Genomic DNA, 56,399 nt, shown 5'->3' with positions numbered 1-56,399 from the left:
TAAAGGTGGAGGCTCGCCGGATCAGACCATGCACTTCGTAGCCCTTTGTAAGCAACAGTTCCGCAAGGTAAGACCCGTCCTGCCCCGTTATACCTGTGATGAGTGCGCGTTTTGTCATTACTTTCCCCATGATTTTGTTGAGATGTCGAAGAGGCGGCTACTGCCGGCGGCGAGAGGCAAGCGGTGTCCCCCGCAGACATCCTAGCCAATGGATTGGGGCAAGGCTCAACGCCGCAGTCCCAGAAGGGGGATTCGTTTGTGCTCAGGACTGGCAGGTATCCTTACGTAAAAATGGTCGCTTGAGCCTGTCCGGCCGACGTGCACCACGCATTATGGGATCCAGCAACCTCCAAATGTGATTGCGCCGGTAGCATTCGCACGGACGTTGCTAGCACACATCAACGAAAGATCTTGGGGAAATGACGCCAGTCTCAACTATTGGGCCGTCGGTGTGGCCAGCGGGATTTCAGCCGTTCGGTCCACTGTCCCTTGTAGCTGGTAGTGGGACTGAGGCAGCCCATGGCCTTTGCACCCTCGCCAGGCAACCGAAGAGTTCGTCAGCGATTCATGTTCATCTAGTCAACGCCTACACCATTTCGCTCGCTGCCAAAGACACCAGCTACGTAGAACTGTTATCGAAGGGAGCCCTTAACCTGCCTGACGGCAAGCCATTGTCCGTCCTCTCCAGATTGCGCAGAAGAACGCCCAGGTTGCACCACATAAGAGGACCACAACTCTTCCTTGACGTCTTTGACGTGGGGCGACGGTATGGCATCCGGCACTTCCTTCTCGGCTCCTCACCGGACGTTTTAAACCGGCTTCAGGAGACGCTGTCCATGAGATACCCGGGGTGTGACATTGTGGGAATCGAGAGCCCTCCGTTCCGGCCCCTCAGCGAGGCCGAGCTTGACATGCAAGACCTTCGGATCAGTACCACGTTGCCCAACATTGTCTGGGTGGGTTTGGGAACACCTAAACAGGACTGGGAAGCCAGACGCCTTGCAGCTTCCATTGGTGTGACGACGATCGCAGTCGGGGCAGCTTTTGATTTCGCCGCTGGAACTGTTCGGGAGGCTCCGAGATGGGTTCGCGCCATAGGCTTCGAGTGGTTCTTTCGTCTATGTAGTCAGCCAAAACGCCTCTGGCGCAGATATCTTATTGGAAATGCTCGGTTCCTCATGTTGGTTGGCAGGGATATCAAGCAAAACGGGTGGAGTTTCAGGAAGTGACCGAGCTTCTGCTTTGTTACCTTGAAGTAGCTGCCGCTCGTCCTAAGCGGGTGAGCAATGACAATGAAATTCAAATCCTTTGAGCATGTATGGCCTTTAGCTAGTGCGCGAAAAGTCGGTCCTCTTAAGGCTCGGACCACACTATCGAGTACTTCGATTTTGATTTGGGCCGGGATCGTCATCAGCGGCTCTGTGCTCTGTGGGCTTATTGTGTTGGGACGCGTTCCGCTCATGTTGGCCGCAGGTGCGTCCCTGGCCTTGGCGGGACTCGCTGTCCTGGCTACGCTGCGTAGCCAATCCAAGTTTATGTGGATGTTTTTCTTGAACGCCTGTTTTCTGGTTGTCCCTCAACGCGAATTTAGCGGCACCGACTTAGTCGTCCTTTTGTCCTTGGCAACCGCGTTGCTGATCGCTTGCGGAATATCCTCAAACAACCGCTCATTTGCTGTAACAGCCGTAGCCGCTGCGGAAAATCGATACTTTGGATTGATGTTGTGGGCAATCGTGGGGTTCGGGACCATTGCATTTACTTCTACGGTGTCCAACTCTCAGAGCGCGCTCGTCCTACTGCCCTGGTTGAACGGAATAGCTCTTGCAATATTAGTTAGTTCTGCTCCATCCTTTCAATTGCCGTCGTTTATGAATGCGAGACGGGCCATTCTAGTTGGGGGAGGAATTGCGAGTCTCTACGATCTATATTTGCTAGGAACAGGTAGGGCGCTAAATGTAGGTCCGTTCAACTCCGGTAGATTCACTGGATCTTTAGGTGATTACGAGCTGCTGGCTGAGTTCTACGGTGCGATAATTTTACTGGGCTTAACTGCGGTAATTTTTGAAGATTCACCGCGATGGCGACTACTGGCGGCGTCGCTTATAGTGCCGAGTTTCATTATCTTGTTAGCCACTCAATCAAGAGGTCCCGTTGTTATTTTGTGTGCTGTCGCTCCGGCTTTGGCTCTGACCTCTGCAGTTACATTTCGTCATCTGGCGCGTAAAGTTTTTTTCCTGTTTGCAACTTTGTCCCTGATTATCTATTCGTTTTTCAGTGCATTGTCAGCTTTGCCAGTATTTGCAAGACTTTCCTCGGTCCAGTTTGAGGGGAGTGTTGAGTCGACTCTGAATAGAGCTGGCGTCTGGGGCTACTTCACTCAGCTACCACGCTTCATTGATGCTGGCTTAATCGGAAATGGATTTCATTATCCATATGAAGAAATTGGGACCTACCCGCACAGTATCTATTTGTGGCTTCTGTGGTCCGGAGGGACACTTGGCCTAATTGCTTTTGTGTTGTTGATTTCGTTACTGCTTTTCAAACTGTTTCGCGGCATCCTCCTACACCATTCAGCTTCTCTGAGTGCGACGGCCGTCCTTACATACATTCTTCTGGATGAAATCAAGATTGAAGCTGCACGCACTTCCGCGTCCGTGTCCTTCCTGTGGGTAGCGCTATCACTAGCCTTACTCGCTAGTCGAGAACAGAGAGAACATTGAGCACAAACACAAAGAAACCCGTTAGTGCCCTAAGGCATTACTGGCGGCTTGTGAAGCCATCCAAGTTCGCCGCCCTGGGTTCCATTGGCGTATTGGCTCTGAGCGGTGTGGCGGAAGCCTTGGGGTTGGCCAGCATCCTTCCACTTCTAAATCAGCCTAGTCCGACCATCAGTTCCATCCTTCCCATCTTGGCACTGCTTACTCTCTTCTTGATCGCCTCGTCGCTTCTGAAACTTTTCGGGGACGCGCTGATCAGTAGAGTGACTACTTCCGTTGAAGCCAAGGGACGCCGGGAGTTGATGGAACGTCTGGTGTCGGGTCCATGGCTGCAGGTCGGAAAGCTAAGTCAGGGCGAAATCACCGCCGCTGTGATGTCGGAGGCCACCCAGCTGTCGAACGGTGTGTTTTCGCTCCTTTCGGGCATCGGAACTGCCGTTGTGGTGATCATACTAATTTCGGCGTCAGCCGTCTTGACGCCCAGTCTTTTAGGCCTCGCATTACTCTTCATCGTTATTTCTGCACTCATTTTTCGTCAGAGGCTGAAGTATGTTCGACAAAACGAACTGAAGCTATCGGGCACAACCACAGAAATAGCGGAGGAGGTGTCCTCCTCTCTGTCGGACATCAAGTTCCTGCGCGAGTCTGGCAGCGACCGCGAGTGGTTAGTTCGCTCTCAGAAGAGCGCTGACTTGCTAGCTCGACTCCGGCGCCGGCAAATCATGTTGCCTGCAGGGACAAGAACAATGGTTGACTCCGTAGCTGCCGTTTTCCTGGCTACGGTCGTGGGGCTAGCGCTCCTGTTACAGGGTGATATCACCCTAGGCTTGGTGTTCGTGGCGCTCTTTTACCGCATAATCCCTCGTGTACAGGCCGTGCAGAATCAGTTGAACACCTCTCTTGGCCAACTCACCTGGATTGAGAAGTGGAACCACAGGATGGAACAATTGGCCGACATCCAGACCGAATCTCGTGGACAAGAAAAGCTCAATGACGTAGCGCCCACTGGAAACTGGGATAAACCCCCGGAGTTCTCCCTTCGTGGAGTCTCGCATCACTTTGCTGGACGCGATGGTCCCGCACTTGATGAAGTTGATCTCACCATTTTTTCAGGTGAGCGTGTCGCAATTCTAGGACGGAGTGGGTCCGGAAAGACCACGCTACTGGACCTACTTTTGGGTTTGTTTCCCCCCACTGCGGGAGCTGTATACGTTAACGGCGAGGTTCTGACGACTGATGCATGGGTAGACTTCCGGCGGACGGTTGGGATTGTCCCGCAGGACGTTCCTATCCGCCGCGGAACGTTGGCTGAGAACGTTTACTGGGACCAACCGGCTGATACGGCAATTCTTGCGCAGGTACTCCGGGTCGTGCAGCTCGAAGAATTCGTTGGTCAGTTGCCGCACGGCAGCGAGTCGTTTATCGATTCCAAGTCGATAGGCTTATCGGGAGGTCAGAGGCAGAGAGTGGGTTTGGCGCGAGCGTTGTACCGACAACCGCTACTTCTTATTCTGGACGAGGCTACCAGTGCACTGGATCTAGAAACTGAAAAGGCCATCCTTGAGGCGGTCGCCAGAATCCCTGGGAAAATGACTGTAATTGTCGTGACTCATCGTAAAGCGGCCCTTGATTACGTGGACCGAAGGATCGATCTTGTCAATGGAAAAGTTCAACATTCACACCAAAATATGGAGCTGGGCTCATGAGGGACGTCTTAGTAATTTGTACCCGTAACAGACAATCAGACATGAAGCGCTGCTTGGAGTCTCTGCTGAACCAGAAAAGAATGCCATCAGAGCTTTATGTGATCGACAGCAGCGACAGTGGGGAGACGGCTGATCTATGTGCCGAGTACGCGAATAGGGGTGAGTTGCCGCCTCTGAAGTACATCCACACCGCCCCTGGCCTTACTCTGCAGCGAAATGTTGCACTCAAGAACGTCCGTGAAAGATTCGACATCGTTCATTTCATAGATGATGACGTGGAACTTGAGCCGGAGTACCTAGAAGAGCTCGCAAAGGCATTTGACGTGGATTCCGCTTTGGTAGGCGCAGGGGGCTTGATCAAAGGAGGCAACCGGAAAAAAGCAACGCTTTTCGCACGACTGGGTGGACGCGACAGCGTTCACCCAGGAAGAGTGCTCGCCACCGGTTTCAACATTGGAGCCCACGAAACGCCTTTTGACGTGGACGTGGACTGGTTGCCCGGATGTTCCATGTCCTTCAGGTTGGCTAAAATAGACGGCCTCGAGTTCGATGAACGACGGGTGGGTTACGCGATTGGTGAGGATGCAGACTTCGGCTTGCGGGCGAGTGCGCGAGGAACGCTTCGGCATGTACATACCGCTAAACTTCACCACCATCAGTCACCGATCAATCGCCACAAGCGGCCCCTACTTGTCCGGATGGCCGTTGCTCATCGCTGGTCCCTCGCCGAGGACAATTTGGGAAGAGTTAGCCGGTCAATGGTTGTTTATGGCACGTTGTCGGAATCCTTTACCTATTTCCTCCGCTTCGTGTTGTCCCGATCTCACGACAGGCTCTGGTGGGAATGCTGTGTTGCCGGGGGGGCCGGACTCTTGGACGTCACGAGGAGAAGAACGAATTGAACATTGATGATGGCGTTTGTGCCTATCTGACTGGCGGATTAGGTAATCAACTGTTCGTACTAGCCGCTGCTTGGGAACAAGCGGAGCGGCTCAGTTGCCCGCTTTACATAGATGCATCCAAGTACGTCGGCGGAGATCTGCGCTCTTTTGAGTTAGGGTCGCTATCGCTACCCGGCGAAGTAATCTCCCACGAGTCGCCGTGGCTAGATCGAGGTGGACGCCTTCGCAGATCCTTCCCAAAGCTAAAGAAGACTCGTCGGGTTTACCGTGAAGAGTCCTTTGGGTATTCCTCTGCTATCAACAAGATTGTTCCAGGAACGACGATTTTTGGGTATTTTCAATCGCCTCGATATTTTGATCACGTAGCTGATCGCATGGCCGATCTCCTAATGAACAGTCAGGTTACAGCCACGGAACAGAAAATAATGAGCAGCTTACACAACAGCGGTCGTATAACCCTGCATGTCCGTCGAGGAGATTACACCACCGCAAATACCGCAGCCGTACATGGCATCACTTCGAGCGCATACTTTGAACGCGGTATAAACCTCATAAGAAAGTTGTCGTCCGTCGAGCAATCGATGGTGTTTTCGGATGAGCCGGACGTTGCTCGAAGTGAGTTGAAACACCTGCCAAACATCAAAGTCTTTGACCAGAATTCCGAGTTGTCTAGCCTTAACACGATTAAGGCCATGTCGCGGGGCAGTGGAATGATCATGAGTAATTCATCGTTTAGTTGGTGGGCCGCATGGCTAATGGCACGACGAGGCCTTCACCCCATCGTTGCGCCAAGACCTTGGATGGCGAGTGGAGAGAGTGCGTCTGACCTTCTTGGTGCTGACTGGTTGACGCTGGATGCCAGAGGAGCATCTTGGCATGGGTGACGCAGAAGAGTTGCAGGAGGTAGAGCGCGAAGCGTGCGTCATTGCAATTTGCACGTATCGACGACCCATGTTGCTTCGAGCGCTGATCAAGAAGGTTAACTCGCAGGACTTTTCTGGGACAGACGGCAACGTGCACCTTCTTATCGTAGATAATGATAGTGAACAGTCGGCGAAGGTCATATTCGATGAATGTGCTACTTACCCTACCGGTGCCACCATGCACTACTTATCTATTCAGCCGCAAGGGTTGGTTGTAGCGCGCAATGCCGCGCTGGATTTTGCTAAAGTTCTGAACGCGGCAGTCATTTTTATTGATGATGATGAGAGCCCAGCGGAAGGATGGTTTGCATCGTTCTGGGAGATGCATTTGTTGTTTCCACAGGATGTGATTGCCGGCCCGGTAGTTCCTGATTTTGAAGAACCCATCCCTTCTTGGTGTAAGGACGGTTCTTATTGGAAACGTCAATCATTTGAGGATGCCAGCCTTCTGTTGAGGCCGACCGGCGACGGTAACATTTTCTACCCTCGTGCACTTGTACAGAATTGGCGTTACTCGCTCCGCTACAACACCTCGGGCGCCCAGGACACGCATTTACTGAGAAGATGGATTGCTTCGGGTCGGGGTTTGCGATGGAGCGCTAAAGCGGTGGTCACGGAGATTGTGCCAGCAGGTCGCCTGACCTTTAGCTATGCCTTAGATCGCGCATACTTCAGTTCGCTTGCGTATGTTTGGGTAGATCACGAGCTCGGTGCGAATGCCGTTTGGACGTTGCTGAGAGCCGTGCGAAGACTTAGTGTAGGTTTGCGGGATTACACTGTTTCGCTTTTGCGGCGAGACATTTGGCTGCGGCACCGGGCGCGATTGCACTTCTCCTCTGCTCGGGGAACGCTGCACGGGCTGCGGGTAAAGTCCTTTGACCGATACGGGAAGTACCAGATCGATGTTTCGACTTCGCCATAGTTGAACAACATAAGCGCCGTTGCGCATTTTAAAGTAGCGCCGTTTGTCCTGCAACCGGTTTTTTGCGAGAAGGAAGGAACCGGACTGGCAATGGCACGCCCTTGGCTCTGTAAGTCGCCTTGATGCATCAGATCCGACTGTAAATTGCCACACCGAGGAGGTTTGTTGCCTCTGTGCTCATTCTGGCTCGGTTAGGCATGAGCCTGACCTGCGGCAGCATAGGTGCGAGAGATCACATATTTGTCCTGATGCTCGCAGGCAAATTTCAGTCCAAGATACTGGTCTCCGTCATCCAGATTTTCCCAACCGCATAGCAAACATTTCAGGCAGCTTTCTCATTCGCTGCCACATAAATGGAACCAGCGTAAGACGTCCATGTTCAGAGGGCATAGGGACTACGAGAGCCCTATCGACCACCATTTGCAGGCCTGTGGCGGACGCGAGGGACCGGTTGAATGTTATGTGCTCGCAGATCCATGGACCGTTTTCGGGTATGTAGGTGCCTAAGGCATAGGTTCCGGCCGAATATAGGCAGAGTCCGTTGAATGCTGACCGGCACAGGGTGTCGGTGTCTGATGTGAGTCTGCGTTGTTCAGGGTAGACAAACTTTCGGAAGAATGAATAGTACGCAAATGGATTGTGCTGGGCATTCCGGATTCGTTCCCCCAGATCAGCGAAGGACCTTTCGCCGTCTTCGTAGGCCAGCAGATCGTAGTATGTCGGACGTGAAGTTGCCGAGACAGCGAAAACATCGCCGTCCATCACTCGCTGAAGAGCTGAGAGGAGTACGTCGGGCTGTAGATTCTCCAGAAATGGTTCGTCCACATCAATTACACAGATGGATCGCGCTGGCAAAAGCATGTCCTTCGCGAAGCGAGCCACGAATTGCCGTCCGAGTGCCATGCGCTCCAACCGGCTAGCTGCCCCTGACATAAAGGATGTGTCGACCACGTGGACGACGCCTGTCGCAGCGGCCGCATCCTCAAGTAACTCTCTTGTATCGTCCTCGGAGCCGTTTTCTCCCACGACAGCAGCAACTCTTATGCCCGCCTGCCGCAACCTCTCCATTCCTTGCACGAAACCGGGAATGGTATCGGCGCAATTTCGCGCCAAGGCCAGAAAGACAATGTCGTAACTGTAGTCTGCGCTCACCCCCACAGTCTGCCACAGGAGCATTGGCGCCCAGCGCCCCTGGCGCAGGATGCGTCGATGGGCCGGCCCTGCGGCTTGGGCAGTGTGTCTGCGAACTTGTCTTGATGTTGGCTGACCTCTCGTGGGCTCAAACCCATCCGCAAGTGCCCAGAGAATGAAACTTCAGCCACCCGACTGTGGTGGTGACAAATCCGCCCTGCGAGGGTCCGTGCGGAGCATCAAGGGTCGAGGGGCAATGCGCACGCTTGGCGTGAGTAGCTTTTTTCCGCTGGATATCACGTCAAGCCGGGCAGGTACAATTGATCAGACCGCACAGATATTACCGTTCTGATGGCGTGCCTTCTGGCGTGCCGAGCCATTCGACCCAGGGGGACTACGGTTTTGGAATTACACGACTACATGCGAATACTGCGGCGGAGTTGGGTCATGGTTGCAGCTGTGACGATGGCCGGGCTGCTCGTTTCGGGGGCAACGTCAATTATTTCAAAACCTACGTACACCTCTCAAACGCAGTTGTTCGTCGCTATCCAGAACTCCGGCTCAGTCCAAGAGATGCAACAAGGCAACACGTTCAGCCAGGCGAGAGTGCAGTCGTATGTGAAGACGGTGACGACCCCTGTTGTTCTCGAGCCCGTTATTACATCCCTCGGGCTCGAGACGACCGCAGAAGCGTTAGGAGCCAATGTTCGCGCCAGTACGGATCTGAATACCGTACTCATCAACATTTCGGTAAACGACTCATCTGCCGTTCAGGCGGCAGCGATAGCCCAAGCTGTGGCAAACAGCATGATAAAAGCGGTGGAGGAGCTTGAGCGGCCGAAGGCTGGAGGGAGCTCGCCCGTGAGCCTTTCGATAATAACTCCGGCAACAGTTCCCACCGCTCCCTCTGCACCGAATACACGGGTAAATCTGCTCTTGGGAACTTTTTTCGGCCTCGGAATCGGAATCGGAATGTCGATCCTTCGGTCCACTCTAGACAACCGGATACGAGGAGAAGCTGATGTTCGAGAAGTCACTGACGCACCTATTCTCGGCGGTATCTCATTTGATCAAACAGCAACACGTAACCCGCTTCTGACTCAGGCCCCGGCACAGAGTCCTCGTGCTGAATCCTTCCGCCAGCTTCGAACTAATTTGCAGTTCGCCAATGTGTCTAGACAAGCCAGAACGGTACTGGTGACCTCTTCTCTACCAGGAGAGGGAAAAAGCACCACGGCGACAAACCTGGCCATCGCACTAGCGCAGGCAGGCCAGACGGTCTGTTTAGTTGACGCCGATCTTCGCCGCCCGATGGTCAACGAGTATTTGGGACTGGACCGCAACGTAGGGTTAACCACCGCGTTGGTCGGCTCGTCCGAGGTCGACGATCTTTTGCAACCCTGGGGCGACGACAATCTGTTCGTTCTGACTTCCGGCCAAATTCCGCCAAATCCCAGTGAACTTTTAGGATCCGAAAAGATGAAACACCTCATCCTCGGACTTGAAAACGCCTTTGATACAGTCGTCGTTGACGCTCCTCCTCTTCTTCCTGTCACGGACGCAGCGGTGCTCTCGCAGCATGTTGGTGGAGTTATCGTCGTGATCGGATCACAAAAGCTTAAGCGACAGGATCTAGAGAAATCGCTCGATGCCCTTCGGATGGTCGGATCTAACCTACTAGGAGTTGTGCTTAATCGTCTTCCTGCCCGAGGACCAGATGCGTACTCCTACACCTACTCTTACAGTTCGCAGGAGGCAAGAATTTCGTCTGCTTCAGTTCCAGAATCCAAGCGTGCCAGGTCCAAGCATGGGTTGCCTGATGATTTCAGCAGAACGCTACACGAACACGTGGAACAGCCCCCCAAAGTATTCCCTGCCAGCCGCGTCGATTCTCATCGACCCTAAACGACCAATGAAGCGCGGAGCACAAGTAGTAACTTTCAACTTACAGGTTGCTTAGAGTGCGTTGTGCCACCGACTTTCTAGCCACCTTTGCCTGTAGGGAGCACCGTGACAAATCCGAACGTTGTAATACTGCAGGAGTACGTCCCGCAGTATAGGGTGCCCTTTTTTCGGCGGTTGATTGAGCTAGGAAACGCAAATGGAGTCGACATTAAAGTCGCTGCCGGGCAAGCGAATAGAAATCAGCACCAACGCCAAGATGGAATTCCTGCGGCATTTATTGTTCCCGTCGCTCAGGTGGAAATTAAGATCGCTGGCCGCCGGGTAGTCTTTCGTCGCGTCAAGCCCGTTATCGCGTCCGCAGATCTGGTGATCATGGAGCAGGCGCGGCGAAACTTGGATGCATACTGGCTGCTGCTCTCGCCTGTAAGGAGCCGGCAAGTTTGTCTTTGGGGGCACGGACGAGACTTCGTTGAAAGCCCAACTTTGCTCAAGCGCAAAATCATGTCCGGACTAACTCGCCGTGCAGACTGGTTTTTTGCTTATACTGAAGGTTCAAAGGATTCGGTGGTGGCCGATGGATACCCCCTCAGAAGAACCACGGTGGTCCAGAACTCTATTGATACAGATGATCTACAAAACGACATATCCAAGGTATCCCCCGAGCAGGTCAGCGCATTTCGCAGCGACTACGAACTCACAGACCTAACCGCAGTTTTCGTCGGCGGGCTCGACGAATCGAAGAGACTTCCGTTTCTTTTTGAAGCATGTCGGTTAGCCTTCCAATTAAACGCAGATTTCCGCCTCCTTGTCGTGGGCAGCGGTCCACTTCGTGAAGACGTGGAGAAACTCAGCGGGACTGAGCCTTGGCTTCGATATGTAGGTCCACTATTTGGAAAAGAGAAGGCGCTCGCCCTAGGATCGGCCGATGTAATCTGCATGCCAGGACGGGTAGGGTTGGTGGCAGTTGATAGCTTTGCCGCAGGTCGCCCGATCGTAACGACAGATTGGCCCTGGCACGGCCCGGAGTTTGAGTATCTCGAACACGGAAAAACATGCATAGTCGCACCAGAAGGGAGGCAATCTTATGCAGACGCCTTGATTCGCCTTCTTACAGATAAACAAGAATTACATCGGATGCAAGAAGCATGTCGATCCGCCCGTGCGAGATTTACGATCGAGGAGATGGCAACACGATTCTTTGAAGGCATACAACAAGCGTTACACCAGCGGAATCAACATTAAATACCGGCCCCACGGTGTCGACTAGCTCCGCGAGATGGGCGCCGCCCCCGATGCTGGAAGCGCTCGAGGCCCAGGACGAGACGCTCGTGCTCGGCATGGCCTTCGAGGAACGGCTCCGGCTGGTCGTTGACGAGGCCCACTCCGGGTTCAACCACGCCAAGGTCGAGGGACCGATCCGGCGGGCTGGGCTACGCTACCGGGCGCGGATCTGCACCGGCTCGACGTCGTGGACGAGACGACTGGCACCAGCGGCTCGGCTCCGGGGTTCACGCTGACGCGCTCATGGACCGCATCGTGCACTGGCCCCCACCGGCAATATCAATGGCCCCGAAGGCAATATCCAGTGGCCTCCAGACCCTTCAAATACTTAGGGATATGGAGCATCTGCTAAGCGTGCGCCGCGCCAGCAACTCGCTCAACAGGGCCGCGCTGTTGGCGTTCAAATCTATGGCTCAACGGATACGCCACCGGCCGCGATAGTGCCTAAGAGTTAGAGCAGTGCGTTTTCGTCAATCTCGACGGTTTGAAAGCAGTGCCGTCCCTGTTTAGTCGATCACGACGCAACTACAAGCTCTTTTGCCCGAGTCGTTTCTATCCAGAACGTCTCAAGTCGCATCGGCTCCCTATCAGCAGGGATGAGAAGACCACCGCGGGAGAGCTAAGAGCCCTTCGGCCCTAATATACGGAGGGGCCATTGGAGATCAACAACGGTAAAGCTCGTCAGACTCCACCCGAGGTCTAACGGCTCGGAAGTCAAGAGAGCTTTCCGTAGACCACTTCTGTGTCGGTGCCAGATGCCGGCGTGACGATTGCGCGCTCAACTTCAGCTGCATAACCAAAAGGGTTGGAGCGCTGCCAGCGCCAGTGGTCCGTGCACATGGCGGCAAGATCTCGCTTAGCCGACCAGCCGAGATGCTCACGCGCTGCGGTTGAGTCTGCATAGCTCCGTGCTACATCGCCGGGACGGCGGGGCGCGAACTCGTAAGGAATAGGCCGTCCTACTGCAGCACTGAAGGCTTGTATAACCTCCAAAACGGACGACCCACAGCCGGTGCCCAGGTTCCAGCGAAAAATACCTGTCCTATTGCTCATGTATTGGAGAGCAGAAAGATGCCCCGCGGCCAAGTCCATTACGTGAACGTAGTCTCGCACGCCGGTCCCGTCAGGAGTCGGATAGTCGTTGCCGAAAACCGTCAACTTCTCAAGGCGACCCACCGCCACTTGGGCTACGAAGGGTAAAAGATTATTGGGGCGGGCTCGAGGGTCTTCGCCGATCTGGCCTGACTCGTGCGCGCCTGCAGGGTTGAAGTACCGTAACACTGTTACACTCCAACGCGGATCAGCCGCGCTCAAGTCAGACAGGATGTCTTCTATCTGTTCTTTCGTCCGCCCATACGGATTCGTCGCGTCCAGTGGTAGCGACTCGGTCAGAGGCAGGTGCTCATTAGCGCCGTACACCGTCGCCGATGAGCTAAAGACCAGTCGACGCACGCCGGCTTTATCCATGCTTTCTAGCAGGTTTAGTGTGCCTACCACATTATTTCTGTAGTACTTCAGCGGATTGCCGACTGACTCGCCTACAGCTTTAAGCCCCGCGAAGTGAATGACGGCGTCGATGTCATCCTCAGAAAAGGCCAAGTCGACAGCATGTGTATCCAGTAGGTCGCCTAAACGAAATTTAATTCTCTTGCTGGTCAGTCCCTCAACCCGCCGGATGGCTTCTGCGCTGGAGTTCACCAAGTTATCCAGTACAACAACATCGTGCCCGTCCTCCAGCAGGCAGAGCGTCGTGTGTGATCCTATGTATCCAGCACCCCCGGTGACCAAAACTTTCATGGCTTCAGCATAGGTCCGATTCGCGGCCACGGAAAAAGAACCCTCTCCAGACAAAGTTCACACGGTACTCCTGTGAGTCCTTACTTCCACGGCGACAAAGTGCTCCTACCGTGCCGACCGACGCTTTTCTAGACTTCATGGTGTTGGCTAGCTCGGCAAGTCCGTGCATCTTTTCAGGACCGCCAACTTTCCAGGACCGCCAAGGGCCATCTCCGCGAACGCGCCTGATTACGACGCAAGGCACTGGATGAAGTTGATTTCGACAACGGTCAGATCCTATGACAGCGAAGGAGTGGATTGTGCTCGCCCAACATGGCGAGTTGCCCTCGCCAAATAGCCATAGAATTAGCGACGCAAAGCTTGCGCATATATTTGGGGGATCGGCCACATGACCACTATCGGGATGAACTCGGCATTGCGGTACGCCCACATCGACGCCCTGAGGGCTCTCGCCGTTCTGATTGTCGTCCTGGGACATGCTGGCGTTTCGAACATGCCAGGGGACGCTGGCGTGACAATTTTCTTCGTCATTAGCGGGTTCATCATCACCCATATACTGCTGCGGGAGCGCGAGAGCACCGGAGGATTCAACGTCCGCAAATTCTACCTCCGACGCGCTCTCAAACTGGCTCCGCCCTTTGTCTTGCTCATCGTTGCACCCACCTTGGCTTACTCACTTTGGAACGCCATAAGCTGGACCGCCTTCCTTAGTCAGATACTTTTCACGTACAACTGGGTGCAGGTCCTTTTACCTGAAGTGGCTTGGCTAATATTGCCGGGATCTAACGTGACTTGGAGCTTAGCTGTCGAAGAGCAGTTCTATATCCTTTTCGCACTGATTTGGATGTTCTTTGTCGGCAAGAAGTGGTGGCGCCCAGCGCTGGCTACAACTGCATGTGCCGCAATCGTCATCGCAAATTTAATCCGTTTCGATCTTCTCTCCGCTGCTGATGCTTCAGTTCGAATCCTGCGGGGCACTGATACACGGATGGATTCGATTGCTTGGGGCATTTTAGCTGCGCTCGTATACAAGATGTGGAGGGACCAGCAGCATCAAAGGTTGCTGGTCTGGATCGGGCAGCCATGGACGGTTGCGGCTGCCGCTGCATTGTTCTTGGTTTCGTTCGCTGTCCCCGGAGAGGCCTTCACGCTGACCTTGCGGTATACGATTCAGTCAATGATCGTCGCGGTCACGATCCTCTATGGATTCATTGCAACGCCGGGCCGTATCTCAGCGATCATTGGCCGCGTCAGTGCCTCTCGGGTTGTTACCGTGATCGGCCTGTCAAGCTACAGCATTTACTTAGTACACGACGTCCTAATGCATGCACTGCAGGAGAGTACGCGCTTCCTACCCTTCGCTCTGGGCAAGGTTACTTTGATCTTCGTAGGAGTCTCGGCTGGCATTGTGTCGTATTACCTCATTGAACGGCCGGCGTTGAAGCTGAAGACGCGCATCGAAAGGGGCGGGGCAGTGCGAGACTCAGAGGTTTCTGGCGGTGGACCTCTGCCCTGATGTCAGACGGGCTGCGTAGTTAGGCAGGGGGATGACCTGCTAGCCGTCTGTCGATAGGAAGTCCTGACCGCCGCGTAGCGGTTGACGTGGCGCTGCGGCGCCTATGGGTTCGACCGCTTTCCTCGGTGTTTGACGAATAAGATGTTCGGTCTTGCTGGCCTAGATCACAAGAGGCAGCTTCGTCGGACAGAGAGTTCAGTACAGCGTCACCGACTGAGCGTCAGAAAACCCTGCGTTTTCCAGTTTGGAGAAGGACGGACACAGACTGCCCGTAGGGCGGGGCGCCGCTTGCGCTCAAGGCTGGAGGGCCACTGTCGAGCGCGTAAGGAAACCGGGGCCCGGCGGCCCCAGAAGTGGTGGCCGTGGTGGAGTCGCCAGAAATGCCGAGGTTGAAGACCGGAACCGCCTATTGGAGCAAGATACGAGATTCTGTGCATCGCAGATGGATAAACACGGGGCGCTGCATACAGGAGACAGTCCCAACGCGTTCTGCTGAAAGCGCGTTCAATGCCAGCTGCCGGGATCTGTGTTGACTTGACTTGTCAATCGGCCTGTCACGTGGTTATGTCGTGGTCGATGGGGATCACCGTGACCGATGGAGGCTGTTGTGGCTATATCCGAGTACGCTCTCGCGCTCTGCGCGCTGCTGGGCACCATGCTGGTTCCTTTCTTCGTCCTTTATCAAAGGTTGCGGTTCAAGCGCCGCGCCGTTAGGCTCACCACTCCTGCCGCAACCCGAGGTGACCGTAGCTAGCCATGCCTTACGTTGACATAAACCCGCATAAAGGCCGCCCCAAGTGGCAGGGTTACGCCATTTTGGCAGTCCTCCTGGTCCTCACCGCAGCCGTGGTGGGCGCCGCCCTGGTTCGCGTCTGAGCCGGCATATCTGTTCAAACCCCTAGACTTACTGTTTGAACCAGTGCCGCAGAACCTTTTGCCGAACGTCCTGGGGGGACAGACATGCCCGATCCGGCGGATCAGAACGCACGCGCCCATGCAGAGGATGCAGGGCAGCCGCAGCTGCGCCGACGCCGCGACCTTCGTCGCGCCGACGGCGAGCCCAAGGATGCCCAGACAGGAACCATGCCAGCCGTACCACCCACCCCTTCCAGCCCGCCTGACGTTGGACAGGCGGTGACGCACCGGACTTCCTGGGCGGAGGCAGCTGCTGCAGCCGACGCCGCACAGCCTTCCTCCCCTGTCCCGGCTCCAACCCGACCGCCGGCCTCCTCGCGGCCAGCGCTGCCGGACACCATCACCTCCATCCGGGACGAGGCTGCCGCGGAAGCCGCGCTGGCGCCGTCGGCCACGCCTGCTGAAACCCCTGCCTTCCGCCGCGTCCGGCCTACTGTTGCCGACAGCATCGCCGAAAGCCCCATGCCCGACTTCATCAGCTCACCCGGGCTGTTCGTGAAGGAGCAGAAGCCGCGGCCCATCGGCGGCATTCGGGGCGCCCTCTACAGCATGACCGGCGGCGCTTGGAACCTGGGCCCCAGTGCCAGGCAGCGCCAGGAGGATGAGCTGGCCCGCCGTATCTCACGCCAGCTCCAGGGCAGCTACAACACCGCGATCCTGAGCCTTAAAGGCGGCATCGGCAAGACCTCCACCACCGTGGGTGTGGGCCTGACCCTCGCCGAATACCGGGGGGACGCCCCCTGCGCCATCGATGCCAACCCCGATTCCGGAGACCTGGTGGAACGCGCGCTGGGCGAAGGCATCTACCAGCAGTCCAGCCCGCGGACCATTACGGACCTACTCGAAAACATTGAGTCCATCGATTCTCTTACCGCCCTGGCCCGGTACATGCACCACGCCGGCCGGCTGCACCTGATCGCGGGGGAGCAGGACCCGGAAGTCTCAGATTCTCTTACGGCTGCTGAGTACCTTCGCATCCGCAAGCTGATTTCCAGCTACTACTCCGTGGCGCTGACCGACTGCGGTACAGGCGTGACCCACAACGCCATGAGCGGCATCCTGCAGTCTGCGGACAACCTGGTGATCGCCGCCGGTTACGCAGTGAGCGGCGCCAAGCGGGCCCGCAGTACGCTGCAGTGGCTGGCCAGCCACGGGTATGAGGAACTGGCTCGGAATGCCATCGTGGTGATCACCGACAAGGACGAGGTCTCCTCCCGTGTGGACAAGGACGCCATCGAGGAACACCTCGCCGGGATCTGCCGGGAGCTTATCGCAGTTCCGCATGACCGCGGCGTGGCTGACGGCGACCTCGTTACCCTTGACGTGCTCAAGCCCGACACCCGGCGTGCCTACAAAGAAATCGCCGCGGCGATAGTGGACGGGTACCAGTAGGGGCTGTTGCCCTTGAGCGGTGACGTCGTCCCCAGTCCTTCCTGTCGTGCCCAAATCTTGACCAAACCCTCGCCGTGCCTGCGGCCAACGCTGAGCCTCCGGGCGTAGCTTGGGCGCATCAGGGCAGGACAGCAGGGGAGGGGCAACGGAAATGACGATCACCGAATACGCCGTAGCACTGGGCGGCATGCTGGCATCACTCGCGGGAATGGGACTTCTGGCCGCAGGACTCATCCGGGCAAGGGCCCGCCACTAAGACCTACCGCGTATCCAGGTCCTCAAACACCAGGAACGTCTGGGTATCCAGCACTCCCGGCATGGACTGCAGCTGGTCGAAGATGACCCGGCGCAGGTCGATGTTGTCCACGGCGCGGACCAGGAGGATCACGTCGAAGTCGCCGCCCACCAGGGCCACGTGGTGCACCTCGGGGATCACCGCGAGCTGGTCGCGCAGCTCCCGCCAGGCGTCCTGCTTCAGTTTCAGCGTCACGTACGCGGACGAGCGCAGCCCCGCCTTGATGGGGTCCACCAGCGCGGTGAACTTGGACAGCACCCCCTCGGACGTGAGCCGGCCGATCCGGGTGTACGCATGCGCGCGCGAAATGTGGACGTTCTCCGCCACCTGCGTCACGGACATCCGGCCGTCCCGCGTCAGCTCCGAAATGATCTTGCGGTCGATGTCGTCCAACGGGACAGGTTCAGTCCCGCCATCCCTTGCTGCCACGTTGCCCAAGGCCCCCGTCAGTAAGCTGGCTCACAATTGCAATTCGTCTCCCAGTGTAGGACGAATTGTCCAGCGTTTGAGCCGCCCGGGCAGGTGCTGAATACGGAATCCTGCTGGGTGCGCGGCTACGAAGACTTGTGGAAGTGCGCGTCCTGCAGTTCGGCCGCGGAGCGGATGAAGTCGCAGTCCTCGGGGGAGAGGCTGCTTTCGCCGTGCCGGTCCTGCTCCAGCTGGGCTCCGGTGGACTTTGCTATCGACGCCACCACGGTCCGGGGAAGGATCCTGCACCCGGGATTGTCCACCAGCCACTGCCGCGTTTCTGGCTCAAGCCGGTCCCACAAGTTCTCAATGCCCATTACAGCTACCCCACCCTTTGTAGTTTCCGTGTGCATGCATGACGCTTCAGGCCCCGAAGGACTGCTGGCGTATTTTGGTCCGGTCCGCGCCGGCCGCAGGAAGGGCTGACGCCGGTAAGTGATTGAGGGGCGGAGGGAACCACGCTGTCCCCACCGCGTCCATCGCCGCACCACGCGCCCCCATCGAGGGAAATCCCTGCCACCTGGTACGGAGTCTCCTCCCTGTTTCACGAGGGAGAAGAACCTTCTCGAATCAGCGCGCCTGACGTTTCCGTCAAACGCGTCCCCCTGAGTGTGGTCCCCCCGCGGCTAGGGATCAAGGGACTTCAGTCCCTAGCGTCGTACCAATTCGTCCACGCACCGCGTCAGTAATCCAGCTCACACTTACAATTCGTCTTCCAAAACAGGCCTAATCGTGCAGCTTCTCCATGATTCCTGAAGGTGCTGGATACGAAACACGCTCCAGGCGGATACTGGGAAGGAATAGTGGCAACAGAAGGACGGAACAATGACGATCTCCGCAGACCACACCGTGGCGGGCACAACAACCGCCGGCCAGGCAAGCACGGCGCCCGCCGGGACTGACCTTTCGGAAACCGCCAAGAAGTTCGGGATCACCGCCGAGGATTACATGCTCCCGGCCCGGCACCAGATCCAGATGGTGGCCCCGGACGGGCGGCTCATCCCGGAAGGTGAGCAGGGCACCGAACCCGGCCACGAATACCCTTTGCCCGGCGACGAGGAACTGCTGGCAGCGTACGAACAGCTCGTCGTCGGCCGCCGCGTCAATGACCAGAACTCCGCGCTGGTCCGGCAGGGCCGCATGGCCGTGTACCCGTCCAGCCACGGCCAGGAGGCCTGCCAGGTGGCGGCCGCCCTGTGCCTCTCCGGCGGCGACTGGATGTTCCCCACCTACCGCGACGCCGTCGCCGTGATGACCCGGGGCGTTGACCCCGTGCAGGTGATGACCATCTTCCGCGGCGACTGGCACGGCGGGTTCGATCCCGTGAAGCACAAGGTGGGCATCCAGTGCACCCCGCTGACCACCCAGCTGCTGCACGGCGTGGGCGTGGCCCACGCCGCAAAGCTCCGCGGCGAGGACACCGTGGTGCTGGCCATGTGCGGCGACGGCGCCACCAGCGAAGGCGACTTCCACGAGGCCCTGAACTTCGCCGCCGTCTTCCACCTGCCGGTCGTCTTCTTCGTCCAGAACAACAAGTACGCCATCTCGGTGCCGCTGGCACACCAGTCCGTGGCGCCGTCGCTCGCGCACAAGGCCGTGGGCTACGGCATGGCGGGCGAACGCGTGGACGGCAACGACGTCGTGGCGCTCCTCGCCGTCCTGGACCGCGCCGTGAAACTGGCCCGCGAAGGCTCCGGCCCCCTGCTGGTGGAGGCCAACACCTACCGCATGCAGGCCCACACCAATGCCGACGACGACACGCGCTACCGCGAAAGCAGCGAGGTTGCGGAGTGGCGGGCCAAGGACCCGGTGAACCGGATGCGTGCCTACCTGACGGACCGCGGCCTGCTGGACGACTCCGTTGAAGCACGGATCGCCGAGCACGCCGAGGCCGTGGCCGCCCAGCTGCGCGACGGCCTCAGCGAGGACGTTCCCGTGGACCCGCAGGAGCTCTTCCGCCACGTCTTCGCGAAGACCACACCGCAACTGAAGGAACAGTCCGCCCTGCTCGCCGACGAACTCGCCCGCGACGCAGCATCCCAGAACGCAGCACAGGAGGCCGGCAAGTGAGCCCCACCATCACCACCTCATCCGAGGCCAACGGCAACGTTTCGGCCGCCACCGCCCGGGCCGCCGCGTCCGCCGCCGCCTCGGCCGAAGCCGCCGGCCCGCAGCCGGTCACCATGGCCAAGGCACTGAATACGGCGTTGGCCGACGCCATGCACGCCGACCCCTCCGTCCTGGTGTTCGGCGAGGACGTCGGCATGCTCGGCGGCGTCTTCCGCATCACCGACGGCCTCACCAAAACGTTCGGCGAGCAGCGCTGCTTCGACACCCCGCTGGCCGAGTCCGGCATTGTGGGCATGGCCGTGGGCATGGCCATCAACGGGATGCGCCCGGTGGTGGAGATGCAGTTCGACGCGTTCGCCTACCCGGCGTTCGAGCAGATCGTCAGCCACGTGGCCAAGATGCACAACCGCACCAAGGGCGCCGTGAAGCTGCCCATGGTGATCCGGGTCCCCTACGGCGGCGGCATCGGGGGAGTGGAGCACCACTGCGACTCCTCCGAGTCCTACTACGCCCACACCGCCGGCCTGAAGGTGTTCACCCCGGCCACCGTGGCGGACGGGTACCGGATGCTCCGCGAGGCCATCGACTCGGACGATCCCGTGATGTTCATGGAGCCCAAGAAGCTCTACTGGTCCAAGGACCTGGTGGACCTTGACGAGCTGCGGCGCCTTCACACGGAAGGCACGACGGCGGGACGCACCACCGAAGGCCGCGCCGCCGTCGCACGTCCCGGCACGGACGCCACGCTGATCGCCTACGGCCCGTCCGTCCCCACCGCGCTCGCCGCCGCCGAGGCTGCCGCGCTGGAGGGGCGCTCGCTGGAGGTCATCGACGTGCGGACCCTTGTCCCGTTCGACGACCAGACGGTGTGTGAGTCGGTGCGGAAGACCGGGCGGGCCGTGGTGATCGCCGAGGCGCACGGGTTCGCGTCCGTGTCCTCCGAGATTGTGGCCCGGGTGCAGGAGCGCTGCTTCCACTACCTGGCCGCCCCCATCCGCCGCGTCACCGGGTTCGACATCCCGTACCCGGCGCCCAAGCTTGAGAAGTACTACCTGCCCGGCGTGGACCGCATCCTCGACGCCGTCGACGACCTTCAGTGGGAGAACTGACCATGAGTGAAACACGCGTATTCCTGCTGCCGGACCTGGGCGAGGGCCTCACCGAAGCCGAACTGGTGTCCTGGCACGTTGCCGTGGGCGACACGATTTCTGTTGACCAGCCGATCGCCGAGGTGGAGACCGCGAAGTCCACGGTTGAGGTGCCGTCTCCGTACGCCGGTATCGTGGCCGAGCTGCACGGGCAGCCGGGCGAGACGCTCGACGTTGGAAAGCCGCTGATCTCGGTGACGCCTGTTGGTTCTCCGGAGCCGTCGGAGCCTGTGACCGAACCCACTGAGACCGAATTGGGCGGACCCGTTGAGACTCACCCCGAGGCGGAGGCTTACCGGGAGGAGGAAAAGGCTGGGTCCGGCAACGTCTTGATCGGTTATGGCACTCCGGGCGGGCATGGTGTTGCCCGGCGGACCCGCGCCCGCAAGTCTTCCGTTGCGGTGGCCGAGCCTGGTGAAGCCAAGCCTTTCGAAACCAAAGAGGACGAGCTCGCACTCCTGCGCACCCGCGTTCCCGGCAAGCTTGGTGCCGTGATTTCCCCGCTGGTCCGGCGGATGGCCCGGGAGCACGGCGTGGACCTCGGCGAACTCCCCGGCTCCGGCGAGGGCGGGCTGATCATGCGCCGCGACGTGGAGAAGGCCATCCATGCTCCGGTGGCAGAGCCTGCCGAAACCAAGCCCGTTGAGACCCCGAAGGCCCCGGCCGAACCCGACAAGACCACGGCGGCTCCGGAGGGAACCGACGCCCGGACCGGGTTGCCCATCGCTGCCCGCACGCCGGTCAGGGGAGTGCGCAAGGCCGTTGCCGCCAACATGGCCCGCAGCCGCTCGGAAATTCCGGAAGCAACGGTCTGGGTGGACGTCGACGCCACCGCGCTGCTTGAGCTTCGCGAAGGACTCAAGGCCGGCGGCGCCCAGGTGCCGGGCCTGCTCGCGTTCATCGCTCGTTTTGTCACAGCCGGGTTAAAAAAGTATCCGGAGCTGAACACCCGGATCGAAACCGCTTCAGACGGGTCGCAGGAGATTGTCTCGTTCGACGGCATCAACCTCGGCATCGCCGCCCAGACCGACCGCGGACTGGTGGTCCCGTCCGTCCGAGCCGCGGAGAAGCTGACCGCCCGCGAACTGGACAGCGAGATCCGCCGGCTCACCGATGTCGCACGCCAGGGTAAGGCGACCCCCACCGAGCTTGGCAGCGGCACCTTCACGCTCAACAACTACGGCGTGTTCGGCGTGGACGGCTCCGCGGCGATCATCAACCACCCCGAGGTGGCCATCCTCGGCGTGGGCCGGATCATCGACAAGCCCTGGGTGGTCAACGGCGAGCTGGCCGTCCGGAAAGTCACCGAACTCACCCTGACCTTCGACCACCGCGTCTGCGACGGCGGCACCGCGGCCGGCTTCCTCCGCTTCGTAGCCGACGCAATAGAAAACCCAACCACCCTCCTAGCGGACCTCTAAACCCGTCCACCCCCCCCACCCGACGCTCTCTCACTTAACGTCGGTCTAATCCAAACCCTCTCTCACTCGATGTCGGTTTTCCCCAAACCCTCTCTCAGTTGATGGTGGTTTAACCCAAACGCTCCATCAGTCGAGCTGGCAGTACCTCTCGCGAGGGTGAGACGTACGACGGCGGCGCGCGCCGCCGTCGTACTGGTTGCCTGCTCCTGGCGGCGGGGAGTGACGGCAGCCGCCCACACCGGGGGAAGCCATTGATTCTGGCCGAAAAGAGCGGTACGGTCGGCCGCACGAGCCGGTAAGAGACGTCGGGCAAAGGGGCGATCATGATGAAACTGGCCAGGGGATTGCGCCATGGGAAACCATGTTGTCGCGCGTAAACACGGACGCCATCTTCAGACGAGTGAGCCCGCCCCGAAGGGAGCCGACCGCCCTTCATCCGTTCCACGCACATTCCGTCCGGACATAGAGGGTCTTCGCGCGGTCGCAGTTCTACTGGTGGTGCTGGACCACGCAGGCGTGCCGGGTTTGCAGGGAGGCTACGTCGGTGTCGACGTCTTCTTCGTGGTCTCCGGTTTCCTCATCACCGGCCTCCTGCTCAAAGACGCTGAACGCGGTGGGCGGATCTCCGTCTTGGGGTTCTATGCACGACGGGCCCGGCGAATTCTGCCTGCCGCTACTCTTGTCCTCGCCGTCACGGTTGTCTCATCCTTCGCGCTGATCGGGGGTACGCGTGCTGCCCGAACCGCCGAAGACGGGCTATGGGCAGCGCTTTTCGCCAGCAATTTTCGGGAAATCTCGCAAGGGACGGACTACTGGGCCAGTTACCTTCCTCCATCCGCGTTACAGCACTATTGGTCACTGGCCATAGAAGAGCAGTTCTACCTCTTTTGGCCAGCCGCAATGATCGCGGTTGCTGCGATCGGACGCAGAATTCCGCTACGCGCGCGACTGACGTTTCTCCTCGTTTTCACGATTGCCGTGTCCCTTGCGTGGTCGGTGTACGCGACGGCGGAGAACGCGAGTGCAGCTTACTTCTCTCCCTTGACGAGGGCCTGGGAACTTGCGGCTGGTGCAATTCTTGCCGTGCTCATACCGACGATCATGCGACTCCCGGCTTTTCTTGCTGCCGTTACGAGTGTGTCCGGACTCATCGCGATTGCGGCAGCAGCGCTCACGCTGGACGAGTACACCAGGTACCCAGGGTCCGCTGCTATTCTTCCGGTTGGCGGAACGGTTCTTGTGATAATCGGCGGGACGATCGCACCGAAGCGAGGAGCCGAAGTGCTCCTGCAGTGGGGACCTCTGCAGTGGCTTGGCAAGCTCTCTTATTCCCTGTACCTGTGGCACTGGCCAGTGCTGATCTTCGCCGCGGCATCGCTCGGGACCGAACTGACGATGACCACCAAGCTCGCCTTGCTCGGTGTAACGCTGGCCTTGTCTGCCGTTACGTTCAAGTACGTGGAGTTTCCCGTACGGAGTTCCAGTTGGCTCAAGGCCCGCCGGCCATCAATCAGTGTGGCTTTCGGCGCCGCGCTGGTGGCGCTGTCACTGGGCCTCACGAGCATTTTGGTGTCGGTCCTGCCCAAGCCTTCCGCCACAGACAACTTCGACGATTTTCCAGTTGCCCGCGGCAGTGACCTGCCGACGGCTGAGGAAGTGGCAAAGGCCGTGGCTGACGGCGTAAACGCTGCCGGGTGGACGCCGGAGCCTCCTATTGGGAGGTTCCTTTTCAATCAGCGTGCCTGCATAAGGGGTTTGGATGCCCCAACAGGGAAAGTCGCATGCAGTTACGGTGACGCCAACGGCGGCGAGACAGTGGTGGTCTATGGCGACTCCCATGCTGAGATGTGGGCAGATCCGCTCGGCGTGACAGCCACTGAACTGGGGCGGCGCTTCGAAGTCTTTTCGATGTTCTCGTGTCCGCCAGCCGACTTTTCGGTCTACAACGCGAAGCGCAAGGGTGATTATCCCGAGTGCAAGGCATTCCGTGCTGACTCGCTGGCGAAGATTGAGGCACTCAAGCCGAGCGTCGTCCTCATCTCGGGTCAGCGTCAGGGTACTTGGCTTGAGAAGGATGGGCGCCCTGACAAAGAAAACACGCAAGCCGCCTGGGAGCAGGGCCTCGCCTCGACCATCAAGTCGTTGAGCGCGATAAGTGATCGTGTGGTGGTGATCGGGGACATCGCGTACTCGGAAAAGAATCCCCAGGACTGCGTCACATCGAATTCCGACGACGTCCGCCGCTGCCACACTCCGCGGAGTTACGCGGTGGACACCGAACACAATGAGATGGAGAAGCGCGTCGCCGAGGCCGGTGGCGCGGTATACGTGGACGTTGTTCCCTGGTTGTGCGCGCAGTATGTCTGTCCCGCGGTTGTATCGGGATTTGCAACCCATGCGGATGCTCAGCACATCTCAACCAACTACGCCCTGTGGTTGCGCCGGTCTCTTGCTGAGGCTGCCGGCTTGCTTCCCTGACGCGGCGTCACCACCGTTGTGCGCGCCGCCGTCGTACTCGGGCTGCCTCCCGGGAACTCCAAGGGCCGGGGGGACAATCGACGCCTGATGTACGCACACTTAACTGGGGTGTGCGGTGGCAGTCGATGCCGGACGAGCACCCGGAAAGGCAAGGCGTACGACGGCGGCCGCGTGCCGCCGTCGTCCGTTCTGCGCCTCCCGCAACGGAACGCATTACCGCGCGTGCAGAATTGACGTGGCAGTATGGGTAACTACTAAGCAGAATTAGTAACTGGTCTCCGGGGGGACCGTGCCGTTTATCGGTCCCCGGAGGTTGACGTAGGCGTTCCCGAAATTGTGCTGTACGTCGGAGCCCCAGTGGGACCTGGCCAGCCGATAACCGTGGTTAAACCAGGGCGGATTGGTCATGGACGCGCGCCTGGCGGCCGTGGCCCAATGCTCGACGCCAACGACGCGGAATATTGGGGCACCGGGTGGATAAGTGGCCTTTTTATGAAGTCAAAATAGCAACCCGGCGGCATGGCATTTCTGGACTATGTCTGTACGGCCTTGCCAGCCGGATCTAGGCTGAGAGCATGCCCAGAGTCAGCGTCAACGGCGTCGACCTCTACTTCGAAGAACAAGGCGAAGGGGTGCCGGTCCTCGGCATACACGGCACCCCGAGTTCGGCGCTGATGTGGGCTGACGCCGCCCGCGAATTGGCGAAGCACGGCCGAAGTATTATCTACGACCGCAGAGGCTTCTTCCGCAGTGCACTCCCCACGCCTTTCACCAGCCTGGACCTGATGCAGCACGTGGACGACGCAGCAGGACTCCTGGCCGCCTTACATGCAGGGCCTGCGGTGGTAATCGGGCGGAGCACCGGCGGCCAAATCGCTTTGGAACTGGCCAGGCACGTCCCTGACAAAGTGAAGGGCCTGGTCCTCTTGGAGCCCGCGCTGTTCAGGATTGACCCGAAAGCGAATGCTTGGGCAATTAACCTACGCCGGCGGCTGCTCGCGCATGCGGCCCAGGACCCCTCAACGGTGGCGGAGGCTTTGCTTCGGGATGCGCTGGGGGATGACGTCTGGGAGTCCTTCCCGGATGACATCAAGAGCATGTTTGTTGAGACGAGCCCTGCCCTGCTGGCGGAAATGAGGGGCAATGGGCTGGACCTTTCCGCGGAGCCGGCCACATGGACGGACGCGGAACTCGCCGCGGTAAGCTGTCCCGCCCTCATCGTTTCCGGCGAAGACTCACTGGAAGCCTGCCGCCTGGTGAACGGACGGTTGGCCGAAACCCTGCCGCATGCAGAGCCTGTGCTCGTGCCGGGAGGCCATCTCATCGATCCAGCCCACGCGGCCGTGCTGTCCTTCGTCGATAGGATTTCGGCCTAGACGCCACGCCAGGCTTCCAGTGCCGGCCACGGCAAGTGGCGCCGGGGCCGACGGCTTCTTTGCGAATCGACGCTGATCCGCCGCCTCCGCCATCGGCCCCAGTCTGTTGTCCAACACTCTGAACCCGAAAGCTCAAGCAAATCACTACCCGCAGCCGAGTCAGGATCATCTGGCTGAACCGCGACGGCGGCGCCGTCCCCCACGGCCAGCGCCTGGAGCAGGCGGTTGGGCACGCCGTCGTCGGCAACAGCATCCTGCCGGGCACCTACGCATGGGTAGGCGCTGAGACGGGAACAGTGAGGAACCTCCGCCGCTACCTTGCTGGCGCCGGGCTTGATGCACGGAAGTCCGAGTTCCGCGGCTACTGGAGCCGCGGCAAGGCCGGTTCCGGGGCCAACGGTATTCCGCTGGCAGCTAGTTAAACAGGTACCCGGGCGAGAGTTGAATCCTAAATATGAGTACTCGGTACTCGTGACGGGCTGCGGCGTCGCTCCTAGGCTGAACTGAAGGGGGTGAACCGGGCGCTCCGTTCCTGCCCGGTTCACCCCCTGCGGACCACGTTGGGAGGACGCATGGCAAACAGCCCCCGCAATTCACCCGCGGAGTCGATCAAGAAGCGTGCGCGGACCGGAGGCGCCGTCCTGATGGTCGTTTCCCTGGCGCTCGCCATCGGCACACTCAGCGTGGCGGCAAATTCCGCGCGGACCCAGACTGCTGACGGCGGAGGTGGCGGGCCGGCGACCCAAGTGAGCGGCACTGACCAGCCCACCTCGGATGCCCCTTCGCCGGAGACCACTTCTGATCCTGGGCCGCCGCAGCCAGCTGCCGAGGCCGGCTCTCCGGAACCCACTGCGGAAACCGCATCCCCGGAGCCCACCAAGGACGGCGGGTCCGGGCCGGCTGCCAACACCGAGTCTCTGCCGTCCCTTGAGGCCGTGCCGGTGGGCGACCTGCCCGGCTGGAGGCAGGTCTTTGTGGAGGACTTCACGGAAGGGGATGTCCCGATCGGCGGTTTTCCTGGCCCCGTCTACGGCGCGAGGTGGAGCGAGACCTACTTCGACGGCACCCCGGATTCGCATAGCAAAACGCTCCCCAAGGGTCAGGCCACGTCCGGATACTATCCATCGAAGGTCTTGAGTGTCCATGATGGCCTCTTGGACATGTACCTGCACTCGGAAAACGGAATATCAATGGGTGCGGCGCCGTCCCCGAAATTTGCTGGATTTACCCAGTGGCCCTACAACAGCCAGGTGTACGGGCGCTACTCCGTGCGTTTCAAGGCCGACCCCCTGCAGGGATTTAAAATAGCCTGGCTGCTGTGGCCTGTCAGTAAACAGTGGCCGCAGGACGGGGAAATCGATTTTCCGGAAGGGGAACTGTCGCGGTTCATCTATGCTGCCACGCATGGCGTCGGCCCGGACGGGCACAAATTCGAGGTCTTCCGTCCCAATGTTCCGTTTGGGTCATGGCACACCGCCACCACCGAGTGGAGTCCCGGGCGCCTCGAATTTTTTCTTGATGGCACATCCATCGGCGTTGCCACGTCGATGATCCCGGACAAGCCCATGCGCTACATCCTGCAGACCGAGTCCTGCCTGACCGGCTGTCCGTCTCCGGAAACCAGCGGCCATGTCTACGTTGACTGGGTAGCGATCTGGGCCAAGGAATAGATACGGTCCGCCCGTATCCGGGTTGCCCGGCCACCGGCATGCATGCGCGTCCCGGGAACTTCAGCGGCATGCTGGGTACAATCGACGCCTAGACGAACGAACACAGACGAACGCACACTGCTTTGCCGGAGGTACGGAGAAACAATGTCGGAATGGCTCGAAGTCGGCGCGAACAACTACGTGCTGGTCACCGAAGGATCGCTGCTGAACACCGGACTGGTGGTGGGATCCGAGCGGGCCATGGTGATCGATACCGGCTGCGGGCCCCGGCAGGGGCGGGAGATCCTGGACGCGGTGCGGGAGAAGACCCAGCTGCCGCTCGTCGTCGTCAACACCCACGCGCATTACGACCACTTCTTCGGCAACGCTGTGTTCGCGGAAGCCGGCTCCACCGAGTTCTGGGCGCACCAGAACTGCGCCACCGAAATCGAGGAGCGGGGGGACCTGCAGCGCCGGTTTGTCGGGACGATCGAACCGGAGATGTCCGCCGGCGAGGGCCAGGAGGTGGAGCTCGTGGTCCCCAACGCCATCGTCAAGGACCAGCCTGTGCTGGTGGACCTGGGCGGGCTGACGGCCACCCTGTTCTACCTGGGCCGCGGCCACACCGACGGCGACCTGCTGGTGGGCACCCCCACCACCCTCTACGTGGGGGACCTGGTGGAGCAGGGCGCGCACCCGTCCTTTGAGGACTCGTACCCGGAGGAGTGGGCGGACGTGCTCCGCCACATCTCGGCGCTCCGCCACCGCTACGAGTTCCTGATCCCCGGGCACGGGAAGCCGTGCAGCGACCAGTTCGTCAAGACCATGGCCAACACGCTGACCACCGCTGTCCGCCAGGCGCGCCAGTCCATCCGCGACACCCCCAGCGACGCCACCAAGGCCATCCCCGTCCTGCCCTACGGGCCGGAACAGTCCCGCTGGTTCATCAAGCGGCTCCAGGAGACCCGCCGCGAGCACTGAACGGCGGCAAGGCCTCATAGCCGGCCACGACCAGGAGCGGGCCCGGCCGCCAGTAGTAGCCGGAGGACTCTACGCCCGCACGACTGCTGGCGGCTCATCCCTGCCGTTTGCAGCCAACAGGGCATCCAGCTGGGCGGACTGATGCGCCTGTAAAGCCTTGTCCGCGTTGAGGTTCGTGCTGGCAAGTATCGGTATGTTCAGGCTGGCATTGCATCCCCGGCAGCGGATCTCGTCCGTCCATACCCAGCTATATGCTGCGTGCTGTGCCCGTACGTGTTGCATCGCTGTGGTGATTGCTTCTGTCTCGGCTGCAAAGTGTGCTGCGTCCTCGTTGCTGAGCCTGCTGCCAATCTCGATGTCGATGCTCATCGTGCCTCTTCCGTTGTGCCCCGGATAGTGCACCTGACAGTAATGCGCGTTTCACGGCGAAGGAACAACCCCATGGTCACGGTTCCCTAACCCTTTCGCCGGTCGCCAAAAGGAAGCGTACGACGGCGGGCGCGTGCCGCCGTCGCACGCCTTGCGTTGCCTGGTGCGCACCTTCCTCCTTGCGGCTCGGGGATTTCCCCGCCCGCCCAGCCTAGGATGGTCCCCATGAAGCTTGCCCGAGAGGCGCACTCCGCTGCCGTGGTGATCAACGCCGGGGCACGCCGGGGCGCGGCGGGGCCGGACCTGGCGGCGGACTCGCTGCTAAGGGCAGGCCTGCCCGTCGCCGCCGTGCACCAGGTGCTCTCCGGCGCCGAACTGGCCGGAACCCTGGACCGGGTGGTGGCCGACGGGCACGACCTGGTGGTTGTTGGCGGCGGTGATGGAACGGTGTCCTGCGCCGCCGGCCGGCTCGCCGGGACCGGGATTGTGCTCGGCGTCCTGCCGCTGGGAACAGCGAACGATCTTGCCCGCACGCTCGAGATACCGAACGACCTCGCCGGGGCCTGCGCCGCGCTGGCCGGCGGGAAGGTGGTGGACATCGACCTGGGGCGGGCGAACGGCCAGCCCTTCCTGAACGTGGCCTCCGTTGGACTTTCGGTCGGCGTCACCGAAACCCTCAGCCCCCGCCTGAAGCGGTACCTCGGGCCGGTGGCCTACGGGATTGCCGCAGTGCGCGCCTACGCCCGGCACAAGCCGTTCCGCGCCCGGCTCGAGTTCCCGGAGGGGGACCACGAACCGCTGGAGCTCGAGGACATGCTGCAGGTGGCCGTGGGCAACGGCCGGCACTATGGCGGCGGCAACACGGTCTCCCCGACGGCTGGGATTGATGACCACCTCCTTGATGTCTACGCCATCCCCGGGGCACCGCTCCGCGAGCACGTGCGGATCGCCCGGCTGCTGAAGGACGGCAGCTTTGTGGAGCACCGCGGGGTGTACCACCTGACCAGCCGGCGGGTCCGGCTGGTCACCGAGCCGCCCGTGCCGGTGAACCTCGACGGCGAGATCGCCACCGTGACGCCCGCCGACTTCACCATCGAGCGCAACGCCGTGCACGTTGTGGTGCCGGAGAGCAGCAACAGTGCGCGGTTCGATGGATAGCGCGACGCCGGGACGCCGGCTGGGTGCCTTCGCGTCCAGGCAGGACTGGCTCAAGTACGGCGGGCTTCTGGTGCTGGCGATTGTGGCGTTCGGGGTGGCAGCCATTGCCCTGATGGGACCGCGCACGCCGGAGGGAACCGCACCCGTGCCGGTGAGCCCTTCCCGGAGTCCTTCGGCAAGCGCTTCCGAGCCCCCGTCGGCGGCCGCGCCGCCGGCTATCGGGGCGCCGTCACCCACCGGTACCGCAACACCCCAGCCGCCGGGCATTCAGCTGCCCGCGGAGCCCGTCCTGCTGATTCTTGGCGATTCGTACACCGCCGGGGTTGGCGCCGACCGGCCGGACCAGGGGTGGGCGTACCTGGTGGCCAAGGAGCTGGGATACGCCGCCGACGTGGACGGCGTGGGCGGGACCGGATTCGCCTGGGGCGGCGGGGCGCAGGACGAGCGGGGAGAAGAGTACGAGGTCCGGTTGCGGAGGATCGCTGGCAACCCCGCCTTGGTGCCCAACGTCCTGGTGCTCCAAGGCGGGCAGAACGACTCCCAGAGCTCCGACGTGAAGGAAGTGGAAGCTGCCACGACGCAGACCATCGAGGCGGCCCGCAGGTTCTGGCCGGGAATCCAGGTGGTGGTGCTCGGGCCGTCGGCGCCGCAGCCCCTCGCGGAGGAACTGCGCGGGGTGAACAGCGCCGTGCGTGCCGGTGCTGCGGCGGCCAACGCTCCGTTTATTGACGCCGTCGAGGGCAACTGGTTCACGAGTGCCAACAGCCCGGGCTTCGACGCCGACGGCGCCCACCCCAACACCGCCGGCCACGCCTACCTCGCCCGGAAGTTCCTGGAGTCCTGGGCCAGCCTGACCCGGTGAGCGGGCCGCCCGTCGCGCGCTGACACGGCCGGGAACCACGTGGTGGGAATTTGTAAAACGAGTAGGCAATACGCGGGCGCCGACGTTTAAGGGTGCATAGAGTCGGCGCATGGCGAATGCAATTGAACGAAAGCACGGGCGCCGCCGCGGACCGGGGCCAGCCAAAGGAGGCCGCCGCCCCGTCGTTATCCTGGCTGCCGTCCTGGTGCTGGCCGCGGCGCTGGCTGCCTACTTCCTGTTTTCCGTTTTGTAATTCTTCTGGAATCAGCCTGCCTTGTTATCCGATGGAATCTAATGCGTAGCGGAATTGAGAGTACATTCTTGGTTATCCGCCACCCGGAATTCCGCTGCATTTACCTTCACGTGTTTTGAGTGAATCTTGAGCTAAAGCAGCGGCGGTTTTTGAGTCTCGGCCTGAAGAATCATTCGTGCGACTCGGGCCCCCGGGCTAGAGCCATGCAGACGCGATGCATGAGACGTCGTTTAGAACGATTGCGCATCCACTGTCATCTCACCTTGGTCTGTGAGACCCCCTGATGAGGAAGAAAAGTATGAAACAGAGCCCAGCTAAGCCGCGCCCTCGCGAGTACGGTCCGGCTTATTACCGCTATTACGAACGCGAAATTAATCGTGCGCGCCGGCTCCGGGCGTTATCCTATATCTTCCTTTCCCTGCTCGCAATTGCCACCGCTTTTGTTGTGCATATGGCACTGGCCAAGTAGCTCTTCTGTTATTGCCAAGGTGCCGTAACTGCGCAGGCAGAATGGGTCTCAAGAGAGCTGATGCTGCGGAAAGGGAAAGATCGGTTTCGGATGTGAATTGATCCTCGGCCGTCACAACTTAGCGGACGGACACCGTGCCCAGGCTGTTTCGTGCTTGCTTCAGCAGATCCGGGGCCGCGCAGAAGAGGCGCTCAAGCTTCGGTCCGAGCTCCGAGGCTTCCGTCCGGGCTTTGGCAAACCACCCGGCATGCACAAACGATTCCAACTGCCGGCAGTGGCCTTCGGCCTCCAGTGCGCCCGTCATGGACGAGGTGATCCTCAAGCTGACCAGGGCGTCCAGGGCCACTTCTGTGTCATCGTCCTCCAGGGCCAGGAGGATGCGGGTCCAGCGGCCAGGCAGCATGCCCAGATAATCAGACAGGAACCTGAGCGCTGCGTCCGGGCTGAGATCCTCGGCGAGTTTCCTGATCAGCACGAAGTCCAGTGCAGGCGCCGGTCCGGCCGTTCGTGCCCAGCCACGTGAGCTGTCTGCGTCAACAGTCCCGGGAGCCTGAGCTGCACCGGACACTCTGTTCACGCCGAAACCCATGCCGTGTACCCCGTTCAAAAAGACGGGCCCAGCCCCAGCGGCTCGGCCCAACCCCACAATTTTGGCGATCCACTCTCAAGAAGGCGCAGCACGTAGCATCAACGTTCGATCAATTTCCCTCCTGACTGCCACAGAGCGGGCGGGCTGGTGCTGCCCAATCAGCCATAGCCTCAGGTGTGCCGCTGGTTCTTGCGGCCAGCCCACCCATCCCCGGCCCTTGGTGGTGCGAATCACTGAAGGCCGCCGAGCCTCCTCGGCGGCCTGTTGATAGGGAGCAAACAATGAAAAGAATTTCCAGGCTGGCTCTTGGCGGAGCGGCGGCACTTGCCCAGGACTCGAGCAGATCGCGGATTCCATCCGGGAAGGCGAAGGCGTCCTGGTCATCCACGGGCTGGACTACGACGGCAACGGCACTTACAACTTCAGCGACCCTGAGGGTGCAAGCGAACTGAATGGTGACTTGCCTGCCGAGGCCACGGACCTGGCGGTGTGCGGCGTCCTGCGCTGATCCCCGTCCTGCGCTGACCCAGTAGCCGGAGTGATTCCCTGACCGGACTGGCCGCTGTTGGGGGCGGCCAGTCCTGCCACGAATCAGTTGCTCAGGGCCGGGATTTTCGCTTCGCGGTTGATGGCGTCCGCATAGCCCTCGGCGTAGCCGGTGGCAGTCGGGTGGAAGTTCATGCCGGCAAACGGGTCGGTCGGGTCGAAATAGAACCAGGAACCGGGCAGTCCGATGCCGTGCCCTGCGAACTCGTCCGTGACATTGACGTAGACGGTTCCGGCCGAGTTTGCGGCCGCCTCACGGATGACCTTGTTCAGGGTGTCCGTTCCCTTGTTGAAGATCTGGGCTGCGTCGGCGGTGATGATGGGGGTGTCCCCGAACTCCGGCGAGAACAGATGCGGATATCCCAGTGCCACGATTTTGGCGTTGGGCGCCTGCGCGCGGATGGCCGCGTACGCCGCCATCAGGGCCGGTAGGACCTGGGTTTTGGCAACGGCTTCGCCTGCCCTGACTGCTGTCTTGCAGTCCTTCAACGCCTGGAGCATGCAGGTTGCGAGCAGGTTCGTGAAACCAACGTCGTTTCCGCCGGCGGTGATGGTCACCAGGTCCGTTTCTGCGTTCAGCACGCCGGCGGCGGAGGCCACCTGGACCTGGTAGGGCACGGCCGCGGCGGTCCAGCCTGCGCAGGCGGCGTTGGCCGTGAGCTGCACGCCGTCCTGGGCGTCCAGCACGTCGGCGTAGCCCGGTGATGCCTGGTAGCACGGCTGCAGCTCTGCGGGGTAGAGCGGGGAGACGGTGACATGTGGCGAGGAACCGATGCCCGAGGAATAGGAATCCCCCAGGGCAACGTAGTCCAGCGGTCCGGAGTCCTGCGCGGTTGCCGGCGCGGCCACGGAGCCGGCCACCAGTCCCGTGGCGACGGCGGCCATCAACCCCATGCGCCGGGCGCCACCCCTCAGGGTGCCGGTCTGGGCAGTTGCCCTGAACGCTGCTTTTCGAGGTAATGATTTCATTACGGTTCTTCTCCGTCCTGGAAGCGAGCCCCAGTAGTACCTGCCGAGGCGTTACCACAGCGTTACAGCTTTTCCGCAATACATCCCTCGATGTACTTTGGCTCCATGGAAGCCCTCACTCGTGCGCCTGTTCTGGCCAGGTTCGGCTATGCGGCGTCCGACCCGGCCCGGGCCCGGATTCTGATGGCACTCGCGGACGCGCCGTCCTATGCGTCGGGGGTGGCATGACCCCACGGCCCCCTTCACCTGGCACTGACCGGCGGGCGGTGCTGAGCCGGAGAATCCGATTGCTCGCGGCCGCGACCATCACCTATAACGTCATCGAAGCCGCCGTGGCACTCTGGGCCGGGGGAGTGGCGGACTCCGCGGCGCTGATCGGATTCGGCCTTGACTCCGTCATCGAGGTGGCATCCGCTCTCGCATTGTCCTGGCAGTTCGCCGCCAAGGACCCGGAACGGCGTGAGCACCTGACCTTGCGGATCATTGCCCTCTCCTTCTTCGCCCTTGCCGCGTTTGTGAGCGTGGACGCCATCCGGTCACTGGGCGGGGCCGGGGAAGCCCGGCATTCGACACCGGGCATAGTCGTCGCAGCCCTGAGCCTGGCAATCATGCCTGTACTGTCCTGGGCGCAACGACGCACCGGACGCGAACTCGGCTCAAAGACCGCCGTCGCCGATTCCAAGCAGACGCTGCTCTGCACGTACCTTTCGGCCGTGCTGCTGCTTGGCCTGGTCCTGAACAGCACCTTGGGCTGGTGGTGGGCCGACGCCGTCGCGGCACTTGTCATTGCGGGTATCGCCGTCCGGGAAGGCCTTGATGCCTGGCGGGGTGACGCGTGCTGCGAGGGGGTCCCGCTTGGCGGCGCCGCCCCTGACACCGCCAAGCGCTGAGACCCATCGGTTTCCCGACTCAAGGCTGCGGTACTACTGGACCCAGTTCCAGCCGCACCCCCATGCGCCGCTGCCTTTCACGGACTACTGTGGGCTTTCATCCTCAAGGGCGGCGGCAGATACCGTCAAGAACCACCCAAGACTTCCTCAAATTTTCGGACCCGGCAGCTGGGTGCCCGGCTGGTGTCCGGGCGGACTACGTGCCGGACTGTTCCACCGGCAGTCCTGCGGCCTTCCACTCAGGGAAGCCCTCCTCGAGCCTTGCAGCGGGGCGCCCTTCGTCCGCGAGCAGCCGGACAGCCTCGTCCGCAAACATGCAGTACGGGCCCCGGCAGTAGGCAACGATTTCACCCCCTTGGGGAACCTCCCGCAGCCGGGACTTGACGTCGGAGAGGGGCAGGGACAGCGCGCCGGGGATATGTCCGGCGTCGTATTCCGGCCGTGGCCGCACGTCCAGCACCACCACGCCGCCCTGCCGCAGCCGCAGCAGCAGATCGTCGCGCGTGATCATGCTCAGGTCGGTGCGGTCGCCGACGTAGGCGCGGACCAGTTCGCCAAGCTCCCCGGCGTGCGCCTCGGCCGTCTCCCGGAGTGCCCGCCACAGCCGTTCCACTGCGGGGCTGGCAAGGGAGTAGTAGATCCGCGTCCCGGAGCGCCGCGAGGAGGCGAGGCCGGCGCGCAGCAGCCGCTGCAGGTGCTGGGATGTGTTGGCCGTACTCTGATGGATCTCCGCAGCGAGCTCCTCAACCGAGCGCTCACCCTGGCCGAGGACATCGATCAGCTGCGCCCTCCGGCCGTTCCCCAACGCCTTGGCGGCTTCTACGAGGACGTCGTAAAGCGCGTCCTTGTCCTGCTGGTCGCCCACCCGCTCCTCCTATTCAAGAGATCTCTTGACAATCCTACCGTCGCGGGGTTCTTATTCAAGTATCTACTTGAATAGAAAGGAAGTGGTGGCCATGTCCACCATCCAATCTCCACACCAGCAACAGTCCCGCCTCCGGACAGGAGCGGCACTCATGACATTCGCCGGGCTGGCATTCGTGGGGTACGCCTTGATCTTCCTGGTCATGAACTTCACGGACGCCTTCCTTGAGCTGGGCATCGGACCGGATCAGGTGGACAAGGGGAAGGCGGAGATCGAGGCATTCAGTCCGCAGCTGTACCACTACATAAGCCACCTGCACATCGCGGTCAGCGGCTTCATCGCGGCCACCGGCCTGGCTGTCGCGGGCCTGTCCTGGTACGGGGTGCGCCGGGGGGAGCGGTGGGCCTTCGCCACCGCGGTTGTCGTCCCAGTGGTTGGACTCGCTGTGGCCCTTCCCGCGCACTACCCGTGGGGCCTGGCAACGCTGGGGCACCTCGGCCTGATCTACCTCGCCGTCCTTATCTTCCTGGTGGGGGTAGCGGCAGCCTACAGCGGCATGCGGAGCCCTGCGGCAACACACCACTGACGTCGCCGGCAGGCGTGACCTCTGCCCCTCTGCCGGGAGCGGCTCACATGGAACGTACGACGGCGGCCGCGTGCCGCCGTCGTCCGTTCCAGCTTGTGCCGTGCGGCTGTTCAGGCGGTGGCGTGCATCTTCCCGGCCGGCATCCTGTCCGGCGCAGGTTCCGTGGCAGCCGCCTCAGGTGCACTCACGGCCTCGCCGGGTGAACCGGTCTTCGTTTCCGCCTCCATTGCCCCGGCCGGCATGTCTGGGGCTGCGGGGCGCTGGTGGCCGTTTGTTGTCACGCTCCCGCCCATGGTGCCGGTGGGCATCTCCACCGTTTGGGGGACAACGCCGGCGAAGGGCAGGTCCGCGCCCGTCTCCTCGGCCATGGCCGCAGCGCCGGTCACTCCCGTGGCCTCTTCGGTCAGGAAAGGCATGTTCTGCCACCTGTGCCACAGGGCGTTGTCCGTACCGCGGACAAAGACCTCCAGCCGGCCGTCGGCGTTGCTGCCCACGGCAATGTTGGAGGTGAGGACGCCGCCCAAGGAGTGCCAGCCGGACCATCCGCTGTTGGGTGCCGTCTGCCACATGTGCCACAGGGCGTTGTCCGTGCCCCGGACAAACACCTCAAGCCGGCCGGACGCATTCTTGCCTGCGGCAATATCGGAGGTGAGCAGGCCGCCCAGGGACTGCCAGCCGGACCATCCGCTGTTGGGTGCGGTCTGCCACTTGTGCCAGAGGGCGTTGTCGGTGCCCCGAACGAAGAGTTCCAGTCGTCCGTCGGCGTTGGTGCCCACCGTGATGTTGGAGGTGAGGACGCCGCCGAGGGACTGCCAGCCGGACCATCCACTGTTCGGGGCCGTCTGCCACATGTGCCACAGGGCGTTGTCCGTGCCGCGGGCAAAGATCTCCAGCCGGCCGTCCGCGTTTTTGCCCACCGCGATCTCCGAGGTGATCACCCCGCCCAGGGAGTGCCAGCCGGACCAGTTGCCGCTGGGCGCTGTCTGCCACTTGTGCCACACCGCGCCGTCGGTGCCCCGGGCGAAGACCTCCAGCCGGCCGTCCGCGTTGCGCCCCGCGGCCGCCGGCCCGGTGATCCCGCCGCCCAGGGAGTTCCAGCCGGACCAGCCGCTGTTCGGTGCTGTCTGCCACTTGTGCCAGAGGGCGTTGTCCGTGCCGCGGGCAAAGATCTCCAGCCGGCCGTCCAGGTTGCTTGCCGCCGCGATGTCCGTGGTGATCACCCCGCCCAGGGAGTTCCAGCCGGACCAGCTGCCGTTCGGAGTGTTCTGCCACTTGTGCCACACGGCGCCGTCGGTGCCCCGGGCAAAGGCTTCCAGCCGGCCGTCCCTGTTGTTGGCCACGGAGGCATCCGTGGTGATCACCCCGCCCAGGGAATCCCAGCCGGACCAGGCCTGCGGCGCCGCCGGGTAGAGCGCCCGGAAGCCGTCGAGGTCGTCCTGGGTGAGGGCCCGTTTGGTGAAGTTGGACGCCACGGTGGGTGCCATGACGGCGTTCGCCACGCTGGAGTGCGCAAGGCCCACAATGTGGCCGAACTCGTGCAGCGCCACCGTCTCGATATCGAAGGCGTTGGCTGCGGCGCCCACGCTCCACACGTGTTCACTGTCGTCAAAGTGGACCGGCTTGGGCAGGGTGTTGGTGACCACGCTGCAGCCGGGAGGGAAGTCGGCGTGGGCCAGGACGCCGCCCACCATCGAATGGTCCGGGTCCGCTGCCGGCCGCCATCCGATGCGGACGTCCGGGCTGGAACCCAGCGCCACCTCGGTGAAGGTCAGCCCGCCCACGGTCTGCCAGGTCTGGATGGCGCGGCGGATGGCGTCGAATTCTGCGTTGCCGGCAACATCGCCGGTCCCGGTGTCGAACGCGAACGTCAGGGTCCGGTCCGCCCACACGCGCAGGCGGTGGCGAAGGCGATTTCGCCGGCCCGCATGTCCGGAAGTCCGCAGCGCGGCCGCATCATTGCTTCGCGCGTAGCGTCGTCGAACACGCCGGTGACCGGCAGGTGGAAGAACTCCTGGAAATTTCGGAGCGCCCCTTCGGTGGGATCGTCCAGGACGCCGATTTCCCTGGGAGCGGATTCAGCCAGGTAGCCGAACCGTTCCAGGTACGTTTGCACCTTGCTGAAACCCGGGTTGCGTTCGCCCGGGGCGGTATTTTCGACGGCGGCAAGGTACGGTGCCGCAGGGTACAGCTCTTCAGTCACTTGGTTCTCCTTGATCAGTTCTGATGCTTCGCAGGATCTGCAGCGCGACGTCCTGTTGGGCGCCGGCGGGCAGATGGACGACGGCGGTGGCGCGCCCGGGGATGTTGGCCGCAACGGTGCGGATGCCCTCTTCCTCAAACAGGACGAAGTCCGCGATCTGGCTGCCCACGGCTTCCCGCCAATGCTGGTAGCCGGGCTTGTTTGCATAGCGGGTGAGCGGGTCAGCGAACGGGCTCGCATCGACGGTCAGGCGCATGCCGGCACCCTCCAGGACCGCAACGCCGCCCTCGATGCCGTGCTCATGTGAGGGTGCAAGCTGGTCCGGTACGTCCAGCACCAGACCTGCCACACGGAAGGAGTTCCACGGCTGCCCCATAAGACCGTCCTCACATGCGAGGGAACACAGGAATGAGTGGACCACCCGCAGCGTTACTGCACCGTTACTGCCTGGCTGGCTATTGACTGCAGGTGCCCTTCTGGCCACGATGATGTTCCCGTTGACATTCGAAAGGGCCTGCTATGAAAACCACGAAAGCACTGGGGGCGGCCGCCGCCGCCACCGCATCAGCACTGCTGCTTCTTGCTGCCGCCGGCCCGGCAGCAGCGGACCACACCCACGTCAAAGTCCTCGGCAACGGCGGGTGCGTGGTGATGGCGGAGGGTGCGGGGGAAGAAGCGGTGGACCTTCCCGCCGCAGTTTTCGAGCACAACCCCCACGTCGCAGACCTGCCGCAAACGGACGGCCGGACCCACCCCCTCCACGTGCTCGTGCACCAGGGCGTTCCCGGAGAGAACAACATGCTGTACGTCCTCGGAAGTGAAGCTGAGAAGGCAGCCTGCGGCGGGGTTTACGTCAACAGGTAACGGACTGGCCAGTGCCCCAAAGGTGAGGCGTACGACGGCGGCGCGCGTCGCCGTCGTACGCCTCACCTTTGGCTTCATGGAGCTTGCGTCCAGCCTGCGTTCAGCGCAGTTATGGAAACGTTATATATGCTTGCTTGGTGGTTTTTAGGTCAAGCAGCGGAAATTTGTCAGCACCCGGACGTAGCGCGGTACCCGGGACAAGCCTCGTCGCCGGGCGCAAGCATGCCCTGGACGGGCTCCGGACGGTTGCCGTGGCGGGGGTGTTTCTCTTCCACGCGGCAACTGCCCTGATGCCGGGCGGATCCATTGGGGTGGACGTCTTTTTCACGCTCAGCGGCTTCGTGATCACCCTCCTGATCATGAAGGAGTATCTGGCTGCCGGCCGCCTGCGGCTGGGGGTCTTCTACGCCAAGCGGCTGGCCAGGCTGTGGCCGGCGCTGCTGGCCCTGTGCGGCGTGATTGTCGTGGTGGGCGTGGCCTTCCCGGCGTCGAAATGGGCGGGACAGGAAGGATTTGTCCTGCCGGCAGCCGGGTATGTGATGAACCTGGCCCGCTTCGGGATGTTCGGCGACTCCATAGCCGGTGAAACGCTTGGCCCCACCTGGACCCTGGCCGTCGAGGAGCAGTTCTACCTGGTGTGGCCGCTGCTCCTGCTGATGCTGCTCCGGTACTGGAAGGTCCGCACCGTCACGTGGATCACCGGAGGGCTGGCCGCGGCGTTCCTCCTGGAGCGGTTTGTCCTGGTCCTGTTCGGGGCGCCGCTGAACCGCCTGTACAACGGGCCGGACATGCGGGCCGACGAGCTGCTGATCGGGTGTGCCCTGGCCCTCGCCTTCACCGCTGTCACCCCGGGCTCCCGGCTACACGCAACACTCCGGGCGGCGGCGCGCTGGGCCGGGCCGGCCGCCGGGTCTATCCTGCTGGCGGCCCTGTTCCTGCTGAAGGAACCGGACACCCCTGGCCTCTGGTTCAGCGCCTTCTGGACCGCCGGGCCCACGGTGCTGTCCCTGCTGGCGGCCGTGCTGATCGGATCGCTTGTGCTGCAGCCGGCCGGATTTCCCGCACGGGTCCTCAGCCATCCCTGGCTTGCCGGGCCCGGCCGCGACCTCTCGTATGCCTTCTACCTCTGGCACCTGCCCGTCTACCTGCTGCTGATGCCGCTGGTCCCCTCGCTGTGGCTGCTCGTGCCGCTGGCTGCAGCGGGGACCGCACTGCTGGCCTATGCCTCCCACCGCCTGGTGGAAACGCCCGTCCGCCGCTGGGCAAACACCAGGCTGGAGCCCGCCGTCGTGCGTTCCGCTCCGGAGGCGGCGCGAAAACCTGCGCCGGACCGCAGCCCTGAACTGGTGGCCGCCGGCCGCGGGTCCTAGCCGGCGGCGCCGGTGCGGGCGTCGATGTTGTTCTGCACGATGGTGGCGAGTGTACGGAGTACCTGCTCATCGGAGTCGCTGAACGCCCGGGGGTTGTGGTCAATGACGCACAGCGTTCCGATGTTCCAGCCGCGGGGTCCGTGCAGGGGATAACCGGCGTAGAAGCGGATAAAGGGCTCCCCGAGGACCAGGGGATTGGTGGCAAACCGGTTGTCGGTGAGGGTGTCGTTGACTACGAGCATCCTGTTCAGCCGGACGGTATGCGTACACAGCGCGATCTCCCGGGGTGTCTCCACGCTAAGGGGGCCGACCACGGACTTGAGGAACTGGGCGTTTTCAGCGATCAGGGACAAGGACGCGGCGCCAACGCCGAAATAGTCCTTGGCGGTTTCCACCACCCGGTCAAAGATGTCCACCGTCCCGGTGTGGAGCAGATTGGTCTCCCGAAGGGACTGTATCCGTTCCTCTTCTGCCCTTTCAGGCGTCAGGAGAAACCTGCCCGCGGCTCCCAGGGACGCCAGCGCATCCTCGCTGGTGCTTCCACTCCCGTGCTGGTGTCCCCGGCCCCGCTGCTGCGCAGGTGCGGGGACTGTGCCGGCGCTGTAGCCCTGTTCAAATTCGGGCAATGCCAGGGCGCCGTGAAGGTAGGCACGCAGCTCAAAATCGGAAAAGCGGGCGCCGCCAAAGTAGGCCGGCCAGATGTGCGCCGGGTCCAAACCGGCAACCATCATGGCAGCAAGCTCAAGCCGCCGCTCTGACTCGTCGCTCATGCTTTCCGCCGGGGCATGGGATGCGCATCCAGCCCATGCCTCTGTGCTGATTTACAAGCCATGCTAATCAGTCTACTTACTAATTCCGCATGCCCCTAAACCAGTGGAGGGTAATGTCCGCGCGTGCTGCCGCCCGGGAGCGCCGTTCCCAGAGCGGGGGCGTGGCAACCGCGCCGCCCGAAGGGCCGTGGGGAAGGTCAGGCTGCGGGCTCCTCTGCCGGTGCCAGCCGCACAGCCTGGTACTGCTCACTGCGGACCTGCGCCTCGTGGTGCTCAGCACACTGGACCTGGGCAATCAACGAACCGCCGACGTCGTCCTTCACATAGTGCGTCACGTGGTTGGTGTTCCTGCCGCACGTGACACACAGAGCCTGGTGCTGTTTAGTCCACATGCATGAATAATACGGCCGGGCCTGTTTCGCGCAAGTAAAAATCCCGAATCATGTGGAAATCCGCAGAGGGAGCGCGGGAACTTTTAATTAGCTGTTTACTTCCGGGGCACAGGTTATTAAAGTCAGTTCTTGTCATAGTCCAGATGGGCGCCGGGGGGCGTCTGGGAAGGGGTAGCGCATCACCACCACTGACCGTAGCCAGAAGACAATTGACCACTACGTTGAAAGCCCCTCCTAGGAGGGGCTTTCCCCTTGCCCGGACAGTCCGGCTGCGCCAGCTGATACTGCGGACCCCTTCAGAATTCGAACCGTGCAGCCGGAGCGCCGCTGGGCAGCGCCTTGAGGATGTTCTCGGCAACACTGCGGACCTTCAGGTTCCGCTGCCGGGACGCGCTGGCCAACTTGATGAACGCCTCGGGGTACGTGCAGCGGTTCTGCGCCATGATCACACCGCAGGCCACATCGATGGAGGTGCGGCTTTCCAGCACGGATTTCAGGTTGTCCCCGGCGGACCGGACGTTCCGCACCTCAAGGGCCAGCCGCATGCTGTGGGTTGCCACCCCGGCGAACCATTTCGCCTCCGCCAGGAGGTCTTCCGGGAACCCGGTGCCGGTCCGCCCCAGGAACACCAGGGCGCAGGACGTGCCGCCGGCCAGCCCCAGCGGAACCGCCACCGCGCGGCCATACCCGCTGGCCACCAGCCGCCGCCGGTACGCCCGCCACCGCACTGACGTGTCGCCGTCGACCGTCACCGCACCCGCGGTACTCAGTGCCTGCATCAGTGGACCGTCCCCGTACCGGTCCTCCGAAGCGGCCATTTCGGCGGCCGCGCTGCTGCTGCCGGCGGTGGCCAGCGTAGTCCCTCCGCGCGCCAGCACGGCGGCGCAGTCCATCCCGGACCCGGCCTGGCCGTTGACCGCATTCGCAGCGGCCTCGGTGAGCCGCTGGAGCGAGTCCAGTTCCGTCTCGGTCCCGGTGATCAGGTCCAACAGGAACCCGGGCCGGTCCTGGCGCCTGCCGTCAGTCGCCGGATGTGCTGCCACGCTTTGCCCCCGTCCAGTCCGGCCCGTGCCTCGCTGCGCGGGCTTTCCCTGAATCTAGCGGGACCGCCGGGGAAGGGCACGAGTAGCAGGTACTCTACTTTTCCTGCCCGGCGGAGGGACTACTTGCTTGGAGTACTGGGGTGCGTTGGCAGTCAGGGAAGAGCCGGTTATCCGGCGCTGGAGGTGCTGGCTTCCAGCCACTGCTGGAACGTTTGGCGTCCGACGGCGGCACCAGGCGCCGGGACCAGCGCACCGCTGCGCATGGCCTTGCCCATGCGGCCGGGCAGCACAGCCTCCAGGACCTTCTTGCGCTCGCCTGTCTTGGCGAGATAGGTGCGGACCAGGTCTGCGAGTTCCTCGGTCCGCGGCCCGCCAAGGTCGGTGATCCGTCCCCGGGGTCCTGCCTCCGCGGCGTCCACCAGGGCCTCGGCCACCTCGCGGGCAGCGATGGGTTGGGTGACCATTTTTGGAACGGCCACCAGCGGGCCCACAGATCCGATCTTCACCGTCAGCGGCACGAACTCGTGGAACTGGGTGGAGCGCAGCAGGGTCCACGGGATGCCGCCGTGCCGGACCTCGTCCTCCTGCACCAGCTTCCCCGCGTAGAGGCCGGACGTGGCGCCGTCGATGCCCACAATGGAGAGCGCCACGTGGTGCTGCACGCCCGCGTCCATTTCCGCTGCCAGCAGGTTTTGGGTGGCGTTGGTGAAGAAGTCCACGGCCTGCTTGGTGGAGGTGGTCTGGATGCCGGAGACGTCTATCACGGTGTCCATGCCCGCGAGGGCCCGGGCCAGGCCACGCCCGTTCACCAGGTCCACACCCTCGGCACGGCTCAGGCTCACAACGTCGTGGCCGCGCTCCTTCGCTACGGCTACAACGTGGCGTCCCACGGTACCGGTTCCCCCCGCGACGGCAATCCTCATAGAGAAATCCTACGTAAATACTGGAAGATGGTGTGCTTGGCGGTGCCGGTTTCCTGACACCGCCAAGCACTGAGACCTTCGGCCGTAACCGAGTTGGGGGCTTTGGCGCGCTGGGCCCAGATCCCAGCTGCTACTTTTGTACGCTTCAGGCCTTACGAGAGCCAGTGTGCACGGGCCACCTCAAGGATCGGCGAGGATCGGATCAAGAATTTCCAAATTGGCCTTGCGGCCGTCCCGGACCGGAAGGATATTGCCGGTTTCTGGTCAGAGGAGGCCCTCGCCGCCCGTCCCATCTCCTTTTCTGCAATATCTTGCGGTTTTGTGGTTTCTGGTGGATGGTGGCAGGAAGAAGGATGCCAATCAGCAATATCTTGCAGAAAGGGAACCATGGAAGACGTGGCCGCGATCGGCGAGATGATCCGGCGGGCCCGGAAGGAAGCCGGCATCACCCAAGGTACGCTGGCGGACCTGGCCGGTACCTCCGCCCGCACCATCCATGCCATTGAAACGGGGACGGGCAATCCGTCCCTGGGAACGGTGGCCGCCGCCGCCAACGCTGTGGGGCTCCGCCTCCGGGCCACCGATGACTGAGGACCTCCGGCGGCTCAAGTTCGTCCGCGGCGCCGACGTGTACAAGGCAGGCATCCTGGCCGGGCACTTGGCGCGCACGGACCGCGGCAGCGTGGCCTTTTCCTACGCCGAGCACTACCTCCGTGCCGGCGCGCGGCCCGTGGCAACAACGCTGCCGGTCACCGCCGATCCCGTGGAATCACCCAGCGGCGCGCTGCCGGCCTTCTTCTCCGGCCTCTTGCCGGAAGGCCACCGGCTCACCGTGCTCAAAGATGCCGTGAAGACGAGTCTGAGCGATGAGCTCAGCCTGCTCCTGGCTGTCGGCGCGGACGTGCCCGGAGATGTGCAGGTTGTCCCCGCCGGCGAACCCCTGGTGGAGCAGCAGCCGCTGGCGGATACCTCCCGGCCCGAAGACCTGGACTTCGCCTACCTGGCGGACGCGGTGGACCCGCACGGGCTGCCCGGGGTGCAGCACAAGGCCAGCGCCTCGATGATGACCACCCCGCTGGCGCTTGCCGGCCGGCGCTACCTGCTCAAGCTGGACCCTCCCCAGTACCCGCACCTTGTGGTGAACGAGGCCGCCCATCTCGCCGGGGCCAAGGCCCTCAAGATCCCCGTGGCCCAGCACAGCGTGGTCACTGACAGGAAGGGCCAGCCGGGACTCCTCGTGGAGCGGTTCGACCGCGCCCACGTTGACGGGCCGGTGCGCTTGGCGCTCGAGGACGGGGCGCAGGTCCTGAACCTCCCGCCGGCGTCGAAATACGCAGTCAGCTCGGAGGAACTGGTCCTGGCGCTGGCCGGGCTGTGCAAGGCCAAGGCCGTGGCGGCCAGGAACCTCTACCTTCAGTTCGCCTTCGCCTGGCTCACCGGCAACGGGGACCTCCACGCCAAGAACGCCGCCGTCCTTGCAGGCCGGAACGGCGGCTGGGCCGTTTCGCCGATCTATGACATCCCCTGCACGCTCCTCTATGGCGATGACACCATGGCGCTGCCCCTCGCCGGCAAGGTCAAGGGACTCAAAGCCAGGCACTGGCAGGAGTTCGCGGCCGCCATCGCACTGCCGCCGCGGGCCGCGGCAGCGGCCAACGTCATTGCCCTCAAAGCGGCCGAGGGCATTGACCTGGACGCCCTGCCCTTCACGGGATCGCCGCTCAACGGCGCCCGGCGGGAGCTCCGGTACCGCCGGGCCCAGCTGCTTCCCTGACCCGGCATTCCCCTCCCGCCGCGCGGCGGCCCCCTGGCGGTCGATTGACTTTCGATAGGTAGTAGCTGAAACTCGATACATGCAAATAACCCGCCTGGCCGTCCCTGCCCTGAGGATCGTGCTCGTTGCCGCCTTCCTCCTCCTGGTCCTGTTCCAGGTCATGTCCATCCCCGGCCAGTTCGCCCATATGGCGCAGGAGAATCCGGAGCGGGCGTCCCTGCAGTGGCCGCTGACCATCTTCTTCATCCTGGAAGTGGCGTGCGTCCAGGTGGTGATCGTGGGCACCTGGAAACTGCTGACCCTGGTCAAGCAGGACAGGATCTTCAGCCGCGGTGCCCTGGTGTGGGTGGATGCGATTGTGTGGGCCATTGCAAGCGGCTGGACGATGCTCGCTGCCCTCGCGGCCGTCGTGGTCCTCAACGCCGACGATCCCGGACTGCCGCTCCTGCTGCTCCTGGTCCTGGTGGCCGGCGCCGCCCTGGGCCTGGTGGTGGTAGTGCTGCGCGCCCTGCTGCGGCAGGCCGCGGACCTCCGCGCGGACATGGAAGCGGTGATTTGATGCCGATCGTGGTGCGCATCGACGTCGAACTGGCCAAGCGGAAAATGAGCGTGGGGGAGTTTGCCGAACGCGTGGGCCTCACGCCCGCCAACGTGGCGGTCCTGAAAAACGGCCGGGCCAAGGCCGTCCGCTTCAGCACGCTGGAGGCCATGTGCCGGGTTCTGGACTGCCAGCCGGGCGACCTGCTGGAGTTCGTGGCTGACTAGGCGGGCCTCACAAGGCCGCCACGAACCCTAGGATTCTGCCGCTTCCCGCCGCTAGTATCTGTGCAAAGGAAAAGTCAGCTTACTTACGGGTTGGTGGGGAATGGGCGACGCAGCAACCGCAGCCGTCTCATCGGTCATACGCCGGAACAACGTCACTGTTTCCGGCCGGGCGGACGGACCTGTGATGCTTTTCGCCCACGGATTTGGCTGCGACCAGGACATGTGGCGCAGGCTGCTGCCGCACTTCGCCGGCAGCTACCGGCTGGTGCTGTTTGACCACGTCGGCGCCGGCCGCTCCGACGCCAGTGCCTATGACCGCGCGAAGTACGGGTCCTTGGAAGGCTATGCGGCGGATCTCCTGGAAATCTGCGCCTCCCTTGACCTGGACGATGTCATCCTGGTTGCCCACAGCGTCAGTGCGATGATTGCGGTGATCGCGGCGGCGCAGGAACCGGAGCGCTTCTCGCGGCTGGTCCTCGTGGCGCCCTCTCCCCGCTACACCGATGACACTGCCAGCGGCTATGTTGGAGGCTTTTCGCGCGAGGACATCGAGGGCCTGCTGGTATCCCTGGACAGCAACTACTTCGCTTGGGCAGAGGCCCTGGCGCCGATGGCAATGGGGAATCCGGAGGACCCGGGCCTCGCGGAGGAACTGCACACCAGCCTCTGCCGGACCAACCCCTCCATCGCCCGGCACTTTGCCCGAGTCACTTTCCTCTCCGACACCCGGCACGTGCTGGAGAAAGTCCGCACGGAAAGCCTGGTCCTGCAATGCTCCGACGATCTCCTCGCCCCGCTGGAGGTAGGCGCGTACGTGCACCGGCAGTTGCGCGGAAGCGCCTTCGTCCAGCTGCAGGCGACGGGGCACTGTCCGCATGTCAGCGCGCCGGAGGCAACAGCCGCTGCTATCCAGCAGTATCTGGCTGCCGGACTGTGAGTGGCAGCCCCGGCCCGGACCCGGGCCACTTTGAAGCGCTGTTCCACCAGGCCCCCTGCGGCTACCTGGTAACGGACGACGACGGCCGCATCACAGCGGTCAACGACACCTTTGTGCGCTGGTCCGGCCACAGCCGTTCCTACCTGCTGGGGCAAAAGCTGCAGGCCTTCATGCCCGTGGGCGACCAGATCCTGTATTCAACCCACTGCATTCCACAGTTGGGCATCAACGGCGCTGTGTCCGAGGTAGCCGTTGAAATCATCGGTGCCGACGGGGGACGCCGCGCTGTCCTGCTCTCGGCATCCCGGTCGGCGGGCACCGGGGAGGAGCCCCGCAGCGTCCGGGTCATCATTTTCAGCGCGCACGAACGCCGGATGTACGAGCAGGAACTGGTGTCAGCCCTCCGTGCCGCGGAGGAATCCGAAGCCCGCAGGGCCCTGGCGGAAAAGGAACTGCACCGACTCGCCCTGCACGATGCGCTGACCGGCCTGCCCAACAGGACGGGGCTGAAGGCAAAGCTGGACGCGGTCCGGGCGAACCGTGCTCCAGGGAAGGACGTGTTGGCTGTCCTTTTCATAGACCTCGACCACTTCAAGGCTGTCAATGACAGCCTTGGGCACGCGGCCGGGGACGAACTGTTGATCGCTGTCACGCAGCGCTTGTTCCCGGCGGGCCAGGGGACACGCATCGTGGCCCGGCTCTCCGGAGACGAGTTTGTTGTGGTGGACACCTTCGCGGATCCGCAGGAGGCGACCTCGCTCGCCGCGGGGCTTCTGGACGTGCTGAAGGCCCCGATGAGGATCGAGGGCCTGGAGATTGTTACGTCAGCCAGCATCGGCGTGGCCATTGCCAGTGACGGGGACGAAACCATTGATGATCTTGTCCGCCGTGCAGACATCGCCATGTACCGGGCGAAGGAGCTGGGACGCGGCCGCTGGGAACTGCACCGGCCGGCGGATTCAGATCCCACCGTGGACCGGCTCCGCGCACTTGGCGAACTGCGGCACGGAATCAGCGACGGCGCACTCCGTGTTCACTACCAGCCCCGTGTGGACCTCCGCACCGGGCTGGCCAGCGGGGTGGAAGCGCTGGTCAGGTGGCAGCACCCGACGCGCGGCCTGCTGCCGCCGTCGGAATTCATCACCATGGCGGAGGAATCGGGCCTGGTGCTGCCACTTGGCGCTTGGGTCCTGGACGAAACCCTCAAACAGGCTGCCAGCTGGCGCAGTGAAGGTCGCTGCGGTGCGGAGCTCGAAGTTGCGGTCAACCTGTCAGCCCGCCAGCTGAACGATCCCGGCCTGGTGGCTACGGTGGACGACGCCCTTAGGCTGCGGAAGGTCGACCCCGCGGTGCTGCTCCTGGAAATCACCGAAACAGCATTGATGGCGGACCCCTCCGCTGCGCTCGAATCACTGACCGCCCTCAAGGACCTGGGGGTAGGCCTTGCCGTTGACGACTTCGGCACGGGCTACTCCAGCCTTACCTACCTGAAGAGATTCCCCATCGACGAGTTGAAGATCGACCGCTCCTTCATCAGCGGCCTGGACTCGGACAAAGGAGACGCCGCCATTGTGGGCAGCTGCATCGATCTGGCGCACGCGGTTGGCCTGCGGGCTGTTGCCGAAGGTGTGGAAACCGCCGGCCAACTGCGAACCCTCAAAGTGATGGGCTGCGACCTCGCCCAGGGCTTCCACTTTGCTCGCCCGCTTCCGGCCCCGCTCCTCAAGGAGTGGCTGGACGCACGCCCCTGCGGTTAACCCTTCCGGGGTCCAAAGACTCTGTGGGCGGGGGAGCCCCGGCCGGACACTGGGGGTATGGGAGCTGATGCGATGGTGCAGCTGGCGGACCTCCGGAAGAGCTTCGGGAAGACCACCGCGCTGGACGGCGTGAGCTTCACCATTGGCGAGGGCGAAGTTTTTGGCTACCTGGGGCCCAACGGAGCGGGGAAGACGACGACGATCCGCGTCCTGATGGGCCTGCTGCGGCCAAGCGCGGGGCGGGCAGAGATCCTGGGACGGGACGCGTGGCGGCAGTCCGTGGAGGTGCGCAAGCTGGTGGGGTATGTCCCCGGCGAACCGGCGCTCTATGACCGGCTCACCGGCCGGGACCACATTGCCTTCTGCTCCCACCTCCGCCGCCACGATGCCTCACCGCGCGCCGCTGACCTGGCCGCCGGGCTGGACCTGGACCTGGACCGCCCCGCCAAAACACTCTCACGCGGGAACCGGCAAAAGCTCGCCGTGGTGCTCGCCATGATGTCCGGCCCCCGGCTGCTGGTGCTCGACGAACCCACCAGCGGCATGGACCCGTTGGTGCAGCAGGTTTTCCATTCCCTCCTCCGCGAGCACACCGCGGGCGGCGGTTCCGTGCTGCTGTCCTCCCACGTGCTCGGCGAAGTGGAAAGGGTGGCGGACCGGATCGGCGTGGTGCGTGAAGGGCGCCTGGTTGCGGTGGAGCGCCTCCAGGAGCTCGCCGCCCGGTCCCTGCACAGGGTGCGTGCGAGTTTCGCCGAAGACATTGCCCACGCCGACTACGACGACCTCCCCGGGCTCCGGGACCTCGTGGTCAACAAACGGACCTTGACCTGCAATGCACCCCAGGCTTCCCTCGACGCCTTGCTGAAACGGGTCAGCGCCCGCCGGGTGGTGGACTTCGAGTGCGCGGAAGCGCCGCTTGAGGAAACCTTCCTTACCTATTACGGACCCCACCACGCGGGGAAGGAAGGCCTCGATGCTCACTAGTGTCCTGACCAAGACACTCCGGGACCAGCGGCGCGCGCTCTTGGGCTGGTGCATTTCGGTTGCGCTGCTCATCGCCATGTACGTGGCGTTCTGGCCAACGGTGCGGGACCAGCCCTCCATGAGCGACCTCCTGGACCAGATGCCCGAGGCGTTCAGGGCGCTGTTCGCCTCCTCCGGGGCGGACATGTCCACCCCCACCGGCTACGTCCAGGTGGAACTGCTCGCCTTTATGGGACCGGCCGCCGTCTTGACGTACGCCGTCAGCTCGGGCGCCGGGGCGATCGGCGGCGAGGAGGACCGCCACACCCTGGACCTGCTGCTCTCCAACCCGGTCAGCAGGAGCCGCGTGGTCCTGGACAAGTTCCTGGCCATGGCCGCGGGGACCTTCCTGATCGCCGCCGTCATGGGCGTGGGAATGGTGGCTGAAGGCAACCTCGTGGACCTCAACCTGCCTCCCGGCAAGGTGGCCGCCGCCATGCTGCACCTGGCCCTGCTGGGCGTGGTCTTTGGAACCCTGGCCCTGATGCTGTCCGCCGCGACGGGCCGGACCGGCCTCAGCAAGGGAGTACCCGCGCTGGTGGCCGTGGTGGCCTACATCGTCAACGGACTGGCCTCCTTGGTGGACTGGCTGGCGGACATCCAGGAGCTTTCGCCGTTTTACCAGTACATTGGGCACGATCCCTTACGGAACGGACTCGACGGCGGAAGCGTGGCAATTTCGGTTGCGACCGCCGTCGTACTCCTTGCGTTGGCCGTGCTGGGATTCCGGCGGCGCGACGTCGGCGCCTGAGTGGCGCCTGGCTGGGAGTGCAGCTACCCGTCTATTCGGATACAGCTGCGCTCGCCGGCCGTGGAAACCACGGAGTAAAGGGTGCGGCTGGCGGCCCTGGCCCGATGAATGGGCGCTGCGGGTGCCGTTGCCTTGGGACGCCTATGCGGCCATGAGCGCCGGCGAATGGGCGCGGCGGACGGTAGCGGCGTCTGTGCGAGGTGCCAGGACGCTGATGGTACAGGGGGCCTGGTCCGGATCGATCCGGGCCGGCAGGTGGTGTGTTGCGGAGGAGTCGTGGAGCATTTCCAGCGCTTCCCGGTCCACCCGGGCGTGGGAAATGTCCAGCTCCACGCCAAGGCCCTTCCGCAAGGAATTGGCGCGCTTGACTACTACATAAAGTGCGTTGACGCTGTGGACGGTGATATGCCCCTTTGCAATCACCTGGGCCCTGGCGTGGTCGAGATCTACACGGACAACAATGTTCAGCTTGGAATTCAAGTTGTAAAGCCTTCCCCGGCATTGGCTGCGACGCTGCAGCTTCTTGCTATGGCCCGTTTCTTAAGCCTCAATCAGAGTAGGGGCTGATTGTGATGCACGCAACATGGGGACATTTATTACATCGGTTAGGGTTTCCCTGTTGCCGGCAGCCTGGTGCTGTCCTGGAGCCCGGCGAGGCCCAGGGCCGCTTCCTTCAGGGCGCGCGGCAGGAACGGCTTGGTGACGTAGGCGGCGGCTCCGGACGCCATTCCGGAAAGGACGTCCTCTTCCTCGGACCTGGCCGTGAGGAACAGCAGCGGCGCCTGGCTCAGGTCCCGGAGCGTACGGGCAACGTCATGTCCGTCCATGTCCGGCAGGCCCAGGTCCAGGGTGATCAGTGACAGGGACGCGCCGGCAGCGGTGCACGCGGCAATGCCCTCGGCTCCGGTCTCTACCGCCAGCACATTAAACCCTGCACGGCCCAGGACGGCAGTAATCAATCCACGGATGTCCGGGTCATCTTCTATGACCAGGCAAACGTTCTGTTCTTCCACTTGGCCCCCCGGCTCTTGCAACTGCGAAAAGTCTAAAGCTGGAGTGCCCGTCAGGCGCAAAAAGAAGACATATTTCTTTCCAGGATCTGCAAGGCAAGTATCAGCCTCCGAGTCCCATCCCTTGCTCGGGCTGAGCGTCAGCCGATGATGGGCCGTTCTTCCGGCAGCCGGTAGAGGCGAGGCCGGGCCGCGAGGGCCAGCGCGGACGCCACGGCCACAGTCCCGATGCGGCCGGTGAACATGAGCGCCATGAGGACCCACTCCGCCGCCGGCGGAAGGTTGTAGGTGATGCCGGTGCTCATGCCCACCGTGGCGAAGGCGGAGATGGATTCGAAGAGGACCTTCTCCAGGCTGTAGTCGGTAAACATCAGCAGGAGCATGGTTCCGGTGACGACGGCGGCGATCCCCAGGAGTGCCACGGACAGGGCCTGGCGCTGGGAGGAGGAGCTGATGGAGCGGTGGGCGATGGTCACCTGGTCGCGGCCGCGGACTTCGTTCCAGATGGCGAAGCCGAGCACCAGGAACGTGGTGATCTTGATGCCGCCGGCGGTGCCGGCGCTGCCGCCGCCAATGAACATCAGGATGTTGGTGACCATGAGTGTTTCCGGTGCCGCAGCGCCGTAATCGATGCTGTTGAAGCCGGCAGTGCGGGGAAAGACGCTGCCGGCGAAGGAGCCCAGGATCTTGCCGGTGAGGGAGAGCGGGCCCAGGGTTTCGTTCCGGTTCCACTCGAAGGCCGCGAACAGTGCCATCCCGGCGGCCAGCAGCAGCAGCGTTCCGTAGATGGTCAGGCGGAGGTGGATGGTCCAGTTCTTCGGTGCGATTTCACCGCGGGTGATCTGGATGATGACCGGGAAGCCGAGCCCGCCGGCGATGATGGCCAGGCAGATGGGAGTGATGATCCAGGGGTCTTCGGCGAAGCCGATCAGGTTGCTGCTGTACACGGAGAACCCGGCGTTGTTGAACGCGGAGACGGCGTGGAAGATCCCGTGCCACAGGGCGGTCCCAAGGTTCTGGTCGTAGGCGATCCAGAACCGGACAGTCAGGATCAGCGCTGTTGCGGCTTCGAACGAGAGCATGATCTTCGCAACCCGCAGCAGCACCGCCCGGACGTCGCCGAGGTTCAGGGTGTGCGTCTCGGACTGGGCAACGAGCTGGCCGCGCAGGCCGATGTTCTTGCGGACCAGCAGCGCCAGCAGCGTTGCCAGGGTCATGATCCCGAACCCGCCCACCTGGATGAGGCCCAGGATGATGCCCTGCCCCAGCGGGGTCCAGAACGTTGCCGTGTCCACGGTGATGAGTCCGGTGACGCACACGGCCGAGACGGACGTGAAAGCGGCGGGCATAAAGGCATCGGAGCCGCCGTCCGTCCGGGCCGCCGGGAGCATCAGCAGCGCGGTGCCCAGCATGATGACCATCAGGAACGCCACCGGGACTGCCCTGACCGGGTGGGACATCAGCCGGCGGAGGAAGTTCTCCCTGCCGGTGCCCTTTCCGTTCTTGGCGTCGCGGAGCATCTTCTGGATTGCCGCGACGCTGGCGGTGTCCTGGCCGGGCTGGCCGGTCTTTGAGGTGTTCGACGGCGGCGGGCCGCTCCGGCGCAGGCTCATCCCACGTGGATGCCCGGGCGGCGGTCCGGGTCGGGTTCGTTCTCGCGGATGATTTCGCGGACCACCGGGGCAGTGTCGCCGCGGCCCAGGAGGAGGTAGCGCATCAGGTGGGCCAGGGGGTTTCCTTCGGACCACTCGAAGTAGGCGTGCGGCCGGACGCCCGTGCCGTCCCGCAGGGCCAGGAGGATCGCGGCGATGGCGTTGGGAGCGGCCGGGCTGTTGGCCCGCAGGATCCGGTGGCCGTCCACTTCCACGCCACGGACCTTCAGGATGTCGCTGAACTCGGAGGGATCGGTGATGTCGATCTCCAGGAAGATGACGTCCGCGGTGCCGGGCACGGGGTTGTTCTCCCGCTGCACCGCTTCCTTGTCCCTGTATTCGGCGCCGTTCCGGTCCTGCGGACGGTTGGCGATCAGGTTGATCCGGCCGTCGAATTCCAACGTGTCGCTGATGAAGCGGCGCGCGCCGTCGTCGAACTCTATTTTGTCCACGCGCAGCTCTGTGGTGCGGCTGATGCGGGAGACGAGGGAGACGGCAATGATGCCAAGGATGAAGAACGCGGAGATGGTGATGCCGTCCGGTTTCTCGATCACGTTGGCGGCCAGGGCGTAGAGCATCACCAGGGTGAGCACGGTGAAACCGATGGACGCGGCGCGCTGCTTCTTCCGGATGGCGGAGATGGTGACGGCGATGGCGCCGGAGACCATCATGGCCAGGATTCCGGTGGCGTAGGCGCCGGCCTGGGCGTTGACGTCCGCGTTGAAGCCGATGGTGATCAGGACGCTGATGGCCGTGTAGACCAGGACCACGGGGCGGACGGCGCGGGACCAGTCCGGGGCCATGCCGTAGGAGGGCAGGTAGCGCGGAACGATGTTGATCAGGCCGGCCATCGCGGAGGCGCCGGCGAACCAGAGGATGAGGATGCTGCTGATGTCATAGACGGAGCCGAAGCCGTTGCCGAGGTGTTCGTGGGCAAGGTATGCCAGGGCGCGGCCGTTGGCCTCGCCGCCGGCCTGGAACTGCTCCGCGGGGATCAGCACGGTGGTGACGAAACTGCTGCCGATCAGGTAGACGCTCATGATCATGGCGGCTGCGGTGAGGAGCTTGCGGGTGTTCCTGATCCGGCCGGCGAGCTTCTCCTCCGGAGTGGCGCCCTTGGAGGCGACCAGGGGCATCATGCTGACGCCGGTCTCGAAGCCTGACAGCCCCAGGACCAGCAGGGGGAAAGCCATCAGGGCCGGGCCGATGACCCCGCCCGGTCCGCCGCCGGAGGATGTCAGTGCATCGGTCCAGCCGTTCAGGGCGCCCGGGGTGGTGAAGATCTCGACCATGCCGGCCCCGATGATCACGGCGTTCATCAGCAGGAAGACCGCCACCAGCGGAATCGCCACGGCAACGGCTTCGGAGAAGCCCATCAGGAACACCCCGCCCAGGATCAGGAGCAGGACAACGGTGATGGTGACGGCCTGGCCCTCCAGGAAGCGGGGCAGGTACGGGTTTTCGAGCAGGTGCACGGTGGCATCGGCTGCTGAGAGGGTGATGGTGATGATCCAGGAGGTGGCCACGAAGCCGAGCAGGATCAGCACGAAGACCTTCCCGCGCCAGAACGGCAGGAGCCGCTCGAGCATGGCCACGGAACCCTGCCCGTGGGGGCTTTCCTTGGCCACCCGCCGGTACATCGGCAGCATTCCGAGCAGTGTCAGGGCCACGATCAGCAGGGTGGCGAGCGGGGACAGCGCACCAGCGGCCAGGGCGGCGATGCCTGGCAGGTAGGACAGGGTGGAGAAGTAGTCCACCCCGGTGAGGCACATAACCTTCCACCAGCTCTGCTGCGGGGCGTGGGCTTCTGCTGCTTCCGGCCCGACGGGCTGGTGCACCCGGTGTTCAAGGAGCCACCGGACAAACGCGCTGCCGGGTTCTATCTCGCGTTCAGGGTTGGGAACGGTGGCGGGAAGGGAGAACTGGGCGGGAGCCGTCAAGGGACGTGTCTTTCTATATTGCCTGTTGAGGGCATACCGGTCCCCGTTTCCAGGCGCGGCACTGTGCTGATAACCACCGGAGCGTAGCACCGGCCAGGCGCTGCCCAGCGGGCGATTCCGGGGATCTTAATGCTTTCTTAACGCCTCCGCCGGAGCAGGGCAGGGCCGTGGCGGCGCGGGCGGTCCGCCGTGGCCAGGCGTTACTCCTGGAAGCGGTACCCCAGGCCGGTTTCGGTGAGCAGGTGCCGGGGGTTGGCCGGGTCCAGTTCAAGCTTCCGCCGCAGCTGTGCGAGGTAGACGCGCAGGTAGGCAGTCTCGCCTGCGTAGCCGGGGCCCCACACCTGGGTGAGGATCTCCTCGTGGCTGACCAGGGCGCCGCTGTTCCTGACCAGCAGCTCCAGGATGTTCCACTCCGTGGGCGTCAGGCGCACGGGCACCCCGCGGCGGGTCACCTGTTTCGCGGGCAGATTAACGGTGAAGTCCTCGGTTTTCACCACCGGGGCGTCCCCCGGGGCGCCGCGGCGCAGGGCGGCCCGGAGCCGGGCGAGGAGTTCGTCCATCCCGAACGGCTTGGTCACGTAGTCGTCCGCCCCGGCGTCCAAGGCCTGGATCTTGTCATCGGAGCCGTGCCGTGCGGAAAGGACCAGGATGGGTACCTCGTTCCAGCGCCTGAGGCGGC

General features: G+C 62.7%; 55 protein-coding genes and 1 pseudogene (2 of these 56 only partly in view). 35 read left to right on the top strand and 21 right to left on the bottom strand.

What is annotated here, in order from left to right; all coding sequences use genetic code 11:
* Positions 1-118: the beginning of a GDP-mannose 4,6-dehydratase gene (gmd, locus tag FHJ30_RS15510; protein ID WP_139030159.1), read on the bottom strand. 911 nt of this gene lie to the left of the window's left edge; the window shows 118 of its 1,029 coding nt (coding positions 1-118); its start codon is at positions 116-118; the stop codon falls past the left edge of the window.
* A 301-nt stretch (positions 119-419) separates the two neighbouring features.
* Here gmd and FHJ30_RS22035 point away from each other — a divergent pair, with 301 nt between their 5' ends.
* The 6 genes from FHJ30_RS22035 (at position 420) to FHJ30_RS15480 (ending at position 7,170) form a co-directional block, all read left to right on the top strand.
* Positions 420-1,229, top strand: a complete 810-nt coding sequence (locus FHJ30_RS22035; RefSeq protein ID WP_139030158.1) for a WecB/TagA/CpsF family glycosyltransferase — start codon at positions 420-422, stop codon at positions 1,227-1,229.
* A gap of 63 nt (positions 1,230-1,292) precedes the next feature.
* Positions 1,293-2,720: a hypothetical protein gene (locus FHJ30_RS15500; RefSeq protein ID WP_139030157.1), complete on the top strand. Its 1,428-nt coding sequence runs from the start codon at positions 1,293-1,295 to the stop codon at positions 2,718-2,720.
* Positions 2,721-2,770: 50 nt separating this feature from the next.
* Entirely contained in the window at positions 2,771-4,423 is a 1,653-nt protein-coding gene (locus FHJ30_RS15495) for an ABC transporter ATP-binding protein (protein WP_171059081.1), read from the top strand.
* Positions 4,420-5,325, top strand: a complete 906-nt coding sequence (locus FHJ30_RS15490; RefSeq protein WP_139030155.1) for a glycosyltransferase family 2 protein — start codon at positions 4,420-4,422, stop codon at positions 5,323-5,325. The genes FHJ30_RS15495 and FHJ30_RS15490 overlap by 4 nt, the downstream gene beginning before the upstream one ends.
* Positions 5,322-6,209 (top strand): alpha-1,2-fucosyltransferase, encoded by an 888-nt coding sequence (locus FHJ30_RS15485; RefSeq protein WP_171059079.1) that lies wholly within the window; start codon positions 5,322-5,324, stop codon positions 6,207-6,209. Before FHJ30_RS15490 ends, FHJ30_RS15485 begins: the two co-directional genes overlap by 4 nt.
* Positions 6,202-7,170: a glycosyltransferase family A protein gene (locus FHJ30_RS15480; RefSeq protein ID WP_171059077.1), complete on the top strand. Its 969-nt coding sequence runs from the start codon at positions 6,202-6,204 to the stop codon at positions 7,168-7,170. Before FHJ30_RS15485 ends, FHJ30_RS15480 begins: the two co-directional genes overlap by 8 nt.
* A 288-nt stretch (positions 7,171-7,458) precedes the next feature.
* Here FHJ30_RS15480 and FHJ30_RS15475 read toward each other — a convergent pair whose 3' ends face one another.
* Positions 7,459-8,322 carry a glycosyltransferase family 2 protein gene (locus tag FHJ30_RS15475; protein ID WP_171059075.1) on the bottom strand — a complete coding sequence of 288 codons (864 nt, stop codon included), beginning with the start codon at positions 8,320-8,322 and terminating at the stop codon, positions 7,459-7,461.
* A 381-nt stretch (positions 8,323-8,703) separates the two neighbouring features.
* On the opposite strand from FHJ30_RS15475, the gene FHJ30_RS15470 reads away from it, so the two are divergent.
* Together FHJ30_RS15470 and FHJ30_RS15465 are read left to right on the top strand one after the other, a co-directional pair.
* Entirely contained in the window at positions 8,704-10,206 is a 1,503-nt protein-coding gene (locus FHJ30_RS15470) for a polysaccharide biosynthesis tyrosine autokinase (protein WP_139030151.1), read from the top strand.
* A gap of 105 nt (positions 10,207-10,311) precedes the next feature.
* Positions 10,312-11,448: a glycosyltransferase family 4 protein gene (locus FHJ30_RS15465; protein WP_139030150.1), complete on the top strand. Its 1,137-nt coding sequence runs from the start codon at positions 10,312-10,314 to the stop codon at positions 11,446-11,448.
* A 753-nt stretch (positions 11,449-12,201) separates the two neighbouring features.
* Here the strand turns inward: FHJ30_RS15465 and galE are convergent.
* A complete protein-coding gene (gene galE, locus FHJ30_RS15455) occupies positions 12,202-13,284 on the bottom strand; it encodes a UDP-glucose 4-epimerase GalE (protein WP_139030149.1) in 1,083 nt (360 codons plus the stop codon).
* Between the two features lie 388 nt (positions 13,285-13,672).
* Here galE and FHJ30_RS15450 point away from each other — a divergent pair, with 388 nt between their 5' ends.
* Positions 13,673-14,800, top strand: coding sequence for an acyltransferase (locus FHJ30_RS15450; RefSeq protein ID WP_139030148.1), 1,128 nt, complete (start codon positions 13,673-13,675; stop codon positions 14,798-14,800).
* Positions 14,801-15,883: 1,083 nt separating this feature from the next.
* Entirely contained in the window at positions 15,884-17,107 is a 1,224-nt protein-coding gene (locus tag FHJ30_RS15445) for a MinD/ParA family protein (protein WP_373683155.1), read from the top strand.
* 259 nt (positions 17,108-17,366) lie between these two features.
* Here FHJ30_RS15445 and FHJ30_RS15440 read toward each other — a convergent pair whose 3' ends face one another.
* The gene (locus FHJ30_RS15440) at positions 17,367-17,744 is read right to left on the bottom strand and encodes an Lrp/AsnC family transcriptional regulator (protein WP_240793728.1); all 378 of its coding nucleotides are present in this window, start codon (positions 17,742-17,744) and stop codon (positions 17,367-17,369) included.
* A gap of 212 nt (positions 17,745-17,956) precedes the next feature.
* A complete protein-coding gene (locus FHJ30_RS15435) occupies positions 17,957-18,187 on the bottom strand; it encodes a hypothetical protein (protein WP_139030145.1) in 231 nt (76 codons plus the stop codon).
* Positions 18,188-18,695: 508 nt separating this feature from the next.
* On the opposite strand from FHJ30_RS15435, the gene FHJ30_RS15430 reads away from it, so the two are divergent.
* The 8 genes from FHJ30_RS15430 to FHJ30_RS15395 all read left to right on the top strand — a co-directional run bounded on the left by FHJ30_RS15430 (position 18,696) and on the right by FHJ30_RS15395 (position 28,993).
* A complete protein-coding gene (locus FHJ30_RS15430; protein WP_139030144.1) occupies positions 18,696-19,940 on the top strand; it encodes a thiamine pyrophosphate-dependent dehydrogenase E1 component subunit alpha in 1,245 nt (414 codons plus the stop codon).
* Positions 19,937-21,049 carry an alpha-ketoacid dehydrogenase subunit beta gene (locus FHJ30_RS15425; protein WP_139030143.1) on the top strand — a complete coding sequence of 371 codons (1,113 nt, stop codon included), beginning with the start codon at positions 19,937-19,939 and terminating at the stop codon, positions 21,047-21,049. The genes FHJ30_RS15430 and FHJ30_RS15425 overlap by 4 nt, the downstream gene beginning before the upstream one ends.
* Before the next feature lie 2 nt (positions 21,050-21,051).
* Complete coding sequence (locus tag FHJ30_RS15420) at positions 21,052-22,509, top strand: dihydrolipoamide acetyltransferase family protein (protein ID WP_139030142.1); 1,458 nt, start codon at positions 21,052-21,054, stop codon at positions 22,507-22,509.
* Positions 22,510-22,860: 351 nt separating this feature from the next.
* On the top strand, positions 22,861-24,987 hold the full coding sequence (locus tag FHJ30_RS15415) for an acyltransferase family protein (RefSeq protein WP_139030141.1): 2,127 nt from the start codon (positions 22,861-22,863) through the stop codon (positions 24,985-24,987).
* 575 nt (positions 24,988-25,562) lie between these two features.
* Positions 25,563-26,363, top strand: a complete 801-nt coding sequence (locus tag FHJ30_RS15410) for an alpha/beta fold hydrolase (RefSeq protein WP_139030140.1) — start codon at positions 25,563-25,565, stop codon at positions 26,361-26,363.
* Between the two features lie 140 nt (positions 26,364-26,503).
* Complete coding sequence (locus FHJ30_RS15405) at positions 26,504-26,785, top strand: SIP domain-containing protein (RefSeq protein ID WP_139030139.1); 282 nt, start codon at positions 26,504-26,506, stop codon at positions 26,783-26,785.
* A 150-nt stretch (positions 26,786-26,935) separates the two neighbouring features.
* On the top strand, positions 26,936-28,033 hold the full coding sequence (locus FHJ30_RS15400) for a family 16 glycosylhydrolase (protein WP_240793721.1): 1,098 nt from the start codon (positions 26,936-26,938) through the stop codon (positions 28,031-28,033).
* 144 nt (positions 28,034-28,177) lie between these two features.
* Entirely contained in the window at positions 28,178-28,993 is an 816-nt protein-coding gene (locus FHJ30_RS15395) for an MBL fold metallo-hydrolase (protein WP_139030138.1), read from the top strand.
* A 69-nt stretch (positions 28,994-29,062) separates the two neighbouring features.
* On the opposite strand, the gene FHJ30_RS15390 is transcribed toward FHJ30_RS15395, so the two are convergent.
* On the bottom strand, positions 29,063-29,362 hold the full coding sequence (locus FHJ30_RS15390; RefSeq protein WP_139030137.1) for a hypothetical protein: 300 nt from the start codon (positions 29,360-29,362) through the stop codon (positions 29,063-29,065).
* Between the two features lie 225 nt (positions 29,363-29,587).
* Here FHJ30_RS15390 and FHJ30_RS15385 point away from each other — a divergent pair, with 225 nt between their 5' ends.
* The 4 genes from FHJ30_RS15385 (at position 29,588) to FHJ30_RS21395 (ending at position 32,104) form a co-directional block, all read left to right on the top strand.
* Positions 29,588-30,520 carry a lipid kinase gene (locus tag FHJ30_RS15385; protein ID WP_139030136.1) on the top strand — a complete coding sequence of 311 codons (933 nt, stop codon included), beginning with the start codon at positions 29,588-29,590 and terminating at the stop codon, positions 30,518-30,520.
* Positions 30,513-31,382: an SGNH/GDSL hydrolase family protein gene (locus tag FHJ30_RS15380; protein ID WP_139030135.1), complete on the top strand. Its 870-nt coding sequence runs from the start codon at positions 30,513-30,515 to the stop codon at positions 31,380-31,382. The genes FHJ30_RS15385 and FHJ30_RS15380 overlap by 8 nt, the downstream gene beginning before the upstream one ends.
* 109 nt (positions 31,383-31,491) lie before the next feature.
* Positions 31,492-31,635 (top strand): hypothetical protein, encoded by a 144-nt coding sequence (locus FHJ30_RS21400; RefSeq protein WP_171059073.1) that lies wholly within the window; start codon positions 31,492-31,494, stop codon positions 31,633-31,635.
* Between the two features lie 298 nt (positions 31,636-31,933).
* Positions 31,934-32,104, top strand: coding sequence for a hypothetical protein (locus FHJ30_RS21395; RefSeq protein ID WP_171059071.1), 171 nt, complete (start codon positions 31,934-31,936; stop codon positions 32,102-32,104).
* A gap of 118 nt (positions 32,105-32,222) precedes the next feature.
* Here the strand turns inward: FHJ30_RS21395 and FHJ30_RS15375 are convergent, their stop codons facing one another.
* Positions 32,223-32,681 carry an Hpt domain-containing protein gene (locus tag FHJ30_RS15375; protein ID WP_139030134.1) on the bottom strand — a complete coding sequence of 153 codons (459 nt, stop codon included), beginning with the start codon at positions 32,679-32,681 and terminating at the stop codon, positions 32,223-32,225.
* A 603-nt stretch (positions 32,682-33,284) separates the two neighbouring features.
* The gene (locus FHJ30_RS15370) at positions 33,285-34,208 is read right to left on the bottom strand and encodes an SGNH/GDSL hydrolase family protein (protein WP_139030133.1); all 924 of its coding nucleotides are present in this window, start codon (positions 34,206-34,208) and stop codon (positions 33,285-33,287) included.
* A 105-nt stretch (positions 34,209-34,313) separates the two neighbouring features.
* On the opposite strand from FHJ30_RS15370, the pseudogene FHJ30_RS15365 reads away from it, so the two are divergent.
* Positions 34,314-34,433: pseudogene (locus FHJ30_RS15365) on the top strand (transcriptional regulator); the annotation flags it as partial.
* Positions 34,433-35,098, top strand: coding sequence for a cation diffusion facilitator family transporter (locus FHJ30_RS15360; protein ID WP_139030132.1), 666 nt, complete (start codon positions 34,433-34,435; stop codon positions 35,096-35,098). The pseudogene FHJ30_RS15365 and the gene FHJ30_RS15360, both read left to right, overlap by 1 nt.
* A 196-nt stretch (positions 35,099-35,294) precedes the next feature.
* Here the strand turns inward: FHJ30_RS15360 and FHJ30_RS15355 are convergent, their stop codons facing one another.
* Entirely contained in the window at positions 35,295-35,963 is a 669-nt protein-coding gene (locus FHJ30_RS15355) for a metalloregulator ArsR/SmtB family transcription factor (RefSeq protein WP_139030131.1), read from the bottom strand.
* Positions 35,964-36,054: 91 nt separating this feature from the next.
* Between FHJ30_RS15355 and FHJ30_RS15350 the strand changes: the two genes are divergently transcribed.
* Positions 36,055-36,549 (top strand): hypothetical protein, encoded by a 495-nt coding sequence (locus FHJ30_RS15350; RefSeq protein WP_139030130.1) that lies wholly within the window; start codon positions 36,055-36,057, stop codon positions 36,547-36,549.
* Between the two features lie 110 nt (positions 36,550-36,659).
* On the opposite strand, the gene FHJ30_RS15345 is transcribed toward FHJ30_RS15350, so the two are convergent.
* From FHJ30_RS15345 to FHJ30_RS15340, 3 genes are read right to left on the bottom strand one after another with little or no spacing between them, the layout of a single operon-like run.
* Positions 36,660-38,438: a matrixin family metalloprotease gene (locus FHJ30_RS15345; RefSeq protein ID WP_240793720.1), complete on the bottom strand. Its 1,779-nt coding sequence runs from the start codon at positions 38,436-38,438 to the stop codon at positions 36,660-36,662.
* Positions 38,417-38,749, bottom strand: coding sequence for a peptidoglycan-binding domain-containing protein (locus FHJ30_RS21725; RefSeq protein ID WP_240793719.1), 333 nt, complete (start codon positions 38,747-38,749; stop codon positions 38,417-38,419). The genes FHJ30_RS15345 and FHJ30_RS21725 overlap by 22 nt, the downstream gene beginning before the upstream one ends.
* Complete coding sequence (locus FHJ30_RS15340; protein ID WP_139030129.1) at positions 38,742-39,125, bottom strand: hypothetical protein; 384 nt, start codon at positions 39,123-39,125, stop codon at positions 38,742-38,744. Before FHJ30_RS15340 ends, FHJ30_RS21725 begins: the two co-directional genes overlap by 8 nt.
* Positions 39,126-39,268: 143 nt before the next feature.
* Here FHJ30_RS15340 and FHJ30_RS15335 point away from each other — a divergent pair, with 143 nt between their 5' ends.
* Positions 39,269-39,613: a hypothetical protein gene (locus FHJ30_RS15335; protein ID WP_139030128.1), complete on the top strand. Its 345-nt coding sequence runs from the start codon at positions 39,269-39,271 to the stop codon at positions 39,611-39,613.
* 164 nt (positions 39,614-39,777) lie between these two features.
* A complete protein-coding gene (locus FHJ30_RS15330; protein WP_139030127.1) occupies positions 39,778-40,983 on the top strand; it encodes an acyltransferase in 1,206 nt (401 codons plus the stop codon).
* On the opposite strand, the gene FHJ30_RS15325 is transcribed toward FHJ30_RS15330, so the two are convergent.
* From FHJ30_RS15325 to FHJ30_RS15310, 4 genes are all read right to left on the bottom strand, one after another.
* A complete protein-coding gene (locus FHJ30_RS15325; protein ID WP_139030126.1) occupies positions 40,980-41,753 on the bottom strand; it encodes a GAF domain-containing protein in 774 nt (257 codons plus the stop codon). The two genes, FHJ30_RS15330 and FHJ30_RS15325, sit on opposite strands and share 4 nt — an antisense overlap.
* A gap of 197 nt (positions 41,754-41,950) precedes the next feature.
* On the bottom strand, positions 41,951-42,145 hold the full coding sequence (locus tag FHJ30_RS15320) for a hypothetical protein (RefSeq protein ID WP_139030125.1): 195 nt from the start codon (positions 42,143-42,145) through the stop codon (positions 41,951-41,953).
* A gap of 296 nt (positions 42,146-42,441) precedes the next feature.
* The gene (locus FHJ30_RS15315; protein WP_139030124.1) at positions 42,442-43,188 is read right to left on the bottom strand and encodes an ANTAR domain-containing protein; all 747 of its coding nucleotides are present in this window, start codon (positions 43,186-43,188) and stop codon (positions 42,442-42,444) included.
* A gap of 167 nt (positions 43,189-43,355) precedes the next feature.
* On the bottom strand, positions 43,356-44,111 hold the full coding sequence (locus FHJ30_RS15310) for an SDR family oxidoreductase (protein ID WP_139030123.1): 756 nt from the start codon (positions 44,109-44,111) through the stop codon (positions 43,356-43,358).
* Between the two features lie 387 nt (positions 44,112-44,498).
* On the opposite strand from FHJ30_RS15310, the gene FHJ30_RS15305 reads away from it, so the two are divergent.
* The 8 genes from FHJ30_RS15305 (at position 44,499) to FHJ30_RS15270 (ending at position 51,118) form a co-directional block, all read left to right on the top strand.
* Positions 44,499-44,702, top strand: a complete 204-nt coding sequence (locus FHJ30_RS15305; RefSeq protein ID WP_139030122.1) for a helix-turn-helix transcriptional regulator — start codon at positions 44,499-44,501, stop codon at positions 44,700-44,702.
* Positions 44,695-45,885: a type II toxin-antitoxin system HipA family toxin gene (locus FHJ30_RS15300; protein ID WP_139030121.1), complete on the top strand. Its 1,191-nt coding sequence runs from the start codon at positions 44,695-44,697 to the stop codon at positions 45,883-45,885. The genes FHJ30_RS15305 and FHJ30_RS15300 overlap by 8 nt, the downstream gene beginning before the upstream one ends.
* A gap of 79 nt (positions 45,886-45,964) precedes the next feature.
* Positions 45,965-46,444: a DUF2975 domain-containing protein gene (locus FHJ30_RS15295; protein WP_139030120.1), complete on the top strand. Its 480-nt coding sequence runs from the start codon at positions 45,965-45,967 to the stop codon at positions 46,442-46,444.
* Complete coding sequence (locus FHJ30_RS15290) at positions 46,444-46,650, top strand: helix-turn-helix transcriptional regulator (protein ID WP_139030119.1); 207 nt, start codon at positions 46,444-46,446, stop codon at positions 46,648-46,650. The genes FHJ30_RS15295 and FHJ30_RS15290 overlap by 1 nt, the downstream gene beginning before the upstream one ends.
* Before the next feature lie 100 nt (positions 46,651-46,750).
* On the top strand, positions 46,751-47,587 hold the full coding sequence (locus FHJ30_RS15285; protein WP_139030118.1) for an alpha/beta fold hydrolase: 837 nt from the start codon (positions 46,751-46,753) through the stop codon (positions 47,585-47,587).
* On the top strand, positions 47,584-49,344 hold the full coding sequence (locus FHJ30_RS15280) for an EAL domain-containing protein (protein ID WP_139030117.1): 1,761 nt from the start codon (positions 47,584-47,586) through the stop codon (positions 49,342-49,344). The genes FHJ30_RS15285 and FHJ30_RS15280 overlap by 4 nt, the downstream gene beginning before the upstream one ends.
* Positions 49,345-49,401: 57 nt before the next feature.
* On the top strand, positions 49,402-50,328 hold the full coding sequence (locus tag FHJ30_RS15275) for an ABC transporter ATP-binding protein (protein ID WP_139030116.1): 927 nt from the start codon (positions 49,402-49,404) through the stop codon (positions 50,326-50,328).
* Positions 50,318-51,118, top strand: coding sequence for an ABC transporter permease subunit (locus FHJ30_RS15270; protein ID WP_139030115.1), 801 nt, complete (start codon positions 50,318-50,320; stop codon positions 51,116-51,118). The genes FHJ30_RS15275 and FHJ30_RS15270 overlap by 11 nt, the downstream gene beginning before the upstream one ends.
* A 141-nt stretch (positions 51,119-51,259) precedes the next feature.
* Here FHJ30_RS15270 and FHJ30_RS15265 read toward each other — a convergent pair whose 3' ends face one another.
* From FHJ30_RS15265 to FHJ30_RS15245, 5 genes are all read right to left on the bottom strand, one after another.
* Positions 51,260-51,598, bottom strand: a complete 339-nt coding sequence (locus FHJ30_RS15265) for a hypothetical protein (RefSeq protein ID WP_139030114.1) — start codon at positions 51,596-51,598, stop codon at positions 51,260-51,262.
* A gap of 125 nt (positions 51,599-51,723) precedes the next feature.
* The gene (locus FHJ30_RS15260; RefSeq protein WP_139030113.1) at positions 51,724-52,131 is read right to left on the bottom strand and encodes a response regulator transcription factor; all 408 of its coding nucleotides are present in this window, start codon (positions 52,129-52,131) and stop codon (positions 51,724-51,726) included.
* A 137-nt stretch (positions 52,132-52,268) separates the two neighbouring features.
* Positions 52,269-53,741, bottom strand: a complete 1,473-nt coding sequence (locus FHJ30_RS15255) for a TrkH family potassium uptake protein (protein ID WP_306669387.1) — start codon at positions 53,739-53,741, stop codon at positions 52,269-52,271.
* Entirely contained in the window at positions 53,738-55,720 is a 1,983-nt protein-coding gene (locus FHJ30_RS15250) for an APC family permease (protein ID WP_139030112.1), read from the bottom strand. The genes FHJ30_RS15255 and FHJ30_RS15250 overlap by 4 nt, the downstream gene beginning before the upstream one ends.
* 200 nt (positions 55,721-55,920) lie before the next feature.
* Positions 55,921-56,399, bottom strand: partial view of a response regulator gene (locus FHJ30_RS15245; protein ID WP_139030111.1) — the 3' portion only. 193 nt of this gene lie beyond the right edge of the window; the window shows 479 of its 672 coding nt (coding positions 194-672); its start codon lies off the right edge, out of view — the gene reads right to left on this strand; its stop codon occupies positions 55,921-55,923.

The sequence above is a fragment of the Arthrobacter sp. BB-1 genome, assembly GCF_006151685.1.
Taxonomy (GTDB): domain Bacteria; phylum Actinomycetota; class Actinomycetes; order Actinomycetales; family Micrococcaceae; genus Arthrobacter.
This window is presented reverse-complemented; position numbering and strand designations above follow the sequence as displayed.

What these genes read in the sequence shown, in the direction of transcription:
- FHJ30_RS22035 (WP_139030158.1), top strand. Translation starts at nt 420, where the DNA reads ATGACGCCAGTCTCAACTATTGGGCCGTCGGTGTGGCCAGCGGGATTT.
- FHJ30_RS15500 (WP_139030157.1), top strand. Translation starts at nt 1,293, where the DNA reads ATGAAATTCAAATCCTTTGAGCATGTATGGCCTTTAGCTAGTGCGCGA.
- FHJ30_RS15490 (WP_139030155.1), top strand. Translation starts at nt 4,420, where the DNA reads ATGAGGGACGTCTTAGTAATTTGTACCCGTAACAGACAATCAGACATG.
- FHJ30_RS15480 (WP_171059077.1), top strand. Translation starts at nt 6,202, where the DNA reads ATGGGTGACGCAGAAGAGTTGCAGGAGGTAGAGCGCGAAGCGTGCGTC.
- galE (WP_139030149.1), bottom strand. Translation starts at nt 13,284, where the DNA reads ATGAAAGTTTTGGTCACCGGGGGTGCTGGATACATAGGATCACACACG.
- FHJ30_RS15450 (WP_139030148.1), top strand. Translation starts at nt 13,673, where the DNA reads ATGACCACTATCGGGATGAACTCGGCATTGCGGTACGCCCACATCGAC.
- FHJ30_RS15445 (WP_373683155.1), top strand. Translation starts at nt 15,884, where the DNA reads ATGCCAGCCGTACCACCCACCCCTTCCAGCCCGCCTGACGTTGGACAG.
- FHJ30_RS15440 (WP_240793728.1), bottom strand. Translation starts at nt 17,744, where the DNA reads ATGTCCGTGACGCAGGTGGCGGAGAACGTCCACATTTCGCGCGCGCAT.
- FHJ30_RS15435 (WP_139030145.1), bottom strand. Translation starts at nt 18,187, where the DNA reads ATGGGCATTGAGAACTTGTGGGACCGGCTTGAGCCAGAAACGCGGCAG.
- FHJ30_RS15430 (WP_139030144.1), top strand. Translation starts at nt 18,696, where the DNA reads ATGACGATCTCCGCAGACCACACCGTGGCGGGCACAACAACCGCCGGC.
- FHJ30_RS15420 (WP_139030142.1), top strand. Translation starts at nt 21,052, where the DNA reads ATGAGTGAAACACGCGTATTCCTGCTGCCGGACCTGGGCGAGGGCCTC.
- FHJ30_RS15415 (WP_139030141.1), top strand. Translation starts at nt 22,861, where the DNA reads ATGGGAAACCATGTTGTCGCGCGTAAACACGGACGCCATCTTCAGACG.
- FHJ30_RS15410 (WP_139030140.1), top strand. Translation starts at nt 25,563, where the DNA reads ATGCCCAGAGTCAGCGTCAACGGCGTCGACCTCTACTTCGAAGAACAA.
- FHJ30_RS15400 (WP_240793721.1), top strand. Translation starts at nt 26,936, where the DNA reads ATGGCAAACAGCCCCCGCAATTCACCCGCGGAGTCGATCAAGAAGCGT.
- FHJ30_RS15395 (WP_139030138.1), top strand. Translation starts at nt 28,178, where the DNA reads ATGTCGGAATGGCTCGAAGTCGGCGCGAACAACTACGTGCTGGTCACC.
- FHJ30_RS15390 (WP_139030137.1), bottom strand. Translation starts at nt 29,362, where the DNA reads ATGAGCATCGACATCGAGATTGGCAGCAGGCTCAGCAACGAGGACGCA.
- FHJ30_RS15385 (WP_139030136.1), top strand. Translation starts at nt 29,588, where the DNA reads ATGAAGCTTGCCCGAGAGGCGCACTCCGCTGCCGTGGTGATCAACGCC.
- FHJ30_RS15380 (WP_139030135.1), top strand. Translation starts at nt 30,513, where the DNA reads ATGGATAGCGCGACGCCGGGACGCCGGCTGGGTGCCTTCGCGTCCAGG.
- FHJ30_RS21400 (WP_171059073.1), top strand. Translation starts at nt 31,492, where the DNA reads ATGGCGAATGCAATTGAACGAAAGCACGGGCGCCGCCGCGGACCGGGG.
- FHJ30_RS21395 (WP_171059071.1), top strand. Translation starts at nt 31,934, where the DNA reads ATGAAACAGAGCCCAGCTAAGCCGCGCCCTCGCGAGTACGGTCCGGCT.
- FHJ30_RS15370 (WP_139030133.1), bottom strand. Translation starts at nt 34,208, where the DNA reads ATGAAATCATTACCTCGAAAAGCAGCGTTCAGGGCAACTGCCCAGACC.
- FHJ30_RS15360 (WP_139030132.1), top strand. Translation starts at nt 34,433, where the DNA reads ATGACCCCACGGCCCCCTTCACCTGGCACTGACCGGCGGGCGGTGCTG.
- FHJ30_RS15350 (WP_139030130.1), top strand. Translation starts at nt 36,055, where the DNA reads ATGTCCACCATCCAATCTCCACACCAGCAACAGTCCCGCCTCCGGACA.
- FHJ30_RS15340 (WP_139030129.1), bottom strand. Translation starts at nt 39,125, where the DNA reads ATGGGGCAGCCGTGGAACTCCTTCCGTGTGGCAGGTCTGGTGCTGGAC.
- FHJ30_RS15335 (WP_139030128.1), top strand. Translation starts at nt 39,269, where the DNA reads ATGAAAACCACGAAAGCACTGGGGGCGGCCGCCGCCGCCACCGCATCA.
- FHJ30_RS15325 (WP_139030126.1), bottom strand. Translation starts at nt 41,753, where the DNA reads ATGAGCGACGAGTCAGAGCGGCGGCTTGAGCTTGCTGCCATGATGGTT.
- FHJ30_RS15320 (WP_139030125.1), bottom strand. Translation starts at nt 42,145, where the DNA reads ATGTGGACTAAACAGCACCAGGCTCTGTGTGTCACGTGCGGCAGGAAC.
- FHJ30_RS15310 (WP_139030123.1), bottom strand. Translation starts at nt 44,111, where the DNA reads ATGAGGATTGCCGTCGCGGGGGGAACCGGTACCGTGGGACGCCACGTT.
- FHJ30_RS15305 (WP_139030122.1), top strand. Translation starts at nt 44,499, where the DNA reads ATGGAAGACGTGGCCGCGATCGGCGAGATGATCCGGCGGGCCCGGAAG.
- FHJ30_RS15300 (WP_139030121.1), top strand. Translation starts at nt 44,695, where the DNA reads ATGACTGAGGACCTCCGGCGGCTCAAGTTCGTCCGCGGCGCCGACGTG.
- FHJ30_RS15295 (WP_139030120.1), top strand. Translation starts at nt 45,965, where the DNA reads ATGCAAATAACCCGCCTGGCCGTCCCTGCCCTGAGGATCGTGCTCGTT.
- FHJ30_RS15290 (WP_139030119.1), top strand. Translation starts at nt 46,444, where the DNA reads ATGCCGATCGTGGTGCGCATCGACGTCGAACTGGCCAAGCGGAAAATG.
- FHJ30_RS15285 (WP_139030118.1), top strand. Translation starts at nt 46,751, where the DNA reads ATGGGCGACGCAGCAACCGCAGCCGTCTCATCGGTCATACGCCGGAAC.
- FHJ30_RS15275 (WP_139030116.1), top strand. Translation starts at nt 49,402, where the DNA reads ATGGGAGCTGATGCGATGGTGCAGCTGGCGGACCTCCGGAAGAGCTTC.
- FHJ30_RS15270 (WP_139030115.1), top strand. Translation starts at nt 50,318, where the DNA reads ATGCTCACTAGTGTCCTGACCAAGACACTCCGGGACCAGCGGCGCGCG.
- FHJ30_RS15255 (WP_306669387.1), bottom strand. Translation starts at nt 53,741, where the DNA reads ATGAGCCTGCGCCGGAGCGGCCCGCCGCCGTCGAACACCTCAAAGACC.